Source organism: Flavobacterium sp. UBA6135 (assembly GCF_002428305.1).
Classification (GTDB): Bacteria; Bacteroidota; Bacteroidia; order Flavobacteriales; family Flavobacteriaceae; genus Flavobacterium.
In genome coordinates this window covers 57,672-100,283 of the sequence record NZ_DIVJ01000039.1, presented here as the reverse complement: position 1 = coordinate 100,283, position 42,612 = coordinate 57,672, and the positions used below count along the sequence as shown (strand labels likewise).

Sequence of the window (42,612 nt, the reverse complement as noted above, 5' to 3'; positions counted from 1 at the left end):
TGACACAGTTTATTGAGCATACTCGCGATGAATTCCAAGTTCTGAATGATTGCTTTTCTGTACAACCAAACCGCAGGATTTATCCATAAAATGGCACAGATAATTCTTGAAAATATAACATCAAAAGAATGTTTTTGTTTCACATGTATGGATTCGTGAATGAGAATATGATGTAATTCTTCTTCAGAAAATTGTTGCTGATTCACAACGATATAACTAAAAAACGAAAATGGATTGTCTGTTTTAGAGGAATTTATCAATGTAAAATGCTCTTCTTTTTTTCTTTCCTGATTTTTGATATTTCTAAAGAAAGAAGCAATTTCAAAACCTATTTTCAACAAAACAATAATTGTAATAATTGAATAAAATGCAATTAATATTTCGTTCCAATTGAAAGCTTTTTCAACTTCAGTTACATTTTCAATTAAAACCGTTTGATAATTTGACATTTCTTCAAAAATTGCCGGCTTAGATTCCACCCAAACGGTTTTTGTAAATGTTATCAATGGCAAAACGAACGAAGAAATCAATCCCAAAATTAAATACCAACGATTGGATGTAAAAAAGGTTTCTTTTCTTAAAAACAGAACATACATCAAATAGAATACAACCAGTAATCCGTTAACTTTAGCGAAGTAGATCATCCAATTTTCCATACTATTTCTTTTTTTCGATGATCGCTAAAATCTCTCTGAGTTCTTCGGCAGAAATTTTTTCTTCTTCTGCAAAAAATGAAACCATACTCTTATACGAGTTGTTAAAATAATACTCAATCGCTGTATTCATAAATGTCTTGCGGTACTTTTCCATACTAATGATAGGAAAGTACTGATGCGTGTTTCCATAGGCTTGATGAGAAACATATCCTTTCTCCTCCAAATTCCGTATGATGGTCGATAGGGTGTTGTAATGCGGTTGATCTTCTTTAATTTCAGCCATTACGTCTTTTACGAACGCTTTTTCCAGCCTCCATAAAATGTGCATAATTTCTTCTTCTTTATTGGTTAGTTTTTGCATAATTGTAAAGTTTAAAACAAACCTACAACTATTTTTTTAGTTACACAACTATAAAAATAGTTATTTAACTAAAAATTAAGTTTTAGGGAGATGGAAGATTGAAGATTGAAGTTTTGTGTTCTAGTAAGCCAACCCGTAACCCGCAACCTTCAAACCTATTCCTCTCTAACCATTTTCATCACCCAAAAAGAACACGCAACAGCAACCATTCCCAAAGTCCCCATTACAACCCAGTTAGTTAAATAGCCAAAATGATCAAAAATATTCATTCCTGTTTTAGAACTCATGATGTGAGCCAAACTGAAACTCATCGAATAAAAAGCCATATAACGACCTTCCTGTCCGCGTGGAGCACGACCTAATGCAAAAGAATTAGAAAATGGGAAAGCAAAAATTTCTCCAAAAGTCAAAAATAAAACGTTGATGACTAAAATGCCGGCCCATACATTTAGTAGAAGGACATAAAATCCCAAAGCCATGAACAATGACCCAACTAAAACTAATTTTACCTTATTCACTTTCTTGCGGTCAAAATAATTCACTATGGGCATTTCCAACAAAAAGACCAAAAAACCATTGAGTGTCAAGAGTAATCCGGTTTGAAATTCGGTTAAACCATATGCCTTTTGATGATAGAGTGGAAGCGTGGTAAACAACTGAAAAAAGACCATTCCTGTGATAAAAATCACTAATAAAAATACCCAAAAAGGACGGTCGCTGTAAACCGATTTTACCGCAACACTTTCTGAAACGGCATTTTCTTCAATTGTTTTTTTCTTTTCTTTGACCAACAACCAAAAGATAGAAATGGCTAGAATACACGAAGCACCATCCACCCAAAACAAACCGTGATAACCAATATTCATAATTATCAATCCACCCATGGCAGGACCGGCCGCAAAACCTAAGTTGACTGCTAATCTCACTAAAGTTAGGGCTCTCGTACGGTTTTCTGGCTTAGCATATGCACCTAGTGAAACAAACATCGCCGGTCGAAACATATCTGCAATGGTCATAATCACAAACATCGCGATGCACAATCCATAAAACGAGGTCACATATTGCAGTCCAAAAAACAACAAACCACTCACAAATAAACTGAAAATCATTACCTTATAAAAGCCAATGCTGTCCGTCAGTTTTCCACCCAAATAGGAACCTAACATTGAACCCAAACCAAAAAACACCATAATTGTTCCCACATCCGAATAACTAAATTCTAAATCTTCATTCAAATACTTAGTTAAAAACGGCAACACCATTGTACCCGCTCTGTTAATAAAAGTAACAAGAGTTAAAATCCAAATTTCTCTCGTAAATCCACGAAAAGAATTGATATATCTTGAAAAAGCAGTTTTGAGCATTGGGCAAAGTTGAACCCTGCAAAGGTACAAAGTTGGGCGTGTTTAAAACACTAAATGCATATCAAAATTTGAAGCTATTCCGGCTATTCGTTCCAAGCTTTTTTGTATTGTTGTTTTTTTCTACAGCAAAAAAAGAGCTTCCGATAGCTATCGGGATTGGTCGCTTTTTTTGCTAAGAAAAAATACAAGAATCCTGCAAAGGCTTTCCACTGCTATCCGGGCTAAGGAATTATGGCATAAAGAAAAGGATTTTAAATAATGAATTTCATTTCAATTAAAATGATAAAGCTCTTTTTAATTATATTTATACACTCAAAATCAAATTTTTTGTTCTAAATGAAAACACTTCAATTTTTTACTTCAATTTTCATTGCCGGATTAGTACTGGGATGTAATTCCACAGAAACAAAAAAAACCGAAATAGCTTCAGAAGATCGATATATTCCAAAAGAATATGTGCAAGTGAAACATCCAGAATGGTCTAAGAATGCTGCTATTTATCAATTAAATACACGACAATTTTCTGAAGAAGGAACATTTCGGGCCGCTCAAAAAGAATTACCCCGATTAAGAGAAATGGGTATTGATATCATTTGGCTTATGCCAATCAATCCGATTGGTGAAAAAAATCGAAAAGGAACCTTAGGGAGTCCCTATTCCGTAAAAGATTATTATGGGGTGAACCCTGAATTTGGAACCTTAGACGATTTAAAAGCCTTTGTAAAAGAAGCACATGAACTTGGAATGTATGTCATTTTAGATTGGGTAGCTAACCATACTGCTTGGGATAATAATTTGGTAAACGAACATCCGGAATGGTACAAACGAGATTATAAAGGGAACTTCAGACCTACGCCATGGTGGGATTGGGATGATATTATTGATTTGGATTACAGCAAACCGGAATTACGTAAATACATGACCGAAGCCATGAAATATTGGGTCAAAGAAGCCGATATTGATGGGTATCGATGTGATGTTGCCGGATTTGTTCCTATCGATTTTTGGGATAATCTAAGAACAGAATTAGACGCGATTAAACCTGTATTTATGTTGGCCGAATGGGAATCTCGTGACATGCATGCCCACGCATTCGACATGACTTACGCTTGGAGTTGGAACGAAAAATTACATAAAATTTGCAAAGGGCAAGCCGATGTTAATGAACTCTATATTTATTATTCTTGGAATGAAAGTTTCTTTCCTGATAACAGTATTCGAATGACTTTTGTGAGCAACCACGATAAAAATGCCTGGGAAGGCACCATGTGGGAACAATTTGGTGACGGTGTGGAAGCTGCGATTGTACTTTCAGTTGTTGGTGACGGAATGCCTTTGATTTATAACGGTCAAGAAGCCGGAGAACCTAAGCGGTTAGCCTTTTTTGAAAAAGACCCAATCGTTTGGAAACCACATCCGATAGGAGATTTGTATAAAAAATTATTTGCTTTAATGAAAAAAAATACGGCTTTATGGCATGCCGATTGGGGTGCATTGATGATAAAAGTACCCAACACAAATGAAAAAGAAGTGTTTAGTTTTGTGAGACAAAATGAGAAAGATAAAGTTTTTTGTGTCTTTAATTTTTCTGCGAATACTCAAAATGTTACTTTAAAAGAGGATTTATATCACGGGACTTATCGGGATTTTACAACGCAGGAAATGATAACATTCAATGAAGATACAACTTTTTCAATGGCTCCTTGGACGTATAAAGTTTTTGTAAAAGAGTAATTAGCAATTAGACTATAAAAAAATGAAAAAAATACTATTTCTATTCCTGTTTACACAACTTGCTTTTTCGCAACAAAAATTTGAACGCGATTCCGTTATTCAATTTCAAAAAAAGATGAATGAGCATTATGGAGATTCTGCCAAAAGTCCGCTCAAGAAAAAAGATCTGGCTTTTTTTAAAGAATTAGAATTTTTTCCAATCAATGAAAACTATTTTGTGCAAGCCAAATTCATCCGAACTAAAAAGGAAAAACCGTTTGAAATGAAAACTACCACTTCACGAAAACCAATTTATGTCAAATACGGTGAACTCCATTTTAAAATCGACGGGATTCCTTGTCAACTAAATGTCTATCAGAATGTTGAATTTGCTAAAAAGCCGGGTTACAAAAACAGTTTGTTTCTTCCTTTCACCGATTACACTTCCGGTGTAGAAAGTTATGGTGGTGGTCGTTACATCGACCTCGAAATCCAAAAAGGAAAGAATTGGACAGTTGATTTCAATCAAGCTTATAATCCCTATTGTGCCTACAACGAAGTCTATTCCTGCCCAATCGTTCCAAAAGAAAATGATTTAAAAACGGAAATAAAAGCAGGGGTAAAGGCGTTTAAGAAGTAATTTTTTTGTTGTGCCAAAACTCTTCAACCTTCATACACACCAATTCACCAACCAAGAAGACATTCTTGAATTGGTCAATCAATACCCTTGGGAATTTGATGAAACAATCCCATTTTATTCTATCGGTATTCATCCTTGGTATAGTGATGAAAGCAGGTTGTCCTCTGATTTAGAAATTATTGACCAAAAATTAGCTCTAGAGAATTGTCTCGCTTTAGGCGAATGTGGACTCGATAAACGAATCGAAATTCCGATTGAAATTCAAAAAAAAATCTTCAAACCTCAAATTTTAATTGCAGAAAAACACCAAAAACCATTAGTTTTGCACTGCGTTGCTGCTTTTCAGGAAATCATCCAAATCAAAAAAGAACAAAACGTTACAGTTCCCATGATTATTCACGGATTTTCTAAAAACGAACAAACTGCAAAACAACTTTTAGACAACGGATTTTATCTTTCGTTCGGGAAATATTTATTGCGAAATCCGGAGTTAAAATCGGTTTTTCAATCCGTACCAAATGATAAATTTTTTCTAGAAACCGACACCGTGGATGAATCGTTAGAAGAAGTTTATGCGTTAGCAGCAAACTATAAAAACACAGAAGTTGAAGAAATAAAGTCAATCGTAAAAACAAATTTTGAAAAAGTTTTTTTACGCAATTTGTGACAACCGACAACTGATAACGGATAACCGACAACCGACAACAGAATATGACTAAATGGCAAGAACGAGCGGAGCTCTTATTTAAAACCGAAGGATTAAACAATTTAAAAAACGCTAACGTACTCGTAGTTGGCTTAGGCGGTGTAGGTTCATTTGCGGCCGAATTCCTCGCCCGTGCCGGAGTAGGGAACATGACCATTGTGGATGGCGATGTGGTGGATATTACCAATATCAATCGTCAATTACCAGCCTTGCATTCTACAGTTGGATTGCCAAAAGTACATATAGTAGGCGATCGTTTGATGGATATCAATCCTGAATTAAACCTGATTCGATTGGAGGAATTTTTATCTCCTGAACGAGCTTTTGAAGTCGTTTCTGAAAATTTTGATTACGTTTTGGATTGCATTGACAGCATCACACCCAAATTAAATTTGATAATAGCCGCAAAACGCAAACGTGTAAAGATAATCTCAAGTATGGGTGCCGGTGGAAAAATGGACGCTTCAAAAGTGAAAGTAACCGACATTAATAATTCCGAAAACTGTTACCTTGCCAAAACAATGAAAAGAAGATTGAAAGAAGTAAAAATAGACAAACTAAAAGTCGTTTTCTCTTCCGAAATTCAAGACGAATCCAGCCTAAAAATGACTGACGGCAAAAACTTCAAAAAATCATTCTACGGAACCAACAGTTGGATGCCTTGTTTGTTTGGATTGCATGCGGCTGAGACTGTGGTGAAGTATTTGTTGAAGAGATAAAAAAAAAGGCTCTAAGGTACTGAGGGACTAAGGTACTGAGGATAGTAAAATTTAAAACCTTAGTCCCTTAGCTCCTTAGTCTCTCAGAACCTCAAAAAATGATACAAACCGTAATTTTCGACATGGATGGCGTAATCGTTGACACCGAACCGGTGCATCATTTTGCCTATCAACAACATTTTAAACAATTAAATATTGACGTTTCACCTGAAATGTATGCTTCGTTTACTGGCAATTCTACCAAAAATATTTATGAACGTTTGAAGGGAATTTACAATTTGAAAGAAGATATTCAAACTTTAGTAGAAACCAAGCGAAACTTATTCAACGATGCCTTTGATCAAAAGGAAGATTTGTTTTTATTGGATGGAGTAGAAGATTTAATCAATGAGTTACATCAAAACGGAATGCAAATGGTGTTGGCTTCTTCTTCTGCAAACGTTACTATACAGCGAATTTTCAATCGCTTTAATTTGGATAACTTTTTTACATACAAAGTTTCAGGGGAAGATTTTCCAAAATCAAAACCGCATCCGGCTATTTTTTTGAAAGCAGCGGAATTAGCCAAAACACCGGTAAGAAATTGTATTGTAATTGAAGATAGTACCAACGGAATTTTAGCTGCAAAAGCGGCTGAAATTTATTGTATTGGTTATGATAGTGTGAATTCTAAACTACAGGATTATAGTCTGGCTGATCAAGTGATAAGTCACTTTAGGGAATTGAATTTTGAGAGAATTCTGAACATTAAATAAAATTCCCCTCCAAAAGGAAGGGAATTGTTATAGGATATTAATTTCCGCCTTCAACTTTAACAGAGGTGCTTTTATCACCATCTTTAGTTTCAAACTTAACACCGTCTTTGGTTACTTCTAGTGAAGTGCCATTTTTTTCTTCGGTGGTTTGAGCAGGAGGTGCTTGTTGCTCGATAATTATTGTATCAGCCGGTTTTTCTTCTTTTTTTACGCAAGAAATAACAACAACTGTTGCCATTAAACTTAACATGATTACACTTTTTTTCATAATTTATCTATTAGATTTCTTTAAAGATAGTATTTTTAAAATGAAACTTTCCCAATTTATGTTAATGGGCAAGAGGTAATTATTTTCTACCTTTAAAATGTTCCATCGCTGAATAGACACCCATTACATCGCCTACCAACCAATCAAAAACTCGAATAGGCAACAAACCTTGAAAAAAACGAACAAAACCAACGCTCCATGGCATACTTACAAAAAGTTTGTTTTGTTCAATTCCGCGAATAATTTGTCGAGCAACTTTTTCCGGTTTTAGAATCGGAACAATGGATTTTATGCCGTCAAACATACCGGTACTAATGTAGTAAGGAGTAACAGTAGTAACACGGATATTTTTTTTCAACAGTTTCATTTCCAGACGCAAACTGTCAGACCAACCTATGGCAGACCATTTACTGGCAACATAGACCGACATTTTTGGATTTGAAATGAGTCCTGCTGAGGAGGCAATCGTACAAATGTGCCCTGAATTTTGTGTCAACATGTCGTCTAAAAATTCTAGAGTAATATGCATCGGTGCATTTGCATTGAGAGCCATGGTTAGGTCAATGTCTTCATGCGTGTGCTGATGAAAAGAATGACCCACAACAGTTCCCGCATTATTAATCAAAATAGAAACGCTTCCATGGTTTTTTTTTTAATTCATCAGCAGTTTTTTTAACAGCAAACAAATCTGTTATATCTAAACAGTATCCTTTTATTTCTCCAAACGATTGATATTCCGCAATGGTTTCATCTATTTTTTCTTTATTAATGTCCCAAATAATGACTTTTGCTCCTTTCTTTAATGCTAATAAAGCCATTAATTTACCAATACCTGATGCTCCACCGGTTATTAGAACAATTTTATTGTGAAATGTTGACATGTTGTTAAGTTAAAATTGGTTGCTAAATTAGTGAAGTATTCAGTGCTTTGATAATTAATAGACTTAATAATTTGGGTTCGAAATTTTATTTTAAATTAGATATAGAACTAATCAAAATTTAAGCAGTTCTATCAGGAAGCGTATGTTTATCTAAGATTCGAATACTGTCTTTTTTTACTGCTTTTTCTTTTCGCATCGACCAGAAAAAGTCACTGGAGAATCGCCTAGCTTCCTCTAAATTGACAATCGGAAACGGATAATCACTTCCGATTTCAAAATCATACAGCATTTGCTCGATTGGAGTTAGTTTCCAGGGTTCATGCACAAATGCAGACGGAATGGAGGCCAATTCAGGAACCCATTTTTTGATAAAAATTCCTTCCGGATCATGTTCATATGAGTTTTTTACCGGATTATAAACCCGCAACGTATTGATTCCGGTCACTCCGGCTTGCATTTGAATTTGCGGATAATGAATTCCCGGTTCAAAATCAAGAAATTGTTGAGCCAGATGCGGACTACAATTTTGCCACGGTTGAAATAAATGATGCGTATAAAAGGAAACCACCAAAGCTCGCATTCTAAAGTTTAAATAACCGGTTGTGTTCAAACATCGCATGCAAGCATCCACTAAAGGAACGCCTGTTTTTCCTTCAACCCAAGCTTGATGAAATTCCGGAATTATAGTTTGGTTAAGATTGCGATAGCCTTTGTTTACAGCAATAAATTCCATATGACATTCCATTTCAAATTTTTGAATAAAATGGGCTTGCCATCGTAATCGTGAAGCAAAATTATCTATTTGACGCACATTTTTTTTCTTATCTCTGAATTGTAATGCCAATTGACACACTTGTCGCATCGATAAATTTCCCCAAGCAATGTAAGGTGAAATTCTACTGCAACTTAGGCGACTTAATTCCGGCTTAGAAATGTGTTTGCTGTAATTTGTAACTCTTTCCTCCAAAAATGATTTTAAATACCGCATTCCGGTTGAGGTGCCTCCTTTTTGAAAAGGGGTGTTTTTGGAAGTAGTTAATGAAACAAGTTTGAAAATGGAACTAATTTTTTCAAAATCATCTGGAGACAAAAATGAATTTGATGTGGGTTGAAATGAAAATGGGTCCAAATCCATAAATTCACACCAATCGTCTTTCCATGTAGCTCTATTGGATAATCCTCGTTTTACGCCGTTGGTGATGTATTCATTCCAAACGATTTTGTGTTTTTCACAAAAGGAAGCCACCGCTTTATCTCGTTCAAAAGTGAGTTGTATTCCTGTTTCTTGGTGGGAATAAATAGTCGAAATGGGTTGAATTTGATTGATTTTTTCAAACGCTTCGACTACTTCACTTTCAATAATTAAAATTTGAGTTTGAAAAGGTTTTAATTGATTTTGAAGTTCTTCCAACGATTGTTTGATAAAATCAAAATGACGCTGACTGTAATGATGGTCTTTTAAGAGTGAAGGTTCAAAAATGTAGAGTAATAGCGTTTGCTCCTGCGATTCCAAAGCTCGAAAGAGTGCTTCATGGTCGGTTAATCGCAAATCTCTTTTGAACCAAACAATTTTCATTGTGATTTTTTCTTTTAAGTTTTAGCCAACCGCTTCTTTGTAAACTCGCAAACAACGCTCGCGAGCATCTTTATGGTCTACGATTGGTTTTGGATAAGCAGCTGTTTCGACTTCAGGAACCCATTTTTTAATATATTTCCAATCTTTGTCAAATTTTTTGATTTGTTCTGTTGGATTAAAAATTCGAAAGTACGGAGCAGCATCTACTCCGGAACCGGCAGCCCATTGCCAATTACCAACATTGCTCGCTTGTTCGTAATCAAAGAGTTTTTGAGCAAAATAGGTTTCGCCCCAACGCCACTCGATTAATAGGTGTTTGCATAAAAAACTGGCTACTACCATTCGCACACGATTGTGCATCTGCCCGGTGGCATTCAATTCACGCATTCCGGCATCTACCATCGGATATCCGGTTTTGCCTTCGCACCAGTTTTTAAAATCGTCTTCGTTGTTATTCCATTGAATAGCATCGTATTTTTCTTTGAAACTTCTGTTAATAGTATGCGGAAAATGCCAAAGAATTTGCATAAAAAACTCCCGCCAAATTAATTCATTCCAAAAGGTTTCGTTTTTAGATTCGATTGCTTTGGCTACCATTTTTCGGATAGAAACTGCTCCAAATCGAAGATAAGCTCCCAACATAGACGTGCCTGAAACAGCCGGGAAATTTCGAGTAGCTTCGTAATTCGAAATTAATTTATCTGAAATATCATAAGGCGAAACTTTAATTTTGGAAGCCTCAAATCCGATGTCATTCAAACTCAAGAAAGGGTAGTAGTGCTTGACAATTTTGTCCAACTTTTTTTCAGAATCATAAGTAACTAATTGAATCGTTTTAAACTTTTCTTTCCACTTTCTGGAATAGGGAGTATAGACTACATAAGGCAATCCATCATCTTTTACCACTTCACTTTTTTCAAAAATAACTTGGTCTTTACTCGTTTTAAATTCGATAGCATGCTCTTTAAATAATTGATAGATTTCCTTGTCTCTTTTGCGAGCATAAGGTTCATAATCATGATTGGTATAAACGGCTGAAATTTTATTTTCAATAAGTAGTTTTTGAAATACATCAAAAGGGTTTCCATGAAAAACAGCCAGCGATTTTCCTTTTTCTTCTAATTGTTTCTGTAGATTTGAAAGCAGTTCATGAATAAACGTTACCCGAGCATCGTCTTTTGGTAATTGGGATAAAATATGTTCATCAAAAATAAAAATAGGTAGCACTTCTTCATCGCTGTTTAAAGCATGAAAAAGTCCGATATTATCGTCTAAACGTAAATCTCTTCGAAACCAAAAAATAGTCATATAAAAAAATCTAAAAATCTAAAAAATCAAAAACAGCTTTAAACAAATTTAAACCATTTTAAACAATCTTAAACTAAATTAGCAAAGTTGACATCCCGCCATCCACATGGAAAATCTGTCCTGTAATCCAAGTGCTTTTATCACTCAATAAAAACTGAGCCATTTGAGCCAAATCTTCGGGTTGACCGAATCGTTTTAACGGATGCCGTTCTGATGATTTTTCTTTTTTCACCTCATTATTCAAAAATTTATCAGCAAGTGGCGTTTCGGTTAACGATGGTGCAATGACATTTACCCTAATCTTCGGAGCATATTCAGCAGCTAATGCTTTTGCAAAACCTTCAATGGCTCCTTTTGCGGCGGCTACACTGGTGTGAAATGGCATTCCCATTGAAGCAGCTACACTACTGAACATAACGATACTCGATTGTTCCGAAGCGGTTAAATTAGGTAAAACCGATTGAATGACTTTCACCAAACTGATAAAATTGATATGCAAATCGCTTTCAAAAGTTTCGGGTTTGATGCCTTTAAACGGTCTGAGATTGATGCTGCCCGGACAATAAACCAAGCCATCAATTGTAGATGGAAGTTGCGAAACATCTAAAGTGTCAGAAGTAGCATCAAAAGGAATGTGTGTGACTTTCAAATCTGAAATTTGATCATTGGTTCGTGAAGCAATATAAATGTTGCTTTCAAATTGTAATTCTTTTGCGATGGCTAAACCTATACCGTAGGAACCACCGATTAAAAGTATGTTTTTCATATTATCCTTTATATTCTCCAAAAAGTTCAATTAGTTTTTTCTGTCTGTAAGCAAATATTTCATTCAGTTTTGGTTTAACCAATATCGGATGAACCATTTGGCCTAAAATTCCCATTGGAAGTTTATAATCAACGATGTCTTCCATTTCAACACCACCCGGAATTTCTTTTAAAAAATGTTTGTGATGCCACAAAGCATAAGGTCCAAATCGTTGTTCATCCACAAAATAGGCTTTGTCTTTAACATGCGTAATTTCTGTTACCCATTTGGTTGGGATGCCTAAAACCGGAGTAACAATATATTGAATGATTTGTCCGGGATACATTTCTTTTTCTGCACCACTCAAAATATTAAATCCCATATAATCAGGTGTGATGGTTTTTAAGTTTTTGGGACTGGATAAAAATTCCCAAGCTTCGTCTAAAGTAATGGGTAAATTTTGTTGGGTATGCAGCCTATAAATTTTCATGATATTTTTTTTGTAAAGATAATAAATGTTTAATGTTAATTTATAAAAGTTAAACAAAATAAATTGTTTTATGGTTTCTTTAACATAGTAAGAACTTACGAAATTGTAATTTTGAAGAATAACTAAACTAATTTAAAAATGAAAAAAATAGTATTCGCAGCATTGTTTTTAGTGGCTTCAATTTCAATGGAAGCACAAGTAAAAACTCCGGCTCCAAGTCCGAGAGCAAATTTTGAACAACTTGTTGGGTTAACAAATGTTGAGATTGATTATGGTAGACCGAGTGCAAAAGGTAGAACCATTTTTGGGGATTTGGTACCTTTTGGAAAATTATGGCGTACCGGAGCCAATCAAAATTCGATGATTACTTTTAGTGACGATGTTGTGATTGGTGGAACGACCTTAAAAAAAGGAAAGTATGCCATTTTTGTTACTCCAAAAGCAGATAATTGGGAAGTTGTTTTTTATACAGATACTGAAAATTGGGGAACACCACAAAACTGGGATGAAGCAAAAGTAGCTTTAAAAACGAATGTAAAACCGGAAATGTTAAACCGACATATTGAAACATTCACTATTGCGTTGAACAATGTGGATAATGATTTTGCTCATTTAGAAATTTCTTGGGAAAAAACGTTGGCCGCTATCAAGTTTGAAGTGCCTACAAAAAAATTAGCTTTGGATAATATCAACAAAGCTTTAGCAGGTCCTGCTGCATCAGATTATTTTTCAGCTGCTCAATATTATTTTCAATCTAACGGCGACATGAAAACAGCTTTAGACTATATGAACAAAGCTACTGAAATGACCGCTGCAAAAGGGACGCCATTTTGGTATACTCGTTTAAAATCTCAAATTCAAGCAAAATTAGGCGATAAAAAAGGAGCTATCGAAACGGCTAAAGTTTCTTTAGATGCTGCTGAAAAAGCCGGTAATGCAGATTATGTAAAAATGAACAAAGACAGCATTGCGGAGTGGAGTAAAAAATAAGCTTGTTTTTTCTACTATATTGAAAATCCTATCATGTATTTGTGATAGGATTTTTTTGTTAAAATGAAGTTTGAATTGCAAGAATTAAGTTTCTGCCGGCTGCCGTAATTCCTGAGGAATACGGACGATAACGTTGGTCTGTAATGTTTTCAAGTCCGCCTGAAAAAGACCAATTTTCATCTAGTTTATAAATGGCTTTCAAATTTAAGGTGTACCAACTTGGAGCATAGGGTCTTCCATTTTTGTCTGTAGCATACAAATACTCTTTTTCCACCTCTGAAGGAGCTAAGTTGTTGGCTTTGATTTTAGAGTTATAAATAACCGACAAATCAGTAATCCATTTCCGGGTTTTTAAAAGCAATCGGCTGTCGCCAAAAAAAGGTGCAGCATGGCGTAAAGGTGCTTTGTTTCCATTGTCTAATTCTTCTTCACCTTTGGTCCAATTGGCATTGGTTTTCCAATTTAAAATGGGTGAAAGCTCAATATTTACTCCTGCTTGTAAACCATAAACATTTGCTTTTGCAGCATTTTGAATGGCTTGCACATTGCTTTCTTCTCCTTGAAAAACAATAGTGTTTTCTCCATTAAAAGTAAACGGTCTTCTTACTAAAGCATCTTCAACAATGGTATAAAATCCGGTTACATCAAGCGTAATTGATTTACCTATTTTTTGTTGTAAGCCCATTTCAAAATTATAAGCATATTCATATTCTAAATCCGGGTTTGGCACCACAACATTGCCGGGTGTGCTTTCATAGGTTTTACCAATATCATCAATATTTGGTGATCGAAAAGCAGTTCCGGTATTAAAAAAAAGTGCTGTTTTATCTGAAGCCAAATAAGTAAATCCAACACTTCCTGTAAAAGCACTGGTGTTGATTTCTGTTTTATCAAAAGGATAGTCTACAAAAGTTTTATCAAAAGAGGCATCCAACCAAATTTGATTGAATCGCAATCCCGATTGAAAGGTAAATTTATCCGTAAGCTTGTTTTCGTATTGAACATAAGTAGCCAACGATTGCCATGAAGAACCATCAGGATATCTTGGAGGAATTGCTTCTTTTTCGTCAGTTAAAATGTTTTTTTGAAATCCAACAGAATTTATGTTATTTAGAATGTATTCTATTCCGTAAGAAAGTTTTTGTTTTGAATTTAGTTTTTTGATAAAATCAAAGTTGGATGCAAAAGCTCCAACATTTTCGATGTTGCTATTTCGAATTGTAGCATTTAAATTTCGATTATGTCGGCTTTCTTCAAACAATTGATAGCTGGCATTAAATTGAGCTTTATCAAACCATTTGTTGGGTTTAGAATGACTTATTTTTAAATGATGCATCGTCCAATCTTGCGGGCCATAATACCATTCTGCAAAACGAAGTTGGTCATTTCTTCTTCGTAACAATTGATCATAACGATTAAAATCAGAAGTGGAAGAATAATGAAAAGCATAAATAAAGTTCCAATAATCGTTTGGTTTAAAAGCAATTTTTTGCAATAAATTGACTTGACTATAACCTGATTCTACTTGCTTATTTGGGTTTGGATTGGTGATTATTTCATCCACATTGTCAATGGTTTGAACATAATCGGGTCTAATGTAAGCTCTCGGACCATGCTTACCCATTTTAAGGTCTTCAAAATCACTAAATGTTGCTGAGGTAACAAAAGCCCATTTTGAAGTACCAACATTTAAATCAAAATGAATTGTTTTTTCATTATTTGCAGAGGACCATCGGCTTAAAGTATTTCCCGAATAAAAAGGGTGTTCTTTGGCATATTCCGGTTCAAAAGTATAAAAATTCATTACCCCACCAATGGCATCGCTACCGTATATAACCGTTCCGGGACCTAATATCACTTCTGTATTTTGAATGCTGTTGGCATCAATAGAAATAACGTTTTGAATATTGCCACTTCTGAAAATAGCATTGTTCATTCTTATTCCGTCAACATTTAATAAAACACGATTTGTCGCAAAGCCTCTAATAATTGGACTTCCGCCTCCAAGTTGACTTTTTTGAACAAAAACTTTTCCGGTGTTGTTTAATAAATCAGCAGAAGTTTGCGGATTGTTCAAGGCAATATCTTTCGCTTTGAATGTAACAATAGAGTTGGGAACACTTTTCTTGGTTTCTATCCATTTAGAAGCAGAAAGTACTACTTCATTCAGAGAGGTGTTTTCCGGAATTAAATAAATTCTAAAGTTAGATTTTTCAATTTGATTGTAACTTACAATTTGTGTCTCATATCCCAAACAACGAATGTAAATTTTCTTAGCCTCTTTAAACGAATCAAGTGAGGCTTCTCCTTTATTGTTGGTAACAATTGAAGTTTTGGGGTGATTTGAATTGAGCGTAACGGCTTCTATGGTTTCATTAGATATGCCATCATAGATTGTTATATTTTGTGAAAATATAGCAAATGAAAACAGTTGGATGCATATAAATCCAAGTAGTTTTTTTGACATGATCTTGTTTTTAGTTCGTTTTGTTTTTACTGAATAATTGTATTAAAGTGGATAAACCCAAGGTGAGAGCTGCACCAATGGCATTCAACCATAAGTATCCCAACAATTCTTTTCCTGATGGATAAATATGAATGTAATTATAGTAAATTATAAAGATTATAATTTGACTGATAACACCGGCATAAAATATCGCATTCCCTTTAATAAATTTAAAAAAGAATGCAACAAGAAATATGCCAAGTATGGTTCCGTAGAACACAGAACCAACAATATTAACTAATTGTATTAAGTTTTCAATTAAAGTTCCAAAACAAGCAAATAAAATAGCAATAACTCCCCACATCAGCGTAAAACCTTTTGAGGCCAAAACAAAGTGTTTATCTGATTTTTCGGTTTTTAAATTCCGTTTGTAAATATCCATAGTCGTGGTAGAAGAAAGAGCATTTAATTCTGATGCCGTGGAGGACATAGCTGCCGATAAAATCACAGCAAGTAACAAACCAACCAACCCCACCGGGAGATAATTCAAGATAAAGTGAATAAAAACATAGTCTTTATCATTTGGTTCTTGTTTTATTTTTTTGATGATACCTTGTGCTTCTTCTCGAATTGTTTTTTCTTTTTCGGAAAGTGCAATAATTCTTTTTCGTAAAACCGGATTGTCCACATCAAAATTTAATTGATTGGCATAAGTCAAAGTCATCTCCTTTTTTTCTTCTTGAATGGATTCCAATCGGTCTTCAAGAGCTTTGTAATCATTGGCATAGATAGATTTTTCAACAGCAATTTGACTCGTAGGATTAAAATTTAAGGGTACTTTATTGAATTGAAAAAAAACAAAAACCATAACGCCTGTCAGCAAAATAAAAAATTGCATGGGCACTTTTAAAAGGCCGTTGAAGGCTAATCCGAGTTGGCTTTCACGAATGGATTTTCCGGAAAGATAACGCTGCACTTGTGATTGATCGGTACCAAAATAGGAAAGAGCCAAGAACAAACCACCGGTGATGCCGCTCCAAAATGTATAGCGACTGTTTGGGTTAAATGAAAAATCCAAGATGTTCATTTTATCATTTACTCCTGCAATTTTTAGAGCATTGGAAAATGAAATTTCTTTCGGTAAGTAACTTAAAATCAGATAAAAAGCAATAAACATGCCGGACATGATAATGAACATCTGTTGTTTTTGAGTAACGTTTACGGCTTTGGTTCCTCCCGAAACGGTATATATGATAACTAAAACGCCAATAATTAAATTCAATAAATTCAAATTCCAACCTAAAATGGAAGAAAGAATAATGGCCGGAGCATAAATGGTAATTCCTGCAGCTAAACCACGTTGAATCAAAAACAAGATTGCCGCTAAACTTCTGGTTTTTTGATCAAACCGATTTTCTAAAAATTCATAAGCCGTATAAACATTGAGTTTGTGGTATATGGGAATAAAAAACAAACAAATAATTATCATGGCAATGGGCAATCCAAAATAGAATTGTACAAATCCCATTCCGTCGTGAAAGGCTTGGCCCGGAGTTGATAAAAAAGTGATGGCACTGGCTTGTGTAGCCATTACAGAAATACCAACAGTCCACCATTTTGACTCGTTATTTCCTAAAATATAATCTTTTACGTTTTTACTGCCTTTTGTTTTCCAAGCACCATATACTACAATAAAAAGTAGTGTAAAAACGAGTATGAACCAATCAATTAGTTGCATGGATTAAGAAAAGTTTTTCATGATAAAATAAAAAACCAAGATATAAATGGCATTGGCAATCAATATCCATACATATACGTTCTTTAAATTTGAGTTCTTATTTTCTGTCATGGTTGATTAGATTTTGAGCTAATTGAAATCATGTTGGCAAACAATCGAAAGGCTCCAGGCACTGCTGCAGGAAGTTCTCTAAAAAAGCTTAATCCGGTGTAAATGTAATGTCCTTTTCCGTAAGGGGCAACTAATAAACTTCCGTTTTTTGGTTCTTCGCCTAAATCATTGGAAGAAAGAATAGGGGTAAAGGTTGCATCCCATTCATTTGGAAAATACAAACCTTGTTCTTGAACCCAGCCTTCAAAATCTTTGGAAGTGATTTGATTCGGAAAATTTAAAACTTTATGATTGGGTGCCAAAAAACGAACTTCGGCATCTTCTTCGGTAACTCGGTCTCTTGAAATCTTTAAGTGAAAAGGAGCAATTTCCTTTACGGTCAACTTTCCTGTGGTGTTGTATTGCACAATCATGGTGTTGCCTTCTTTTACAAAATCAAAAAGCAATTGCTGTTTGAATGCCAATTCTTCAACCGTATTATAGGCTCTGATTCCGACTACTACCACTTGATATTTTTTCAAATTTTGAACGGTAATTTCTTCAGGTTTTAAAACGGTTACTTCATAGCCCATTTGCGATAAATAGGTAGGCACTTCATCACCGGCTCCCATGATATAAGCTATTTTTTCACCATTCGTTTTAAGGTCTAAACGAATAAATTTAGCAGAAGCTGTAGATAAGACCTGTTGTGTTGCAATGTGGTTATACGAAATGAGCAATTGTTCTTTATCTTCCACTTTCCCATCAATAATAGCGATGCTTTTGGTTTGAATTTCTTCCACTTGACTTGGAGCGGTAACTTGAAAGGTAAAGGTAGCTTCTGCACCTTTTTTGGATAATTCAAAAGGAATTTGTTCCGGATTTACTTTCCAATTTTTAGGTAAATCAAGTTTTAAAATGCCGTTAATATTGTCTTTCCCTGATTTAACTAAAACAGTTATGGGTTGTGTTTGTTGGGCTTGAAAAATTTTAACCTTGTCCACTATAGAAGTAGTTGCTGTTGGAACAACATCCAACGGTTTATATACTTCGCCGTGAACCGGGTCGTTGTATTTGTAAATGATTTCTTTTTCAAAAGGAATGTTTACGTTATTTATGATGATTTCAAACCTAACTTTTAGTTGCCTGATGATATCCGGTAAACCAATTCGCTCTTGTTCATCAACACGATACATGCCAACAGTCCCCTCTTTTCTGAGCCAATAGGGTTCTGTATATTCAAGATTTTGAGGGATCAACAGCTCTGCTTCAAAAGTTTCAGAAATGTTGTTTTGTAATGCTTTATTTTCGATTATAAATTTTCCTTCCGGAAGGAATGTCATCCCTTTTAAAACCATTGGAATGACACTTCGGTTAATGGTTTCTAATTTTACTTTTAACAAACTTCCCGGTGTAATGCTTTGTTGTGCTGCAACACCTTCCAGATATAATCCGGCACAAGCTTGAATGATTTTTTTAAGTTCGTCAGATTTTATTGTTTTCCAATGTTCGTCTTCGGTTTTTTGTAGCATTTCATAAGCCGAAACAAGCATAGGAATACTGGCGGAAGGGTTTTTGAAATCAAATTTCTTTTCAACTTCTGAAAGAATTTTTCCAATTGCAGCACCACCTTTTACACGGTTCCAAGAAGTGTCAATGCCTTCAAAAATGTTTTTATTGTCTGTTGGAACAGTTCCTTTTATCAATTCCAAATATTCAATTTCTTCTCCTCTGCTTCCTGTGCTTCCAAAACCTTGAGATTGGTGACGACTTCTACTTAATGCGGCAATTTCTTGATTTGATTTTCCGAATAAGGGATAATAAATTCCGGTTTCAAAGTTTACTAAGTTCTTTTTGTCTGCCTCATCAAATTTTTCTCTACTTCCATAAAACCACCATGATGTGTTGAAAAATAAGCGTTTTGGTTGCCAAGTTGAAACATAATTCAATTGATTTGGAAAAATATTTTTATCATTAATCTGATCAAAAATTTCAAGAGCAAGTAAAGCCGAAGAGGTGTGATGTCCATGTGTTGTTCCCGGCGAACGATGGTCAAAACGATTGATAATTACATCGGGTTTGAATTTTCGAATCACATAAATCATGTCTTCTTTCACCTGATCTTTGTCCCATATTTTCAATGTTTCATCCGGAATTTTAGAATAACCAAAGTCATTGGCACGGGTAAAAAATTGTTCACCGCCATCAATTTTTCGGGCTTCAATAAGTTCTTGTGTTCTGATAACGCCCAATAATTCGCGTAACTCTGTTCCGATAAGATTTTGCCCACCATCACCTCGGGTTAAAGACAAATAGGCTGTTCTTGCTTTTTGATGATTGGCCATGTAGGAAATCAATCGCGTGTTTTCATCATCCGGATGAGCCGCGATATAAAGCACCGAACCTAAGAAATTTAATTTTTGAATGGCATGATAAATTTCAACAGCTGAGGGTTTTTCAGGTTGTTGAGCAAAAAGTGAGGCAAAAGAAAATAGGCTAAATAAAAAAACAAAATATATTTTTTGTTTCATAAATCAGGATTAATTGTCGGATTTCAAATATACTAATTAAAGAGACTTTATTTTTTATTTAAAATATCTTTAACAAAAAAAACAGAGGTATTGAGCCTCTGTTTTTTAATGATTAATAAGTGTTTAATTTTTTGTTTTCTTTCCTTTAGAAGTATTGTCACTTGAATTTGATTTTTGATTTTTAGGTTTCAAAGCAGTAGTTTTTTGCTTGGGATTGTTTTTGGTACCAATTGTTTTTTGAGGACTTCCTTTAAAACCTTTCGGATATTTTACTTTATGGTTGTTAAAATGAACATAAGGTGTTGGACCATGGTAATCTGTTAAAACAACTTTATATCCCGAATAGAAATCATACTTTTTAAATTTTCCCGGTAAATTTCTTTTTCTGTACCATTTTCCTTTTTCAAAATAGACATATTGTGATTGTTGTACATCATAATATATTTCAATGTCCGGTATGTAATAATAGCGAACCTCAGTATAACCTGCAGGACCCCATGGTGGTGGTGTTCCAATAGTAACGTTTACTTGAGAGAAAGCGGTTGCTACAAATAAGAGCAGTAGTGCTGTAAATCCTAATTTTATTGGTTTCATAATTTAAAATTTTAGTTAGTACAAATCTTAATCTAATTAAATCTTGCCAAAATTATGCCATTTGGAAATGATAAGTCATGAAATCAATTATATGTTGCAGTTCGTGGTTTGTTAATTTCAAAGTCAAGATAACCAAAATCAGAGGTTTGAAAGGAATTGGTGTTGAATATGTTTTCTCCTTGATTTGGTATTTTAGGATAAAATGAAAAAGACAACTGAAAGTTGTTGAATACCAAATAATCATTAGTGAGAATAACTCCTAAAGTATATTTGTTGAAACCTTCACTTTTTTTGAAACCATTGGCACCATCACCCAACAAAGCAAGACTATAATTAAAAAAAGGACTAAAACGAAATCCTGCCCAATTCCAAGGAGAATAAGTTTGCGATTGGAGCGATAGAACTATTTTTTTTGTACCTAGTAATTTTGGACTGTTGAAGCCTTGAATACCATTATTTTCGTTAATATTCAATCGGTCACCTTCAGAATTAAGTCGGTTATTGCCGATAATAATATCGTTTTTTATAAAATGTCGCATTTTCCAACGCCCCATTTCAATTAAAGGAGTAAAATAATTTACTTGTGATACAAAGGTGTTTTGTTCGGTGCTTTTATCTCTGTAAAAACTTCCAAATTCAAAATTGGTGCTCAAATAGCCCCAACTGAAATAATTTCCCAAAGTAGCTCTAAGTCCTAAATATAATCTACTGCCTTCATTTTTTCTTTGATAACCTGCAGTAGTTCCAAAATACTTTCCAATAGGAACGTCTTCGGTTATTCCGTAATTGAAAATATAGCTATCTTGAACAAAACTTCGATTTGAAATTCCAATACCACTTAAAATAAATTTTTCGTCAGAAAAGAAATTAATACTATCAGATTCTATAGAAGGTTTTTCAATGAAATCTACATTTAAAAGACGAAGCGTGGTTATCAAATTGGTTTCTTTGACAAAATTTCCATTACCTATATTTATTGGCAAGGAATAACCAATCCAGGCATCATAGGTATCTGATTTAAAATTTTCTTTCTTGTATTGATTGGGGGACAAAGGCAAACTGTCTTGTAAAAATTTGTTTTCATACTGAAATCCACCGGCCCATCTTGTGTAGGGGGAGATAAAAGTTCGTTCTACTTGAATTCCTTTAGTGTAATTATCTTGTAAATCAATTTGATAATTTAAAGTGGCTCTTATAAAAGTATTTTTGATGTTGGGTAACGTATATCTTGTGGATAAAGCAGACTTGGAATCGTCAATATTTTGTCGGAACGAATTGGACCAATCATGACCTAAACCTAAAAAATTACGCTCTCTAACTTCATAAGTTACCCTACTAGTGGTTGGCGTAACGTTAGGAATTAAACTCCAAGAATCTAAAACGCGAATAATAACATCAACACTATCCGATTTTGACGAAATCATTTGAGGTTCAATTTGAACGCTTCTAATGTAACGTTGGCTTCTAATGATACGCTCACTTTCATAAACCAAAAGCGTGTCCAAACGATCGCCTTTTTTTAGTAGTAATAAATCTTTGATAATGAATTGTTTGGTTTTTGCATGCAACGTATTGCCAAGTTTAGATGAAAAACGCGTTGGCTTGGCTGCAGTATCCGATGTAGAATAACCAAAAGGATCTAAAGTGGTGATTTCAATATTTCGAATTATTTTGTTCTCGTAATTCTGAAAATTTTTTCGTTGAATTCTTTTGGTGTGTTTGTTTAAAGTAGGTTTCGTTTGAACTGTTCTAAACACTAAGCCATGCACAAATTTGGTGAATTTACTTTTTTTAGAATAGTTTTCAATGTCTTTATATGCAGTTATTATAGTATCTTTTTTTGTTGTATTATCTTGGCTGTAGCCGGGAAAACTACAAATTAAAAAAACCAAGACAACAACTTTTTTAGGTATCATTTATTTTTAAATCATTTTCATTAAAACCCATTCCATTTTAATCGGTAAATTCTCTTGTTTCCTTTTCAGGATAAATGATAGATACTCCTTTTTGCAATAACAAACTGTTTGGATAGGTGATAATTTCTCCTTCTTTGGTTTTTAAATAGGTGTGAAACCCTCTAATATCTTCAATTTCTGCTTCGATTGGAAAATCTTTATCATGTATTTTAATGGTGTCACCAATTTTAAAAGGTGCGGAAAAAAACAAAATTATTCCCGATGTTACATTACTTAAAATCGACCATTGTGCGAACATGGCAACGCCAATAACAGCAAAAATAGAGGAGGTTACAAAAACTATATTTTCAGGTTTAACACCCCAAATCACAAACAACGTTATTACAGCAATTGTGCCAATTAATATATTGAAATACTTTATTACTAATTTTGTTCTATGCTCTAATATTTCACTTATTCTGGCAAAACGTTTCACGATTTTAGCAATTAGTAAGCGAACAATGATTAAAACAACTAGAACGAAAAGTGTTATTATAACTTCTTTTATATACTCATTAAAAAGTCTCATAATTATAAAAAATATTTAAATAAATGTAGCTAATTTTTTAAATACAAGATGCACGGGCATTCCTACAACATTTGCATACGAACCTTCCATTTTTTTTATACCAATCCAACCAATCCATTCCTGAACACCGTAACTTCCGGCTTTGTCAAAAGGTTTAAAATTATCAAGATAATACCGTATCGATTCATCAGATAATTTTTCAAATGTTACTTTTGTTTTGTCATGAAAAACGTCAGTAGTTTTATTTGTTTTAAAACAAACAGAGGTTATTACTTCATGTGTTGTATTGGATAAATCAGACAACATTGTAAATGCATCATCATAATTTTTGGGTTTGCCCAACGCTTTTTCATGCAACCAAACAATCGTGTCGCTGGTTATTAAAACATCATCCTCCTTAAGTTCACCGTCAAATGCAGTTGCTTTTAAAACCGCTAAATAATCGGTGATTTCTTCAGCCTTTAGATGTTCCGGATAAACCTCGTCAATTTCTTTGAGTTTGATTTCAAAATCTACACCCAAATCTTTAAAAAATTCTTGCCTTCTGGGCGAACCCGAAGCCAGAATGATATTTTTATGTTTTAGTTTATCTCTAAGCATTCCATTTTATTGAATAAGTGATTACTACAATTGACATAATTCCAAAGAAAATAACCACTTTCAGCACTTTTGAAATGGTTTGAAAATCTTCAGTTGTAGCAGCTTTCCAGCTTTTTATCATAGTTAGTATTAATGGTGCAACTACCGTTACCAATGCATACAACGTAGCAATCAATAAATTGTTTTCAAACAAATTGGTATTCGTATAATTTATCAAAAGGAGCAACGCAATCAGGTGTAATACAAAAACAATTTTTGCAGTTATTTTTGTGCCAATTAATACAGGCAAAGTTTTGGCTCCAACGGTAAAATCACCTTTGTAATCTTCAGCGTCTTTTACTAATTCTCTAATCAAATTGATAAAAAAAGCAAAAAATGCATAATCAATTAAAATTTTAAACATAAGACCCATTTGTTCCCGATTGGCATCATATATTGCCGGATATAAATCAAAAACACCAATTAAAAGTACACTTACGGCTGTTAAACAAGCAATTAATAAATTACCAACAAGTGCAATTTTTTTGAGTTGCGTAGCATAAAAATACAAAGAAGCCGCAATAAATATAAAAATTACTGCAAAACTGGGGCGAAGTATCACATTTGAAAGATAGAACCCAATGGCAACACCGGTTAAATTTAAAGAAACATACAAATTGTAGGCTATGTTTTCGGATATAGATTTGCCTATAATTTGTTTTTGAGGTTTATTAATTTCGTCTGTATCTTGATCAAAAATATCATTGATAATGTATCCTGCTGCAGCCAAAAGTACCGTTGCTAATACTAAAAGCGAAAATTGCCAATCAGCTAATGCTAAAGGTACATCTTGATGAATCAAAAAACCATAGCGAAAAGAAAATTGCATCAAAGCAAGCAAAATCAAATTTTGATAACGAATAAGTTTTAAAAATTTCATCGGGAGTTAATCTAATTTTCCATTAAAATAGGTATTCCATTTTCCTTGAACTTTCATCACTTGTTCAATGACATCTCTAACGGCTCCTTTTCCACCTTCTTTATGAGAAATATAAGTTGAAATAGATTTGATTTCCGGACATGCATCTTGCGGACAAGTGGGCAATCCTACCAATTGCATCACATGAAAATCCGGAATATCATCGCCCATATAAAGCACGTTTTCAGGATTGATTTGATACACATCACAATATTCTTTAAAGGTTTCCACTTTGTCAGGTGAACCCAAATGGATATCAGTTATACCCAAGTTTCGTAGTCTGATCCGAACACCTTCGTTACTACCACCGGAAATAATACAAACATGATAACCGCTTTCAACAGCTGCTTTCATGGCAAAACCATCGCGAATGTGCATTTCTCGAAGCAGTTCTCCGTTTTGAGCAATATGAACGGTTCCATCTGTTAAAACACCATCAACATCAAAAATAAATGTGGTAATGGTATTCATTAGTTCTTTATAGCTTTTTGTCATGATCTATAATAGATTTTGTTATGAGTTTATAAATTTCTATTTGATTTTCATCTGATAAAAAATGCAAATGCGTGTTAATCGTTTTAGTGTCACCTCTTTTTGCAGGTCCGGTTTGAGCTTCATCCGGACTTTTAATTGCAATTTTATTTGCTGTTTCCTGAATCAAAGGTTGTAATATGGAAAAAGGCAACTTGCTTTCTTCACAAATTTCAGCTCCGATACTATACAGATGATTGACAAAATTACACACAAAAACAGCTGCAACATGCAACGCTTTTCGCTGTTGAGAAGATATCGAATAAGTCACAGCTGAAATGCTTTTTGCTAAAGTTTCAAGTGTTTCGTAATCTGACGAATGCTCGCTTTCTAAACAAATAGGAATTTCTTTAAAATCAACCGGTTTCCCTTTTGTAAATGTTTGAAGCGGATAAAAAACACCTCTTCTGTTATTGGGATGTATCTGATTCATTTCAGAAGAACCCGAAGTATGAACAACCAAACTGTTTTCAAATGGGAGCTGAGAAGAAACAGCTTCAATTGCATTGTCTGAAACCGCTATTACAAAGACATCAGCATTTTTAAATTCCGAAAAATCAGAAATAATCTTATGGTTTTCAACCAAATTGGAAACAGCAGCTTTGTTTCGGGCAAAAACTTGAACCAAAACAACTTCCTGACTTTTAGAAAAAGCCTGAATTAAATGTTGAGCAACGTTCCCAGAGCCTATTATACTTACTGAAATCATTTGGCTAAAATACTAAAAATTGAATGGAACAAATGTAAAATTAAGAATCATATCAACAAACCTTAAAAGCAACTTAAAATATGCATAAAAAAATAGGGTGTTCCTACTTTTCTCAGTATTTTTGTGCTTCAAATAATTAGGATTTCTCCAATGGTCAACAAAATTACTTCTGTACTTTTTTCTACAAAATTAATGGCTCTTTTATTTATCGGATTTGCAGCAGCCATGGCAGCCGGAACTTTTATTGAAAGTTATTACAACACCGATACAGCAAGAATCTGGGTTTACAACGCCTGGTGGTTTGAAGTAATCATGGTGTTTTTTGTGATTAACTTCATAGGAAACATCAAACGCTACCAACTTTGGCGTAAAGAAAAATGGGCTACGCTGTTAATTCACATGTCGTTTATTTTTATTTTAGTGGGTGCTTTTGTCACACGTTACATCAGTTTTGAAGGTATGATGCCGATAAGAGAAGGAGCTACTGAACGTATTTTTTACTCAGACAAAGCCTATCTAAGCGTTCTTGTTGATGGTGATTACCAAGGCGAAATGAAACGCAAAACGATTGAAAAGCCTCTCATTTTATCGCAAGCGGCATCCAATGATTTTAAAATTAATGACAATTTTGATAAAACACCATTTTCAATTCGTTACAAAAAATACATCATGAATGTAACGGAAACCTTGAAGGAAAATGAAAATGGAGAGTATTACATCAAATTAGTTGAATCTTCCGAAGGAACGCGTCATGAACATTATTTGAAAGCGGGAGAAGTTCAAAACCTGCACAATATTTTATTTGCGTTCAACAAACCAACTCCGGGAGCAATTAACGTTACCATGGAAGGCGAAAAACTATACCTGGAATCAGCTTTTGGAGGTGATTTTATGCGAATGGCTGATCAATTAAAAGGGAATGTTTACAAAGATTCGTTGCAAGTTTTGCAACTTCGTTCGTTATATAATTTAGGGGGAACTCAATTTGTTTTTCCTGAACCGCCAATTAAAGGATTGAAAGAATTTCAGTCAAATAACGATTGGAAAGATTTGCAATCGGACGATGCTTTAATGGTAACTGTTGAAGCAAATGGTGAAAGCAAAGAAGTAACATTAGTGGGTGCAAAAGGAAAAATGGGCATTCCGGAATCATTTAAATTGGGTGATTTGGAGTTTACATTACTTTTTGGAAGTAAAGTGTATGAATTACCTTTTGGTATAAAACTGAATGATTTTATTGCGGAACGTTATCCCGGAACATTGAATAATTATGCTTCTTTTGAAAGTAAAGTAACTGTGGTGGATAACGGAAACGATTTTGATGCTCGAATTTTTATGAATAATATTTTGGACCATCGGGGTTATCGTTTTTTTCAAGCTTCTTTTCATCCCGATGAAAAAGGAACGGTACTTTCTGTAAATCACGATTTTTGGGGAACTTGGATAACCTATATCGGTTATTTCCTTTTGTATTTGGCTTTAATGGTTATTATGTTTGATAAAAACACGCGTTTTGCGGATTTGAAACGAAAATTAGAAAAAGTGAAATTGAAAAAAGCAGGATTGTCAATCATCGCTTTTTTGGTAGTGACAACTTCTGCTTTTGCTCAGGAATCGCTTCACAATGCAAAAAAACCTAGTCTATCTGAAATTGAAGCTTTTGTCGAAAAAAATATTGCCTCAAAAGAACATGCGGCTAAATTTGGAGCGTTAGTCATTCAAGACCAAGGCGGACGAATGAAGCCTGTAAATACGTTCTCTTCAGAATTATTGCGAAAAGTAAGCAAGAGTGATCATTATAAAGGATTTAATTCAGATCAGGTGTTTTTGTCGATGTCACAATATCCCTTTTATTGGATGGAAATACCCATCATTTATTTGAAAAAAGGAAATGACAGCATTCGAAAAATAATTGGAGTAGATAAAGAAGCCAAGTTTGCACCTTTTGTAAATTTCTTTGATAAAAATGGAAATTATTTGTTGTCAGACTTAGTGGATGAAGCTACTAAAGCTGCAATTCCTAATCAATTTCAAAAAGATTTTATTGAAATAAACAAACGCGTCGTTTTATTGAATACCGCTTTTAGCGGAAGTATTCTTCGATTGTTCCCCATTCCTAACGATGAAAATAACACCTGGATTTCGTATCCGGAAATGAATGAAACAGAAGACAAAGACATTCAAATGATTAAAAATTTGATGCCTTTATATATGAGTGTTCTTCAAGAAGCTCATCAAACTAAAGGTTATGCAAAAGCAGATGAATTGGTTGAAGGCATTGAAAAATTTCAATTAAAATTTGGAGAAAAAGTACGCCCTTCTGAAAAGAGAATTCATTCTGAAGTGCTGTATAACAAGTATGATATTTTTAAACGCTTGTTCTATTTATATATGATGGCCGGTGTTTTAATGTTGATCTTTACAGTGATTCAAATTTTTAAATCAAATAAAGTAATCAATACCACAGTAAACATTTTTCATTGGGTTATCGGATTTTTATTTGTGCTTCACACCGCTGGTTTAATTGTTCGCTGGTATATTTCCGGTCATGCTCCTTGGAGTGATGCTTATGAATCAATGATTTATGTGGCTTGGGCTACCATGTTTTTCGGCTTGGCTTTTGACAGAAAATCAAAACTTACGGTGGCATCAGCTTCATTTGTTACAGCAATGATTTTGATGATTGCCCACTGGAATTGGATGGATCCTTCGATTGCTAATTTACAACCGGTGCTGAATTCCTATTGGTTAATGATTCACGTTGCCGTTATCGTTGCCAGTTATGGTCCGTTTACCTTAGCCATGATTTTAGGTATTGTTGCGTTGCTCTTAATGCTGCTTACCAATGAGAATAATAAAGTAAGAATGAAATTAAATATTCAGGAAATAACATATATCAACGAAATGGCATTAACCATTGGTTTGGTAATGTTGACTATCGGAAACTTTTTAGGCGGTCAATGGGCCAATGAAAGTTGGGGTCGCTATTGGGGTTGGGATCCAAAAGAAACATGGGCTTTAATCAGCATCATGGTTTACGCCTTTGTGATTCATATGCGTTTTGTTCCTTTCTTTAGAGGTTTGTTTGTATTTAATTTTGCAAGTATTATTGCGTTTTATTCCATTATGATGACTTATTTTGGTGTAAATTTCTATTTAACCGGATTGCATTCGTATGCTAGTGGAGACAAAGTAGTGACACCGAATTTTGTATATATTTCAGTAATTGTCGTAATTATTCTAGGAATTTTTGCGTACATCAATTATAAAAAACATTTAAAAGCAAAACAAGTTTAAAAAAGTAACTATGAAAAAAGTAATTTTAGCGTTCAGTTTGGTAGTTTTTATCAGCTGTCAAAATCAGGCACAAAATAAAACAACAACCACTTCAAAAATCGAAAAAAACACTATGACAACAGAAAATGTATATCAGTTCAAAGTAACTGATTTAGAAGAAAATGAATTTGATTTTGCTTCGTTGCGAGGTAAAAAAGTGATGATTGTAAATACGGCTTCCAAATGTGGATTAACTCCACAATACAAAGATCTTCAAGTATTGTATGAAGAATATAAAGACAAAGGATTAGTAATTATTGGTTTTCCGGCTAATGATTTTATGTCACAAGAACCAGGAACTAATGAAGAAATCGGAGCTTTTTGTGAAAAGAATTATGGTGTAACGTTTCCAATGATGAGCAAAATTGCTGTTAAAGGAAATGAAATGGCTCCAATTTACCAGTTTTTAACGCAAAAAGCTAAAAACGGATTGCAAGACAGCGAAGTAGAATGGAACTTTCAAAAATATTTACTAAACGAAAAAGGAGAATTAGAAAAAGTAATCAGCCCAAGAACAAAACCAAATGACAAAGAAATATTGGATTGGTTAGCAAGTTAAATTAACGTATATTGAACCAAGTGGTTACGAACACAGATTAGAAAAATCAGATAAATTTTTAAAATTTTATTGATTTCTTTAATCTGTGTTCTTCATTTATACATTCTCTTCCAAAATTAATTGCATAATTACGGAATCCAACCAACGGTTAAATTTAAACCCGGATTCTTTTATAATGCCAACAGTTTTAAAGCCATGTTTTTCATGAAAAAGAACACTTTCTTTATTTTCAGCATCAACTACACCAATCATCGTGTGTAGTTTTTTGTTTTTAGCATCTTCAATTAAATGTTGAAGTAGTTTGCCGCCAATTCCTTTTCCTTTGAAATCATTCGAAATATAAACAGAATGCTCAACAGTAAACCGATAAGCTTCACGAAATCGAAATTCACCATACATGCCAAAACCGGCTACTTTATCTTCAACAACAGCCACAACAACCGGAAATCCTTTTGCTGTTTTTTCAGCTAAAATTTGAAGTTGTTTTTCCAATGTTCTCGGCTCATAATCATACAATGAAGTGGAATGAAGTATGTTGAAATTAATAATTTCTAAAATAGCTGGAACATCAGTTGCTGTATAAGGTCGTATTTGAATTGCCATATGTTGAAAAGTTGTTCAAATATAACAAAACTTTAGACGTTGTAGGAGGTGTTTTTATTTTACTAAAGTTTAAATTTGTGTTCTAATAGCGTTTTTTTTTAACGCTTTCTTTTAATAGTTGTTTACTAATGAAATATCCAAAAATACCTTTGGCTCAAAGCCTGCTCGAAATTTGTGAAGCAAAAGGTATACAACATATTGTAATTTCGCCAGGTTCACGTAATGCACCGCTAACTCTTGGGTTTACAAATAATCCATTTTTTACTTGTTATAGTATTGCTGACGAACGTTGTGCTGCTTTTTTTGCGTTGGGAATCGCTCAACAAATCAATAAACCGGTTGTGGTGGTTTGCACTTCGGGTTCGGCGGTGTTGAATTTTTATCCGGCTGTGGCTGAAGCTTTTTACAGCATGATTCCTTTAGTTGTGATTTCTGCGGACAGACCTTTGGATAAAGTTGATATTGGTGACGGACAAACCATCAGACAGGAAAATGTTTTAGCCAATCATACCATATATAATGCCAACTTAACTGAAATAGCATCAGAAGAAAACGATATAAAAATCAATGGTGCTTTCAATACCGCAATGTTGAAATCAGGACCCACACATATCAATGTGCCTTTTGAAGAACCATTATATGAAGTAGTCGACTCACTTTCGGTGGATTCGTTAATTTTACCCTTGATTAAAGAAGAAGAAATTGTTTCTCTTGAAGAAATATTTGCGGCTACAAACATTTGGAATACAGCTAAAAAGAAATTGATTTTGATTGGAACAATGCCACCCAATACATTAGACACTGCAATTATTAATCATTTGGCAAATGACCCTTCGGTGGTAGTATTGACCGAAACAACTTCAAATGTGCATCATCCGAATTTTATACCACATATCGATACATTAATTACTCCTTTTGCGGATGCTGATTTTGTAGCATTTCAACCGGATATTTTAGTCACTTTTGGTGGCATGATTGTTTCAAAACGTATCAAATCTTTTTTGAGAAAGTACCAACCGAAACACCATTGGCATGTTGATTCGCATCGAGCTTATAATACTTTTGGTTGTTTGACGCATCATTTTAAAACAACACCACAAAAGTTTTTCGAGAAATTTTTGTTGTATGTGATTTATAAAGATAGCTATTACCAAAATTACTATCTAACTATTTTAAAAGACAGACTTTCAAAACATGAAACCTATTTGAACAAAATCGATTTTTGTGACTTGAAAGTTTTTGAACAATTGTCCACTTGTTTTTCTGATGCTATACACCTTCAAATTTCTAATAGTTCAGCCATTCGATATACGCAATTGTTCAAATTCAATCCTTCAATTCCTGTGTTTTGCAATCGAGGAACCAGCGGTATTGACGGAAGTACTTCCACAGCAATTGGAGCCGCTGTTGCATCACAAAAACCAACTATTTTGATTACGGGTGATGTGAGTTTCTTTTATGATAGTAATGCGTTGTGGAACAATTATATGCCAAAAAATTTCAAAATTATTGTAATCAATAACGGTGGAGGCGGTATTTTCAGAATTTTACCCGGACATCAGGAAAATGATACTTTTCATACCTATTTTGAAACGTCACATTGCTTGACTGCTGAAAATTTAGCTAAAATGTATAGTATGAAGTATACAAAAGCAAGTTCAATAGAATCTTTAAAACAAGAACTAACATCGTTTTTTGGTAATTCAGAACAGCCGCAAATTCTAGAAGTTTTTACGCCAACCTATGATAATGATAAATTGTTGAAGGATTATTTTAAAAACGTAGTTTAATTTCTCGCATTTTCATTTTTAGGTATTCTTTAAACTATGTGTATCTTTGAAAAAAAATTGACATGTTAACTATTGGAACTTTTCACACCTTACGAATAGATAGAGCCACACAAGTAGGATTATTTTTATCAGATGGTAAAAACGATGTTTTATTGCCAAACAAATATGTGCCTAAAACCTATGAAATTGGTGATGAAATTACCGTTTTTGTATATCTTGATCATGAAGAACGTCCGGTGGCAACAACACTACAACCTTATATCACAATTAATGATTTTGCATTTCTTCGGGTGAATTACATCAATCAGTTTGGAGCATTTTTAGATTGGGGTTTAGAAAAAGATATTTTTGCTCCTTTTTTGGAGCAAGCCCGAAAAATGGAAGTTGGGAAACGATACATGGTGCATTTGTATTTAGATGAAAAAACCAATAGATTAGTAGCTTCCAGTAAAATCAATCAATTTTTAAATCAAGAACCACCAACTTATGAAATAGGTGAGGAGGTAACATTATTGTATTCTCATCAATCGGAATTAGGAATCAATGTCATCATTAATAAAAAGCATAAAGGTTTGATTTATGCCGATGGTTTTTATGAAGATAAATTCAGACCCGGTGATCAAACTACAGGATACATAAAAGCTTTGCGACCTGATGGAAAAATTGATGTTTCGTTGCAAAAACAAGGTTTTGAAAGTATCGAACCCAACGCTGAAAAAATTCTAAGCGAGTTAAAAATCAATCGCGGATTTTTGAGATTAAATGATAACAGTCATCCGGAAGACATTAAAACGGTTTTGAAAATGAGTAAAAAAACGTTCAAAAAAGCAGTGGGAATGTTATACAAACAAAAACAAATAGAGATTAAAGAAGACGGAATTTATTTAGTGAAATAAATTTATTGTTCCACATTTTGTGAATCCAACTCATAAGGATAATCACCAAACAATCTTGAAAGTTTGATAGACTGATAGGTTTTTTGAGTGTATTTGTTTGAAATTCCAATAATTACAACGGTATCTTTTTTAATGGTTACATAAGACGATGTACTGCCATGCCACCAGCCATTGTGATAATGTAAATGTTGACCGGTTTCCCATTCGTTCATTCGGATGCCTAAGCCATAATTGCGAACACCTCTTTTTTCATAACTATAGCCTTTTAACGCTTCTTCCCAAAGATTTTTTCGTAAAAATTCAGAAGAATAAGTGGCCAAATCAAATGTGGCTAAATCTCTCGGATTGGTATAAATGTTTTTGTCACCATAAAGGGCATCAAACTGATCCCAACCATAATTTACTCTGGTGCTTTTGTAGGATTGACTTACATCATTTTTCTGATTTAAATAATCAAAAACAAACGTATTCTTCATTTTTAAGGGTTCAAAAATCAAAGTATTTAAAGCTTCAGCATAACTTTTTTGAGTGACTTTCTCAATGATTAAAGCCAACATTACATAGTTGGTATTGCAATAATTGAATTTAGTATCATTTTTAAAAACCAAGGCCAATTTGTATCGTTTTAAATAATCCAAAACATCATGATTTGTCAAAACTTTTTTAGAATTCCAACCTTTTATAGTTTCAGGAAATCTGGAATAATGAGGCAATCCACTTCTGTGATTTAAAAGGGTTCGAATGGTCGTTTTTTCATACGGAAAATCAGGAAGAATACTTTGAACGGTTTGATCTAACTGAACATGATTGTCTTGAACTAATTTTAATATGGCGGTAGCCGTAATCACTTTACTGATGGAAGCAACATGAAGTGATGAATTGGAGGTTACAGGGATTTTTTTCTCAAAATTTTCAAAACCTCGATACTTTTCATAAAGTATAACTCCATTTTTGGCAACCAAAAAACTACCGCTAAAATCAACTGGTTCAAATGTTTTGGTATAGAAATTTGAAATAGCTGCTTTTTTCTGAAGCATGTACTCTTCAGATGGATGTGAAGAATTGAGTTGAAACGGAATGGATAGTAACAAACTGTCATGAATAGATTTCTTTACCTCTAAAGCTTCAGCTAATAAAGGTTTTTCTTGTTCTTTTTTACAAGACTGAAAAAGAAATACTGCTATTAAAAAGACAGCTGTTAAGGTTTTAGGCATGTCAAAAAAATTGATTAAATCGATTTTGGATATACAAATCTAATTTTTTTAAGTTAGTAACCCTATTCAATTATAACAATATTAGGATTAATTGTCAACAAGTAGTTAACAAATTCGACACGATTTTGAGGCGAAATACATATGTCATCAAATTTATTGTAATAGAGATATATACCGTTAAAATCTAAAGTAGGTTTTAAAAAACTTTTGTTATACCAACCTTTTTGGTATTCAATCTTTCGGATGGAAGCAATTTCAATTTTTCCTCGAATAGGACCTGAAACATAATAAACATGTGTGTTGTCGATTTTATACTTGGTATCTAACAAAATCCAAAAACAAAGTATTCCCACAATAAGTAAAAGCGAAGACACAATAATTGTTTCTACAATTAAATCTTCAAAAAACAAAACAAATAAGGCAAGTAAAATTAAAAAAGCACCCATTACGGTCAGTAAAATTCCGGTCAAATAATGAATGGAGGATTTGAATATTGTAGTCATAAAAAAGGCTGTTATTTTAAATGTACTAACTTAAAAGAATCCAGTAAATTGTTATAAAGCGTGGTTCCTTCCTCATTAGTTTGACTAAAAACCATAATGCTGTACATTTTATTTTGAAAAATGGTAGCAAACGTATTTCCAAAAAATGGTCCGATAACATCACTTGATTTCAGAGCCAAGATTTTATCTTTATATTGATAAAATACTTCACTGGTGTTTGTTGCTTTTGTACCCAATTGCAAGGCTAAATTGTCATTGCTGCCATTTCTCGCTCCTTGTAATGATGCTTTTGTAACTTCTTCTATACTTTCAAAATCATATTCCTCATCAATGGTGCCTTCCATCATTAAAATCATAGAATTTAGGTGCCGTAGTTGATACATTTTTATAGTTGAATCGCCCGCATCTGTTTCGGTTGTAACTTCTTCAAATTTCGGTTCTAACGGAAAGGAAATTTCAAATGTGGGTGTTTTTATATGTTGACTGTAACTATAAAAGGCTAGTAATAAAACACTTAAAATTGTCAGTTTCTTTTTCATATGGAAATAGTTTTATTTAAATGGCTAAAAGTACTATTTTTACGTAAAAATTGAATCGTTATGTCACAAATTGATTGGAAAACAGCAAAAGAATTTGAAGATATCACCTATAAAAAATGTAATGGGGTAGCCCGAATCGCTTTTAACAGACCGGATGTTAGAAATGCTTTTAGACCCAAAACCACGGCCGAATTATACCAAGCCTTTTATGATGCTCAAGAAGACACCTCAATTGGTGTGGTTTTACTTTCAGCAGAAGGACCTTCTTCCAAAGATGGGGTATATTCTTTTTGTAGCGGTGGCGATCAAAAAGCCAGAGGTCATCAAGGTTATGTGGGTGAAGACGGTATGCATCGATTGAATATTTTGGAAGTACAACGGTTGATTCGTTTTATGCCAAAAGCGGTTATTGCTGTTGTTCCCGGTTGGGCAGTGGGTGGCGGACACAGTTTGCATGTGGTTTGCGATTTGACTTTAGCCAGTAAAGAACACGCTATTTTTAAACAAACAGATGCCGATGTAACGAGTTTTGATGGCGGTTATGGTTCTGCCTATTTAGCCAAAATGGTGGGCCAAAAAAAAGCCAGAGAAATTTTCTTTTTAGGTAGAAATTATTCCGCACAAGAAGCTTTTGATATGGGAATGGTTAATGCAGTTATTCCTCATGATGAATTAGAAAATACGGCTTATGAATGGGCTCAAGAGATTTTAGCCAAATCGCCAACGTCAATCAAAATGTTGAAATTTGCTATGAATCTTACAGATGACGGCATGGTGGGACAACAGGTTTTTGCCGGTGAAGCAACCCGACTAGCGTATATGACTGACGAAGCAAAAGAAGGAAGAAATGCTTTTCTGGAAAAGCGTAAACCTAATTTTGAGAAAAAATGGATTCCATAATCAATTTTACAACATTATAAATTGGAAAATTTTACAAACAAGCAGATCAATTTTGAAGATTTACCTAAATGGGAAGAGGTTGTATTTACACCACTTCATAAAGACTATTTAAATGTAGTTTATATTGGTAACGCCATTTTTTCAGTCATTTTAACTTTAGGGTTTTTTGCATTATTATTGTTTAATGATGATTCACGAGATTATATACTTCCTTTGGCGGCAGCTAAAATTCTCGTTATTGGATTGCTATTTTGGTTAACAACTATAGCTTTTAAAAAGAAAGGCTATGCCGTTAGGGAAAGAGATGTCATCTTTAGAAAAGGAATTTTAGCCACTACAACAACCATAATTCCATTCAATCGAATTCAACATGTGGCATTACACGAAGGTGTTTTTTCCAGAATGTATGATTTGAGCGAATTGCAAATTTATACAGCCGGAGGAAGCAGTAGCGATTTACATATTTCGGGATTGCCAAAACAACAAGCAGAAAGTATCAAAACATATTTGTTGGGATTAATTGAAAATGAAGAAGTAGAAACACCAGATGAAGAAGTACAACTTCCTGAAACTACCTTGGAGTCAGATGATTCTAAAACAACCGATGAATCCAACTTATAACTGATGGAAACCTGCGATTTTAGCCAACCTCAAAGACAATCCATTAAAGGAATTGCCATAATGTTTGCCGATACGCTACAAGGTATCATCAGAGGTTTATGGGCTCCTTTGTTGTTGGTTTTGTATAAAATGGATTGGACCAAAATTTTTGTGGTTTTTGGTTTTCTTGTTCTAGTGTTGGTTGTTATTGGCGTTATTGCTTATCTGAAATATATAAATTTTACTTTTTATCTTGATTCCAAACGACAAGAATTTGTGATTCAAGAAGGAATTTTTTCAAAGAATAAAGTGACGTTGCAACTTAATAAAATCCAGCAAGTAAATATCAATCAATCCCTAATTCAAAAAATGGTAGGGGTTTACAGTTTAGATATCGATACGGCCGGAAGCACAAAAAAAGAGGTGAGCATTCGAGCTATTGATTTTAAAATGGCCAATTACCTAAAAGAATTATTGGTTGCTTCAGAGAAAACGAAAACAAATGAAGTTGCTACAGATTTTGCGGAAGATTCAATTTTAAAAATCAATTTACTCACGCTAATAAAAGTAGGTTTTACTTCCAATTATGGTAGAAGTATCGCTCTAATCATTGGTTTTTTTGGCACAATGTATAATGGTATTTATGATTTCAAAGAAACATTTGAAGTTGACGAACAAGAAGTTGAAGGTTATATTGATCAGAGCATTGCTTATTTTTCACTTTCATTTATCATTTTATTGATTTTGTTTGTGGTAATAACTTTGAATGTGGGCAGAATTGTTTTTAAATATTTTGATTATCAAATAAAAAAACAAAATGAATCGTTGGTTGTAAGTCATGGATTAATTGCCAAAAAGAACACGTTATTAAAACCGATAAAAGTACAATCGGCATTGTTTTCACAAAATTTCTTTCAAAAGAAATTAAATTTATTTACGATGGAACTCAATCAAGCTTCATCAAATGACGGATTTGAACAAGAAAATACAAAAAAAGGAACTATCGAAATTCCGGGTTGTTCAGACGCTGAACGCAATAACATCATGACCATGATTTACGGGAAAATGACTAAGGAGAAAGAGGTACTTACCCCAAATTTTCGATATTTACTAAAAGCGGTAATCCTAACGATTGTTGTTCCTATAGCAGCAGTGCTTATTCTAGGATTGTTTGTTTTGCCGGAAATACAGTTCTATTTTCCTTTAATTTTAGTATATTTAGTGTTTGTTGGCACAGTGCTTTGGTTTAAGTTTAGAAACTATAGAATGTATGTAAACGCCGATTTTATTGAGTTGAAAAGAAATGCTTGGGAAGTACAACATCAATTTTTGGAAGTTTATAAAATTCAAGGGATAACAACAAAGCAATATTTTTGGCACAAAAAGGCAGATGTGGCTCACATTACTTTTCATACCGCCGCCGGCGATGTTGGATTTAAATTTGCAAAGTATTCCAAACTAAAAAATTGGATTAATTATTGGTTGGTTGAAGTAGAACGTAGTTCTAAAAAATGGATGTAATTTTATAAAATAAATTGAATTGAAATGAAACATTGGGTTGAAGCAGCACGTCTTAGAACATTACCGCTTTCGGTTTCGGGAATATTAGTAGGAAGTTTTTATGCCTTGTCGCGTCCTACGCAAGAAATATTGACACCTACACAAGTTTTTAGTTGGAAAATATTCGGACTTCTAATTTTAACCACGATTGGTTTGCAAGTGCTTTCCAATTTTGCAAATGATTATGGCGATGGTGTAAAAGGTACAGATAATGAGGATAGAATCGGACCCAAAAGAGCGATTCAAAGCGGCGTTATTTCGCCACTTGCCATGAAAAAAGCCATAATAATCACAGCAATTTTGACGTTCATTTCTGCGTTGTTGTTGATTTATTCGGCTTTCGAGTTTAAATATTTCTATTATTCCGTATTTTTTATTCTTTTGGGAATTATTGCAATTGCTTCCGCCATACGATATACTGTTGGCAAAGAGGCTTATGGATATAAAGGGTATGGCGATATTTTTGTTTTTATATTTTTTGGTTTGGTCAGCACCTACGGTTCTTATTTTATGTTTGCCAAAGAATTTGATTTATACTTATTGTTGCCAGCCGTAGCCATTGGTTTTTTGAGTATGGGGGTTTTAAATCTCAATAACATGCGAGATGAAGAATCAGACAGAAAATCCGGGAAAAATACAATCGTGGTAAAAATGGGCGGAGCAAAAGCAAAACAATACCACTATTTTTTGGTGATTACGGCAATGCTTTTGACCCTTTCATTCGGATTTATAAAGAACTTTGCCATTGATCAATTTTTGTATGTGGTTGTTTTTTTACCCTTAATCATTCATTTACTTCGAGTTAAGAGAACAAGCAACCCCAGAGATCTTGATCCGGAATTGAAACGTTTGGCCATTGCAACATTTTTACTTTCACTGTTGCTGTCGTTATGTTTAATTTATTTTATTTCAGATTTAATTGTATAACACAAATTAGTAGCTATGAAAATTACATTCTACGGACACGCTTCTATCGGAATTGAAGTAAAAGGAAAACACCTGTTGATTGACCCATTTATCAGTGGAAATCCAAAAGCAACTCATGTTGATATCAATACCCTAAAAGCAGATTATATACTGTTAACACATGCTCACCAAGACCATATTTTAGATGTGGAAGCTATTACAAAACGTACCAATGCGGTTATCGTTTCCAACTGGGAAATTGCAACCTATTATGGGAATAAAGGCTTTCAAAACCATCCAATGAATATTGGTGGAAGTTGGCAATTTGATTTTGGCTCTGTAAAATATGTCAATGCCATTCACTCAAGTTCGTTTCCCGACGGAAGTTATGGTGGAAATCCAGGTGGTTTTGTAATTGAAGGCGAACATAAAAATATTTACATTTCCGGTGACACGGCCCTAACTTATGATATGAAGTTAATTCCGATGCGAACTAAATTAGATCTTGCCATTTTTCCAATTGGAAGTAATTTCACCATGGATGTGGAAGATGCCATTCTAGCTTCTGATTTTGTGGCTTGCGATAAAATTTTAGGGGTTCACTATGATACTTTTGGTTACATCGAAATTAATCATGAAGAGGCGATCAAGAAATTCTTTGAAAAAGGAAAAGATTTGATGTTGTTAGAAATTGGTGATTTTATTGAATTGTAAATTCGTTTGAAAGCTACGTATCAAAAATACATTCTAAATTTCAAAAGACCTTCCGGAACTTCGAGAGGCGTATTAACCCAAAAAGAAACCTGGTTTATTATTCTTGAAAATGAGGGTAAAAAAGGCATTGGTGAATGTGGAATTTTGAGAACTTTAAGCATAGATGACCGACCCGATTATGAAGAAAAGTTGCAATGGGTTTGCCAAAATAGCCATTTGGGAGTGGAGGTACTTTTAGATAATTTAATCGAATTTCCGTCCATTCAATTTGGTGTTGAAATGGCTTTCTTGTCGTTAAAAGGTAAAAATCCGTTTGAATTATTTCCATCTGAATTTACTTCCGGAAATAAAAATATGGAAATAAACGGTTTGGTTTGGATGGGTGAGGAGTCGTTTATGAAAACCCAAATTGAAGAAAAATTAGTCCAAGGTTTTCGTTGTATAAAATTGAAAATCGGTGCTATTGATTTTGAAAAAGAATTGGGTTTATTGCATTTTATCAGACAACATTTTGACGAAAAAATGATAGAAATTCGTGTCGATGCAAACGGTGCTTTTTCTTCCGATGAAGCTTTAGATAAGTTAAAGCAATTATCTGGTTATAAGCTGCATAGCATAGAGCAACCTATTGTAAAAAACAATACTGACAGGATGGCAGAGCTGTGTAAAATTACACCTTTACCAATAGCATTAGATGAGGAGTTAATTGGTGTTTTTCTGAAGGAAGAAAAGAGGCAATTGCTACTTAAAATCAAACCACAGTTTATCATTTTAAAGCCTAGTTTGGTAGGCGGTTTTCGAGGAACAAAAGAATGGATTGAAATAGCAGAATCGCTTCAAATAGATTGGTGGATTACTTCGGCTTTAGAAAGTAACATTGGTTTAAACGCAATTGCTCAATGGACCTTCTTGCAAAATAATTCTTTGCCTCAAGGTTTAGGAACGGGAGGTTTATATACTAATAATTTTGATTGTCCGCTTGTTGTTGAAAAGGGAAAATTACTATATAACAACAAATTAAATTGGAATACCAACGCACTTAATTTTTAGCGAGATACTGTTGTAAAGAATTCTTCGCTTGCAATTGAATTTTTCGTTTCATAAAGGAAGTCCAACCAAACAAATAACCTTTCCAACCCAACGCCATTTGACTCCATTTCCACAAATCAAAACAATCTTTGTGACAATAGATTAATCCGTTTTTAAATTCAAATTTGGCCTTGATAACATTTCTGACTTTTCGATTGGTTTTGCTGAAGTTGTATTTAGCTATCCAATTTACAGAGCCATAATTATCGTTAGCATCGATTTGAGAATATTCAATTTTTAAGTGTCCGTTGCTTCTTTCAATAAGCATTTTCCACATGGCACAAACTTCCTCATAATTCAATTTTCCAAATGCTGGATCTTCAAACGTTGCGTCTTCATGGTAGCAGGCAGCCATTTTTTTAGCATCCAATTGTTGAAATGCCGTATAAAAATCAGAGATAAGTTCACTAGTTGAATGCATCTTTCCAATCTTTTGAATTAATGGCAGTTATTTTGTTATCATCATTAATGGAAACCCGAAGCTCTTTGATTCTGTATTTTTTTTCATAGTCACATTGGTACCTGAAAATGGTGATGGAGTTTGTGTTGTCCCGAATAACTTCAACCAATTTCATATCATTGAATTGGCCAAAACCTCTCAGCACGTTGTGACAAGTTAGTGAAATTTTCTCTTTAGTAATATTGGTAATTACTTCATTGGTAGCTTCTTGTGAACTGAAAGGTTTGAAAGCAGAAGTATTACATGTCATTAAAACGCGTTTGCCTAATTCATAGGTTCTGTTTTTTTGAATCGTACTTACCTCGCTGACAGCTAAAACTTCATAGTTGGGTTTGTCAGTAGTTTTTTTAGTCATAACGCCCTTCGTTGATTTACAACTACTGATTACTACTATTAAACAAATTAAAATTATTTTTCTCATTAGTATTTTTTGATTTTTAAAAGCAAGTTCGGATCAGGACAATTTTCTTTGTAAAATGACAAATCGTTGGAGCTGCAAACCCCGGGATAATCACCTTTGTAATTTTGAATATCCTTAATAATTTGAAAATGCAAATGGGGAGCATAATCTCCGTTTACAGTTGCATCACCCAATGTTGCAATAATGGTTCCTTTTTTAAATTCTTGATTAATTCTTAAATTTTCTAAACTCTCTAACGAAAGATGACCATAAAGCGTATAAAATTTTTGATTATTTATCTCGTGTTCCAAAATAATGGTGGGTCCGTAATCGCCAAAATTCGAATTGTATTGAAAACTGTGAACCTTTCCGTCTAGAGCTGCTAAAACACTGGTTCCGGCGGCAATCCATAAATCTAAACCAATGTGGATATTCCGTTCGTCAGTAGTTGTGTTCTTGAAAACGGTACTTCTTTGATACAAATCACGATGTTCACAATAGCCACCAAAAGCAACTTTGGCCTTGTTTTGTTGCAGGTAATTGTTGATTAAAAGCTCATAATCACTTGCGTTTTCAGGCTTTCCATTGGCTAATAATGCACTGTTTATTGATAAATCAATGGGTAAATAATCGGTATAAGAAATAGAAGAGTCAATAACTTGAACCGATTCAATAGTTTCAAAAAGGGAA

At 33.9% G+C, this 42,612-nt stretch carries 43 protein-coding genes (1 of these 43 cut by a window edge); 16 read left to right on the top strand and 27 right to left on the bottom strand.

Features of this window, described 5'->3' with window-relative positions:
• The 3 genes from B3L86_RS10295 to B3L86_RS10285 form a co-directional block, all read right to left on the bottom strand.
• A partial coding sequence (locus B3L86_RS10295; protein ID WP_291118553.1) for a M56 family metallopeptidase occupies positions 1-656 on the bottom strand: 656 nt, incomplete at its 3' end.
• Between the two features lies 1 nt (position 657).
• Positions 658-1,017, bottom strand: a complete 360-nt coding sequence (locus B3L86_RS10290) for a BlaI/MecI/CopY family transcriptional regulator (RefSeq protein ID WP_291118550.1) — start codon at positions 1,015-1,017, stop codon at positions 658-660.
• Positions 1,018-1,172: 155 nt separating this feature from the next.
• Positions 1,173-2,381, bottom strand: a complete 1,209-nt coding sequence (locus B3L86_RS10285; protein ID WP_291118547.1) for an MDR family MFS transporter — start codon at positions 2,379-2,381, stop codon at positions 1,173-1,175.
• A 336-nt stretch (positions 2,382-2,717) separates the two neighbouring features.
• On the opposite strand from B3L86_RS10285, the gene B3L86_RS10280 reads away from it, so the two are divergent.
• The 5 genes from B3L86_RS10280 to B3L86_RS10260 all read left to right on the top strand — a co-directional run bounded on the left by B3L86_RS10280 (position 2,718) and on the right by B3L86_RS10260 (position 6,914).
• Positions 2,718-4,115 carry an alpha-amylase family glycosyl hydrolase gene (locus tag B3L86_RS10280; protein WP_291118544.1) on the top strand — a complete coding sequence of 466 codons (1,398 nt, stop codon included), beginning with the start codon at positions 2,718-2,720 and terminating at the stop codon, positions 4,113-4,115.
• 22 nt (positions 4,116-4,137) lie between these two features.
• On the top strand, positions 4,138-4,734 hold the full coding sequence (locus B3L86_RS10275; protein WP_291118541.1) for a DUF1684 domain-containing protein: 597 nt from the start codon (positions 4,138-4,140) through the stop codon (positions 4,732-4,734).
• Between the two features lie 10 nt (positions 4,735-4,744).
• Positions 4,745-5,401, top strand: a complete 657-nt coding sequence (locus B3L86_RS10270; RefSeq protein WP_291118538.1) for a TatD family hydrolase — start codon at positions 4,745-4,747, stop codon at positions 5,399-5,401.
• A gap of 44 nt (positions 5,402-5,445) precedes the next feature.
• Entirely contained in the window at positions 5,446-6,159 is a 714-nt protein-coding gene (locus B3L86_RS10265) for a tRNA threonylcarbamoyladenosine dehydratase (RefSeq protein WP_291118535.1), read from the top strand.
• 98 nt (positions 6,160-6,257) lie between these two features.
• The gene (locus B3L86_RS10260; protein ID WP_291118533.1) at positions 6,258-6,914 is read left to right on the top strand and encodes an HAD family hydrolase; all 657 of its coding nucleotides are present in this window, start codon (positions 6,258-6,260) and stop codon (positions 6,912-6,914) included.
• Between the two features lie 37 nt (positions 6,915-6,951).
• On the opposite strand, the gene B3L86_RS10255 is transcribed toward B3L86_RS10260, so the two are convergent.
• From B3L86_RS10255 to B3L86_RS10225, 7 genes are all read right to left on the bottom strand, one after another.
• Positions 6,952-7,182: a hypothetical protein gene (locus tag B3L86_RS10255; protein WP_291118530.1), complete on the bottom strand. Its 231-nt coding sequence runs from the start codon at positions 7,180-7,182 to the stop codon at positions 6,952-6,954.
• A gap of 79 nt (positions 7,183-7,261) precedes the next feature.
• A complete protein-coding gene (locus tag B3L86_RS10250; RefSeq protein ID WP_291118527.1) occupies positions 7,262-7,807 on the bottom strand; it encodes an SDR family NAD(P)-dependent oxidoreductase in 546 nt (181 codons plus the stop codon).
• Positions 7,800-8,063, bottom strand: a complete 264-nt coding sequence (locus B3L86_RS10245) for an SDR family NAD(P)-dependent oxidoreductase (RefSeq protein WP_291118524.1) — start codon at positions 8,061-8,063, stop codon at positions 7,800-7,802. The genes B3L86_RS10250 and B3L86_RS10245 overlap by 8 nt, the downstream gene beginning before the upstream one ends.
• 118 nt (positions 8,064-8,181) lie before the next feature.
• Entirely contained in the window at positions 8,182-9,639 is a 1,458-nt protein-coding gene (locus B3L86_RS10240) for a cryptochrome/deoxyribodipyrimidine photo-lyase family protein (RefSeq protein ID WP_291118520.1), read from the bottom strand.
• A 21-nt stretch (positions 9,640-9,660) separates the two neighbouring features.
• Positions 9,661-10,947 (bottom strand): cryptochrome/photolyase family protein, encoded by a 1,287-nt coding sequence (locus tag B3L86_RS10235; protein WP_291118517.1) that lies wholly within the window; start codon positions 10,945-10,947, stop codon positions 9,661-9,663.
• A 73-nt stretch (positions 10,948-11,020) separates the two neighbouring features.
• The gene (locus tag B3L86_RS10230) at positions 11,021-11,713 is read right to left on the bottom strand and encodes an SDR family NAD(P)-dependent oxidoreductase (RefSeq protein ID WP_291118514.1); all 693 of its coding nucleotides are present in this window, start codon (positions 11,711-11,713) and stop codon (positions 11,021-11,023) included.
• Position 11,714: 1 nt separating this feature from the next.
• The gene (locus B3L86_RS10225) at positions 11,715-12,182 is read right to left on the bottom strand and encodes an SRPBCC family protein (protein ID WP_291118511.1); all 468 of its coding nucleotides are present in this window, start codon (positions 12,180-12,182) and stop codon (positions 11,715-11,717) included.
• 138 nt (positions 12,183-12,320) lie between these two features.
• On the opposite strand from B3L86_RS10225, the gene B3L86_RS10220 reads away from it, so the two are divergent.
• Positions 12,321-13,172, top strand: a complete 852-nt coding sequence (locus B3L86_RS10220) for a DUF2911 domain-containing protein (RefSeq protein ID WP_291118508.1) — start codon at positions 12,321-12,323, stop codon at positions 13,170-13,172.
• A gap of 58 nt (positions 13,173-13,230) precedes the next feature.
• On the opposite strand, the gene B3L86_RS10215 is transcribed toward B3L86_RS10220, so the two are convergent.
• From B3L86_RS10215 to B3L86_RS10170, 10 genes are all read right to left on the bottom strand, one after another.
• A complete protein-coding gene (locus tag B3L86_RS10215; protein WP_291118505.1) occupies positions 13,231-15,639 on the bottom strand; it encodes a TonB-dependent receptor in 2,409 nt (802 codons plus the stop codon).
• A 10-nt stretch (positions 15,640-15,649) separates the two neighbouring features.
• Positions 15,650-17,356, bottom strand: coding sequence for a sodium:solute symporter (locus B3L86_RS10210; RefSeq protein ID WP_291118502.1), 1,707 nt, complete (start codon positions 17,354-17,356; stop codon positions 15,650-15,652).
• A 107-nt stretch (positions 17,357-17,463) separates the two neighbouring features.
• Positions 17,464-19,977 (bottom strand): PIG-L family deacetylase, encoded by a 2,514-nt coding sequence (locus tag B3L86_RS10205; protein ID WP_291118499.1) that lies wholly within the window; start codon positions 19,975-19,977, stop codon positions 17,464-17,466.
• 123 nt (positions 19,978-20,100) lie between these two features.
• The gene (locus B3L86_RS10200) at positions 20,101-20,571 is read right to left on the bottom strand and encodes a hypothetical protein (protein ID WP_291118496.1); all 471 of its coding nucleotides are present in this window, start codon (positions 20,569-20,571) and stop codon (positions 20,101-20,103) included.
• Positions 20,572-20,654: 83 nt separating this feature from the next.
• Positions 20,655-22,487: a hypothetical protein gene (locus tag B3L86_RS10195; protein WP_291118494.1), complete on the bottom strand. Its 1,833-nt coding sequence runs from the start codon at positions 22,485-22,487 to the stop codon at positions 20,655-20,657.
• 37 nt (positions 22,488-22,524) lie between these two features.
• A complete protein-coding gene (locus B3L86_RS10190; protein WP_291118491.1) occupies positions 22,525-23,055 on the bottom strand; it encodes a mechanosensitive ion channel domain-containing protein in 531 nt (176 codons plus the stop codon).
• Positions 23,056-23,070: 15 nt separating this feature from the next.
• On the bottom strand, positions 23,071-23,655 hold the full coding sequence (locus tag B3L86_RS10185) for a Maf-like protein (protein WP_291118489.1): 585 nt from the start codon (positions 23,653-23,655) through the stop codon (positions 23,071-23,073).
• Positions 23,648-24,574, bottom strand: a complete 927-nt coding sequence (locus B3L86_RS10180; protein ID WP_291118486.1) for a geranylgeranylglycerol-phosphate geranylgeranyltransferase — start codon at positions 24,572-24,574, stop codon at positions 23,648-23,650. The genes B3L86_RS10185 and B3L86_RS10180 overlap by 8 nt, the downstream gene beginning before the upstream one ends.
• 6 nt (positions 24,575-24,580) lie before the next feature.
• A complete protein-coding gene (locus B3L86_RS10175) occupies positions 24,581-25,108 on the bottom strand; it encodes a KdsC family phosphatase (protein ID WP_291118483.1) in 528 nt (175 codons plus the stop codon).
• Entirely contained in the window at positions 25,092-25,853 is a 762-nt protein-coding gene (locus B3L86_RS10170) for a Rossmann-like and DUF2520 domain-containing protein (protein WP_291118480.1), read from the bottom strand. Before B3L86_RS10170 ends, B3L86_RS10175 begins: the two co-directional genes overlap by 17 nt.
• Positions 25,854-26,003: 150 nt before the next feature.
• Between B3L86_RS10170 and ccsA the strand changes: the two genes are divergently transcribed.
• Entirely contained in the window at positions 26,004-29,150 is a 3,147-nt protein-coding gene (ccsA, locus tag B3L86_RS10165) for a cytochrome c biogenesis protein CcsA (protein ID WP_291118476.1), read from the top strand.
• 10 nt (positions 29,151-29,160) lie between these two features.
• Entirely contained in the window at positions 29,161-29,748 is a 588-nt protein-coding gene (locus B3L86_RS10160; protein WP_291118473.1) for a glutathione peroxidase, read from the top strand.
• A 96-nt stretch (positions 29,749-29,844) separates the two neighbouring features.
• Here B3L86_RS10160 and B3L86_RS10155 read toward each other — a convergent pair whose 3' ends face one another.
• On the bottom strand, positions 29,845-30,351 hold the full coding sequence (locus B3L86_RS10155; RefSeq protein WP_291118470.1) for a GNAT family N-acetyltransferase: 507 nt from the start codon (positions 30,349-30,351) through the stop codon (positions 29,845-29,847).
• A 128-nt stretch (positions 30,352-30,479) separates the two neighbouring features.
• Here B3L86_RS10155 and menD point away from each other — a divergent pair, with 128 nt between their 5' ends.
• Entirely contained in the window at positions 30,480-32,141 is a 1,662-nt protein-coding gene (menD, locus tag B3L86_RS10150) for a 2-succinyl-5-enolpyruvyl-6-hydroxy-3-cyclohexene-1-carboxylic-acid synthase (protein ID WP_291118467.1), read from the top strand.
• 62 nt (positions 32,142-32,203) lie between these two features.
• Positions 32,204-33,037, top strand: a complete 834-nt coding sequence (locus B3L86_RS10145; protein WP_291118464.1) for a CvfB family protein — start codon at positions 32,204-32,206, stop codon at positions 33,035-33,037.
• Positions 33,038-33,039: 2 nt separating this feature from the next.
• Here B3L86_RS10145 and B3L86_RS10140 read toward each other — a convergent pair whose 3' ends face one another.
• The 3 genes from B3L86_RS10140 to B3L86_RS10130 form a co-directional block, all read right to left on the bottom strand.
• The gene (locus tag B3L86_RS10140) at positions 33,040-34,251 is read right to left on the bottom strand and encodes a serine hydrolase domain-containing protein (protein ID WP_291118462.1); all 1,212 of its coding nucleotides are present in this window, start codon (positions 34,249-34,251) and stop codon (positions 33,040-33,042) included.
• Between the two features lie 62 nt (positions 34,252-34,313).
• Positions 34,314-34,754 carry a PH domain-containing protein gene (locus B3L86_RS10135; RefSeq protein ID WP_291118460.1) on the bottom strand — a complete coding sequence of 147 codons (441 nt, stop codon included), beginning with the start codon at positions 34,752-34,754 and terminating at the stop codon, positions 34,314-34,316.
• An 11-nt stretch (positions 34,755-34,765) separates the two neighbouring features.
• Positions 34,766-35,293: a hypothetical protein gene (locus tag B3L86_RS10130; RefSeq protein WP_291118458.1), complete on the bottom strand. Its 528-nt coding sequence runs from the start codon at positions 35,291-35,293 to the stop codon at positions 34,766-34,768.
• 60 nt (positions 35,294-35,353) lie between these two features.
• Here B3L86_RS10130 and B3L86_RS10125 point away from each other — a divergent pair, with 60 nt between their 5' ends.
• Genes B3L86_RS10125 through B3L86_RS10100 form a run of 6 tightly spaced genes read left to right on the top strand, consistent with a single transcriptional unit; the run spans position 35,354 to position 41,023 of the window.
• Positions 35,354-36,193, top strand: coding sequence for a 1,4-dihydroxy-2-naphthoyl-CoA synthase (locus B3L86_RS10125; protein WP_188362058.1), 840 nt, complete (start codon positions 35,354-35,356; stop codon positions 36,191-36,193).
• 21 nt (positions 36,194-36,214) lie between these two features.
• Entirely contained in the window at positions 36,215-36,814 is a 600-nt protein-coding gene (locus B3L86_RS10120; RefSeq protein ID WP_291118453.1) for a PH domain-containing protein, read from the top strand.
• Positions 36,815-36,817: 3 nt separating this feature from the next.
• Positions 36,818-38,314, top strand: a complete 1,497-nt coding sequence (locus tag B3L86_RS10115) for a PH domain-containing protein (RefSeq protein WP_291118451.1) — start codon at positions 36,818-36,820, stop codon at positions 38,312-38,314.
• A 24-nt stretch (positions 38,315-38,338) separates the two neighbouring features.
• Entirely contained in the window at positions 38,339-39,280 is a 942-nt protein-coding gene (gene menA, locus B3L86_RS10110) for a 1,4-dihydroxy-2-naphthoate octaprenyltransferase (protein WP_291118449.1), read from the top strand.
• Positions 39,281-39,295: 15 nt separating this feature from the next.
• Complete coding sequence (locus B3L86_RS10105) at positions 39,296-39,973, top strand: metal-dependent hydrolase (protein ID WP_291118447.1); 678 nt, start codon at positions 39,296-39,298, stop codon at positions 39,971-39,973.
• A gap of 6 nt (positions 39,974-39,979) precedes the next feature.
• Entirely contained in the window at positions 39,980-41,023 is a 1,044-nt protein-coding gene (locus B3L86_RS10100; protein WP_291118446.1) for an o-succinylbenzoate synthase, read from the top strand.
• On the opposite strand, the gene B3L86_RS10095 is transcribed toward B3L86_RS10100, so the two are convergent.
• The 3 genes from B3L86_RS10095 to B3L86_RS10085 form a co-directional block, all read right to left on the bottom strand.
• Positions 41,013-41,483 (bottom strand): nuclear transport factor 2 family protein, encoded by a 471-nt coding sequence (locus B3L86_RS10095; protein WP_291118444.1) that lies wholly within the window; start codon positions 41,481-41,483, stop codon positions 41,013-41,015. The genes B3L86_RS10100 and B3L86_RS10095 overlap by 11 nt on opposite strands.
• Positions 41,470-41,877 carry a hypothetical protein gene (locus B3L86_RS10090; RefSeq protein ID WP_291118442.1) on the bottom strand — a complete coding sequence of 136 codons (408 nt, stop codon included), beginning with the start codon at positions 41,875-41,877 and terminating at the stop codon, positions 41,470-41,472. Before B3L86_RS10090 ends, B3L86_RS10095 begins: the two co-directional genes overlap by 14 nt.
• 65 nt (positions 41,878-41,942) lie before the next feature.
• On the bottom strand, positions 41,943-42,612 hold the 3' portion of the coding sequence (locus tag B3L86_RS10085) for a peptidoglycan DD-metalloendopeptidase family protein (RefSeq protein WP_291118441.1). It continues 14 nt past the right edge of the window; 670 of the gene's 684 nt are visible here — the last part of the coding sequence; its start codon lies off the right edge, out of view; the stop codon is at positions 41,943-41,945.

Bases quoted from the DNA above. Each gene is read 5' to 3' on its own strand.
- B3L86_RS10090 (WP_291118442.1), bottom strand. From the start codon at position 41,877: ATGACTAAAAAAACTACTGACAAACCCAACTATGAAGTTTTAGCTGTC.
- B3L86_RS10265 (WP_291118535.1), top strand. From the start codon at position 5,446: ATGACTAAATGGCAAGAACGAGCGGAGCTCTTATTTAAAACCGAAGGA.
- menA (WP_291118449.1), top strand. From the start codon at position 38,339: ATGAAACATTGGGTTGAAGCAGCACGTCTTAGAACATTACCGCTTTCG.
- B3L86_RS10195 (WP_291118494.1), bottom strand. From the start codon at position 22,487: ATGATACCTAAAAAAGTTGTTGTCTTGGTTTTTTTAATTTGTAGTTTT.
- B3L86_RS10245 (WP_291118524.1), bottom strand. From the start codon at position 8,063: ATGTCAACATTTCACAATAAAATTGTTCTAATAACCGGTGGAGCATCA.
- B3L86_RS10115 (WP_291118451.1), top strand. From the start codon at position 36,818: ATGGAAACCTGCGATTTTAGCCAACCTCAAAGACAATCCATTAAAGGA.
- B3L86_RS10255 (WP_291118530.1), bottom strand. From the start codon at position 7,182: ATGAAAAAAAGTGTAATCATGTTAAGTTTAATGGCAACAGTTGTTGTT.
- B3L86_RS10140 (WP_291118462.1), bottom strand. From the start codon at position 34,251: ATGCCTAAAACCTTAACAGCTGTCTTTTTAATAGCAGTATTTCTTTTT.
- B3L86_RS10145 (WP_291118464.1), top strand. From the start codon at position 32,204: ATGTTAACTATTGGAACTTTTCACACCTTACGAATAGATAGAGCCACA.
- B3L86_RS10180 (WP_291118486.1), bottom strand. From the start codon at position 24,574: ATGAAATTTTTAAAACTTATTCGTTATCAAAATTTGATTTTGCTTGCT.
- B3L86_RS10220 (WP_291118508.1), top strand. From the start codon at position 12,321: ATGAAAAAAATAGTATTCGCAGCATTGTTTTTAGTGGCTTCAATTTCA.
- B3L86_RS10280 (WP_291118544.1), top strand. From the start codon at position 2,718: ATGAAAACACTTCAATTTTTTACTTCAATTTTCATTGCCGGATTAGTA.
- B3L86_RS10105 (WP_291118447.1), top strand. From the start codon at position 39,296: ATGAAAATTACATTCTACGGACACGCTTCTATCGGAATTGAAGTAAAA.
- B3L86_RS10185 (WP_291118489.1), bottom strand. From the start codon at position 23,655: ATGCTTAGAGATAAACTAAAACATAAAAATATCATTCTGGCTTCGGGT.
- B3L86_RS10160 (WP_291118473.1), top strand. From the start codon at position 29,161: ATGAAAAAAGTAATTTTAGCGTTCAGTTTGGTAGTTTTTATCAGCTGT.
- B3L86_RS10125 (WP_188362058.1), top strand. From the start codon at position 35,354: ATGTCACAAATTGATTGGAAAACAGCAAAAGAATTTGAAGATATCACC.
- B3L86_RS10290 (WP_291118550.1), bottom strand. From the start codon at position 1,017: ATGCAAAAACTAACCAATAAAGAAGAAGAAATTATGCACATTTTATGG.
- B3L86_RS10200 (WP_291118496.1), bottom strand. From the start codon at position 20,571: ATGAAACCAATAAAATTAGGATTTACAGCACTACTGCTCTTATTTGTA.
- B3L86_RS10215 (WP_291118505.1), bottom strand. From the start codon at position 15,639: ATGTCAAAAAAACTACTTGGATTTATATGCATCCAACTGTTTTCATTT.
- B3L86_RS10155 (WP_291118470.1), bottom strand. From the start codon at position 30,351: ATGGCAATTCAAATACGACCTTATACAGCAACTGATGTTCCAGCTATT.
- B3L86_RS10190 (WP_291118491.1), bottom strand. From the start codon at position 23,055: ATGAGACTTTTTAATGAGTATATAAAAGAAGTTATAATAACACTTTTC.
- B3L86_RS10260 (WP_291118533.1), top strand. From the start codon at position 6,258: ATGATACAAACCGTAATTTTCGACATGGATGGCGTAATCGTTGACACC.
- B3L86_RS10210 (WP_291118502.1), bottom strand. From the start codon at position 17,356: ATGCAACTAATTGATTGGTTCATACTCGTTTTTACACTACTTTTTATT.
- B3L86_RS10285 (WP_291118547.1), bottom strand. From the start codon at position 2,381: ATGCTCAAAACTGCTTTTTCAAGATATATCAATTCTTTTCGTGGATTT.
- B3L86_RS10095 (WP_291118444.1), bottom strand. From the start codon at position 41,483: ATGCATTCAACTAGTGAACTTATCTCTGATTTTTATACGGCATTTCAA.
- B3L86_RS10235 (WP_291118517.1), bottom strand. From the start codon at position 10,947: ATGACTATTTTTTGGTTTCGAAGAGATTTACGTTTAGACGATAATATC.
- B3L86_RS10135 (WP_291118460.1), bottom strand. From the start codon at position 34,754: ATGACTACAATATTCAAATCCTCCATTCATTATTTGACCGGAATTTTA.
- B3L86_RS10175 (WP_291118483.1), bottom strand. From the start codon at position 25,108: ATGACAAAAAGCTATAAAGAACTAATGAATACCATTACCACATTTATT.
- menD (WP_291118467.1), top strand. From the start codon at position 30,480: ATGAAATATCCAAAAATACCTTTGGCTCAAAGCCTGCTCGAAATTTGT.
- B3L86_RS10230 (WP_291118514.1), bottom strand. From the start codon at position 11,713: ATGAAAAACATACTTTTAATCGGTGGTTCCTACGGTATAGGTTTAGCC.
- B3L86_RS10130 (WP_291118458.1), bottom strand. From the start codon at position 35,293: ATGAAAAAGAAACTGACAATTTTAAGTGTTTTATTACTAGCCTTTTAT.
- ccsA (WP_291118476.1), top strand. From the start codon at position 26,004: ATGGTCAACAAAATTACTTCTGTACTTTTTTCTACAAAATTAATGGCT.
- B3L86_RS10170 (WP_291118480.1), bottom strand. From the start codon at position 25,853: ATGATTTCAGTAAGTATAATAGGCTCTGGGAACGTTGCTCAACATTTA.
- B3L86_RS10275 (WP_291118541.1), top strand. From the start codon at position 4,138: ATGAAAAAAATACTATTTCTATTCCTGTTTACACAACTTGCTTTTTCG.
- B3L86_RS10205 (WP_291118499.1), bottom strand. From the start codon at position 19,977: ATGAAACAAAAAATATATTTTGTTTTTTTATTTAGCCTATTTTCTTTT.
- B3L86_RS10240 (WP_291118520.1), bottom strand. From the start codon at position 9,639: ATGAAAATTGTTTGGTTCAAAAGAGATTTGCGATTAACCGACCATGAA.
- B3L86_RS10225 (WP_291118511.1), bottom strand. From the start codon at position 12,182: ATGAAAATTTATAGGCTGCATACCCAACAAAATTTACCCATTACTTTA.